This window comes from Streptomyces sp. NPDC052236 (assembly GCF_044548015.1).
Taxonomy (GTDB): domain Bacteria; phylum Actinomycetota; class Actinomycetes; order Streptomycetales; family Streptomycetaceae; genus Streptomyces.
The window spans coordinates 112,513-164,691 of the sequence record NZ_JBIUBL010000014.1 but is presented as its reverse complement, the minus strand read 5'-3'; the positions used below and the strand labels follow the sequence as shown (position 1 = coordinate 164,691).

At 70.7% G+C, this 52,179-nt stretch carries 45 protein-coding genes (1 of these 45 only partly in view); 22 read left to right on the top strand and 23 right to left on the bottom strand.

Going from position 1 to position 52,179, the window contains the following annotated elements:
- The 6 genes from ACIHCQ_RS23630 to eccD form a co-directional block, all read right to left on the bottom strand.
- The coding region (locus ACIHCQ_RS23630) for an AAWKG family protein (protein WP_399665612.1) at window positions 1-1,508 on the bottom strand (1,508 nt) is incomplete at its 3' end.
- A 58-nt stretch (window positions 1,509-1,566) separates the two neighbouring features.
- Window positions 1,567-2,013, bottom strand: a complete 447-nt coding sequence (locus ACIHCQ_RS23625) for a type VII secretion system-associated protein (RefSeq protein WP_399665609.1) — start codon at window positions 2,011-2,013, stop codon at window positions 1,567-1,569.
- A 165-nt stretch (window positions 2,014-2,178) separates the two neighbouring features.
- Window positions 2,179-2,499, bottom strand: coding sequence for a WXG100 family type VII secretion target (locus ACIHCQ_RS23620; RefSeq protein WP_399665606.1), 321 nt, complete (start codon window positions 2,497-2,499; stop codon window positions 2,179-2,181).
- A 73-nt stretch (window positions 2,500-2,572) separates the two neighbouring features.
- Entirely contained in the window at window positions 2,573-2,950 is a 378-nt protein-coding gene (locus ACIHCQ_RS23615; protein ID WP_399665604.1) for a hypothetical protein, read from the bottom strand.
- 382 nt (window positions 2,951-3,332) lie between these two features.
- Window positions 3,333-4,805, bottom strand: coding sequence for a type VII secretion protein EccB (gene eccB, locus ACIHCQ_RS23610; RefSeq protein WP_399665601.1), 1,473 nt, complete (start codon window positions 4,803-4,805; stop codon window positions 3,333-3,335).
- A 26-nt stretch (window positions 4,806-4,831) separates the two neighbouring features.
- Window positions 4,832-6,229 carry a type VII secretion integral membrane protein EccD gene (eccD, locus tag ACIHCQ_RS23605; protein ID WP_399665598.1) on the bottom strand — a complete coding sequence of 466 codons (1,398 nt, stop codon included), beginning with the start codon at window positions 6,227-6,229 and terminating at the stop codon, window positions 4,832-4,834.
- Window positions 6,230-6,527: 298 nt separating this feature from the next.
- Between eccD and eccCa the strand changes: the two genes are divergently transcribed.
- Window positions 6,528-10,520 carry a type VII secretion protein EccCa gene (gene eccCa / locus ACIHCQ_RS23600; RefSeq protein WP_399665595.1) on the top strand — a complete coding sequence of 1,331 codons (3,993 nt, stop codon included), beginning with the start codon at window positions 6,528-6,530 and terminating at the stop codon, window positions 10,518-10,520.
- A gap of 71 nt (window positions 10,521-10,591) precedes the next feature.
- Here the strand turns inward: eccCa and ACIHCQ_RS23595 are convergent, their stop codons facing one another.
- The gene (locus ACIHCQ_RS23595) at window positions 10,592-11,833 is read right to left on the bottom strand and encodes a S8 family serine peptidase (RefSeq protein ID WP_399665592.1); all 1,242 of its coding nucleotides are present in this window, start codon (window positions 11,831-11,833) and stop codon (window positions 10,592-10,594) included.
- An 83-nt stretch (window positions 11,834-11,916) separates the two neighbouring features.
- Here ACIHCQ_RS23595 and ACIHCQ_RS23590 point away from each other — a divergent pair, with 83 nt between their 5' ends.
- On the top strand, window positions 11,917-15,231 hold the full coding sequence (locus ACIHCQ_RS23590) for a right-handed parallel beta-helix repeat-containing protein (RefSeq protein ID WP_399665589.1): 3,315 nt from the start codon (window positions 11,917-11,919) through the stop codon (window positions 15,229-15,231).
- A gap of 136 nt (window positions 15,232-15,367) precedes the next feature.
- On the opposite strand, the gene ACIHCQ_RS23585 is transcribed toward ACIHCQ_RS23590, so the two are convergent.
- The 8 genes from ACIHCQ_RS23585 to ACIHCQ_RS23550 all read right to left on the bottom strand — a co-directional run bounded on the left by ACIHCQ_RS23585 (window position 15,368) and on the right by ACIHCQ_RS23550 (window position 25,078).
- Entirely contained in the window at window positions 15,368-16,579 is a 1,212-nt protein-coding gene (locus ACIHCQ_RS23585) for a hypothetical protein (protein ID WP_399665587.1), read from the bottom strand.
- Between the two features lie 483 nt (window positions 16,580-17,062).
- Window positions 17,063-20,269 carry a hypothetical protein gene (locus ACIHCQ_RS23580; RefSeq protein ID WP_399665584.1) on the bottom strand — a complete coding sequence of 1,069 codons (3,207 nt, stop codon included), beginning with the start codon at window positions 20,267-20,269 and terminating at the stop codon, window positions 17,063-17,065.
- The gene (locus tag ACIHCQ_RS23575) at window positions 20,266-21,081 is read right to left on the bottom strand and encodes a type VII secretion system-associated protein (RefSeq protein ID WP_399665581.1); all 816 of its coding nucleotides are present in this window, start codon (window positions 21,079-21,081) and stop codon (window positions 20,266-20,268) included. Before ACIHCQ_RS23575 ends, ACIHCQ_RS23580 begins: the two co-directional genes overlap by 4 nt.
- A 184-nt stretch (window positions 21,082-21,265) precedes the next feature.
- Window positions 21,266-22,330: a sugar-binding transcriptional regulator gene (locus ACIHCQ_RS23570; protein ID WP_399665578.1), complete on the bottom strand. Its 1,065-nt coding sequence runs from the start codon at window positions 22,328-22,330 to the stop codon at window positions 21,266-21,268.
- A complete protein-coding gene (locus tag ACIHCQ_RS23565; RefSeq protein WP_399665575.1) occupies window positions 22,330-22,881 on the bottom strand; it encodes a YkgJ family cysteine cluster protein in 552 nt (183 codons plus the stop codon). Before ACIHCQ_RS23565 ends, ACIHCQ_RS23570 begins: the two co-directional genes overlap by 1 nt.
- Window positions 22,878-23,489: a hypothetical protein gene (locus ACIHCQ_RS23560; protein ID WP_399665572.1), complete on the bottom strand. Its 612-nt coding sequence runs from the start codon at window positions 23,487-23,489 to the stop codon at window positions 22,878-22,880. The genes ACIHCQ_RS23565 and ACIHCQ_RS23560 overlap by 4 nt, the downstream gene beginning before the upstream one ends.
- 439 nt (window positions 23,490-23,928) lie before the next feature.
- On the bottom strand, window positions 23,929-24,381 hold the full coding sequence (locus tag ACIHCQ_RS23555; protein WP_399665569.1) for a lamin tail domain-containing protein: 453 nt from the start codon (window positions 24,379-24,381) through the stop codon (window positions 23,929-23,931).
- A 268-nt stretch (window positions 24,382-24,649) separates the two neighbouring features.
- On the bottom strand, window positions 24,650-25,078 hold the full coding sequence (locus tag ACIHCQ_RS23550) for a DUF2267 domain-containing protein (RefSeq protein ID WP_399665729.1): 429 nt from the start codon (window positions 25,076-25,078) through the stop codon (window positions 24,650-24,652).
- A gap of 282 nt (window positions 25,079-25,360) precedes the next feature.
- Between ACIHCQ_RS23550 and ACIHCQ_RS23545 the strand changes: the two genes are divergently transcribed.
- Window positions 25,361-25,630, top strand: coding sequence for a type II toxin-antitoxin system Phd/YefM family antitoxin (locus ACIHCQ_RS23545; RefSeq protein ID WP_399665566.1), 270 nt, complete (start codon window positions 25,361-25,363; stop codon window positions 25,628-25,630).
- Window positions 25,620-26,090, top strand: a complete 471-nt coding sequence (locus ACIHCQ_RS23540; RefSeq protein WP_399665563.1) for a type II toxin-antitoxin system VapC family toxin — start codon at window positions 25,620-25,622, stop codon at window positions 26,088-26,090. Before ACIHCQ_RS23545 ends, ACIHCQ_RS23540 begins: the two co-directional genes overlap by 11 nt.
- A 271-nt stretch (window positions 26,091-26,361) precedes the next feature.
- Here the strand turns inward: ACIHCQ_RS23540 and ACIHCQ_RS23535 are convergent, their stop codons facing one another.
- Complete coding sequence (locus ACIHCQ_RS23535; RefSeq protein ID WP_399665726.1) at window positions 26,362-26,727, bottom strand: DUF234 domain-containing protein; 366 nt, start codon at window positions 26,725-26,727, stop codon at window positions 26,362-26,364.
- Window positions 26,728-26,871: 144 nt separating this feature from the next.
- On the opposite strand from ACIHCQ_RS23535, the gene ACIHCQ_RS23530 reads away from it, so the two are divergent.
- Window positions 26,872-27,198 (top strand): carboxylesterase family protein, encoded by a 327-nt coding sequence (locus tag ACIHCQ_RS23530; RefSeq protein ID WP_399665561.1) that lies wholly within the window; start codon window positions 26,872-26,874, stop codon window positions 27,196-27,198.
- A gap of 66 nt (window positions 27,199-27,264) precedes the next feature.
- On the opposite strand, the gene ACIHCQ_RS23525 is transcribed toward ACIHCQ_RS23530, so the two are convergent.
- Both ACIHCQ_RS23525 and ACIHCQ_RS23520 read right to left on the bottom strand, forming a co-directional pair.
- Complete coding sequence (locus ACIHCQ_RS23525) at window positions 27,265-28,743, bottom strand: hypothetical protein (RefSeq protein WP_399665558.1); 1,479 nt, start codon at window positions 28,741-28,743, stop codon at window positions 27,265-27,267.
- A complete protein-coding gene (locus ACIHCQ_RS23520; RefSeq protein WP_399665555.1) occupies window positions 28,650-30,158 on the bottom strand; it encodes a hypothetical protein in 1,509 nt (502 codons plus the stop codon). The genes ACIHCQ_RS23525 and ACIHCQ_RS23520 overlap by 94 nt, the downstream gene beginning before the upstream one ends.
- Before the next feature lie 307 nt (window positions 30,159-30,465).
- Between ACIHCQ_RS23520 and ACIHCQ_RS23515 the strand changes: the two genes are divergently transcribed.
- The 4 genes from ACIHCQ_RS23515 (at window position 30,466) to ACIHCQ_RS23500 (ending at window position 33,814) form a co-directional block, all read left to right on the top strand.
- Window positions 30,466-30,762: a VWA domain-containing protein gene (locus ACIHCQ_RS23515; RefSeq protein ID WP_399665552.1), complete on the top strand. Its 297-nt coding sequence runs from the start codon at window positions 30,466-30,468 to the stop codon at window positions 30,760-30,762.
- A 450-nt stretch (window positions 30,763-31,212) separates the two neighbouring features.
- On the top strand, window positions 31,213-31,911 hold the full coding sequence (locus ACIHCQ_RS23510) for a BTAD domain-containing putative transcriptional regulator (protein ID WP_399665549.1): 699 nt from the start codon (window positions 31,213-31,215) through the stop codon (window positions 31,909-31,911).
- A 262-nt stretch (window positions 31,912-32,173) separates the two neighbouring features.
- On the top strand, window positions 32,174-33,073 hold the full coding sequence (locus ACIHCQ_RS23505) for a pentapeptide repeat-containing protein (RefSeq protein ID WP_399665546.1): 900 nt from the start codon (window positions 32,174-32,176) through the stop codon (window positions 33,071-33,073).
- Between the two features lie 237 nt (window positions 33,074-33,310).
- On the top strand, window positions 33,311-33,814 hold the full coding sequence (locus ACIHCQ_RS23500) for a cold-shock protein (protein WP_399665543.1): 504 nt from the start codon (window positions 33,311-33,313) through the stop codon (window positions 33,812-33,814).
- 49 nt (window positions 33,815-33,863) lie between these two features.
- Here the strand turns inward: ACIHCQ_RS23500 and ACIHCQ_RS23495 are convergent, their stop codons facing one another.
- The 3 genes from ACIHCQ_RS23495 to ACIHCQ_RS23485 form a co-directional block, all read right to left on the bottom strand.
- On the bottom strand, window positions 33,864-34,712 hold the full coding sequence (locus tag ACIHCQ_RS23495; RefSeq protein WP_399665540.1) for a helix-turn-helix transcriptional regulator: 849 nt from the start codon (window positions 34,710-34,712) through the stop codon (window positions 33,864-33,866).
- Window positions 34,713-34,864: 152 nt separating this feature from the next.
- Window positions 34,865-35,098, bottom strand: coding sequence for a DUF6480 family protein (locus ACIHCQ_RS23490; RefSeq protein WP_399665537.1), 234 nt, complete (start codon window positions 35,096-35,098; stop codon window positions 34,865-34,867).
- Window positions 35,099-35,124: 26 nt separating this feature from the next.
- Entirely contained in the window at window positions 35,125-35,679 is a 555-nt protein-coding gene (locus ACIHCQ_RS23485) for a hemerythrin domain-containing protein (protein ID WP_399665534.1), read from the bottom strand.
- A 182-nt stretch (window positions 35,680-35,861) separates the two neighbouring features.
- Between ACIHCQ_RS23485 and ACIHCQ_RS23480 the strand changes: the two genes are divergently transcribed.
- Window positions 35,862-36,395: a hypothetical protein gene (locus tag ACIHCQ_RS23480; RefSeq protein WP_399665531.1), complete on the top strand. Its 534-nt coding sequence runs from the start codon at window positions 35,862-35,864 to the stop codon at window positions 36,393-36,395.
- Window positions 36,396-36,469: 74 nt separating this feature from the next.
- On the opposite strand, the gene ACIHCQ_RS23475 is transcribed toward ACIHCQ_RS23480, so the two are convergent.
- Complete coding sequence (locus tag ACIHCQ_RS23475; protein ID WP_399665528.1) at window positions 36,470-36,661, bottom strand: DUF2795 domain-containing protein; 192 nt, start codon at window positions 36,659-36,661, stop codon at window positions 36,470-36,472.
- Window positions 36,662-36,958: 297 nt separating this feature from the next.
- Between ACIHCQ_RS23475 and ACIHCQ_RS23470 the strand changes: the two genes are divergently transcribed.
- The 11 genes from ACIHCQ_RS23470 to ACIHCQ_RS23420 all read left to right on the top strand — a co-directional run bounded on the left by ACIHCQ_RS23470 (window position 36,959) and on the right by ACIHCQ_RS23420 (window position 49,190).
- Window positions 36,959-37,921 (top strand): NAD-dependent epimerase/dehydratase family protein, encoded by a 963-nt coding sequence (locus ACIHCQ_RS23470; RefSeq protein ID WP_399665525.1) that lies wholly within the window; start codon window positions 36,959-36,961, stop codon window positions 37,919-37,921.
- A gap of 139 nt (window positions 37,922-38,060) precedes the next feature.
- A complete protein-coding gene (locus tag ACIHCQ_RS23465; RefSeq protein ID WP_399665522.1) occupies window positions 38,061-39,779 on the top strand; it encodes a carbamoyltransferase in 1,719 nt (572 codons plus the stop codon).
- Window positions 39,776-40,864 (top strand): glycosyltransferase family 2 protein, encoded by a 1,089-nt coding sequence (locus ACIHCQ_RS23460; RefSeq protein WP_399665519.1) that lies wholly within the window; start codon window positions 39,776-39,778, stop codon window positions 40,862-40,864. Before ACIHCQ_RS23465 ends, ACIHCQ_RS23460 begins: the two co-directional genes overlap by 4 nt.
- Window positions 40,861-41,823, top strand: a complete 963-nt coding sequence (locus ACIHCQ_RS23455) for a D-glycero-alpha-D-manno-heptose-1,7-bisphosphate 7-phosphatase (protein ID WP_399665516.1) — start codon at window positions 40,861-40,863, stop codon at window positions 41,821-41,823. The genes ACIHCQ_RS23460 and ACIHCQ_RS23455 overlap by 4 nt, the downstream gene beginning before the upstream one ends.
- A complete protein-coding gene (locus ACIHCQ_RS23450) occupies window positions 41,823-42,914 on the top strand; it encodes a glycosyltransferase family 9 protein (RefSeq protein WP_399665513.1) in 1,092 nt (363 codons plus the stop codon). Before ACIHCQ_RS23455 ends, ACIHCQ_RS23450 begins: the two co-directional genes overlap by 1 nt.
- Window positions 42,911-43,876, top strand: a complete 966-nt coding sequence (locus tag ACIHCQ_RS23445) for a glycosyltransferase (RefSeq protein WP_399665510.1) — start codon at window positions 42,911-42,913, stop codon at window positions 43,874-43,876. The genes ACIHCQ_RS23450 and ACIHCQ_RS23445 overlap by 4 nt, the downstream gene beginning before the upstream one ends.
- On the top strand, window positions 43,873-45,102 hold the full coding sequence (locus ACIHCQ_RS23440; protein WP_399665507.1) for a glycosyltransferase: 1,230 nt from the start codon (window positions 43,873-43,875) through the stop codon (window positions 45,100-45,102). The genes ACIHCQ_RS23445 and ACIHCQ_RS23440 overlap by 4 nt, the downstream gene beginning before the upstream one ends.
- A gap of 145 nt (window positions 45,103-45,247) precedes the next feature.
- Window positions 45,248-45,886 (top strand): SIS domain-containing protein, encoded by a 639-nt coding sequence (locus ACIHCQ_RS23435; protein WP_399665504.1) that lies wholly within the window; start codon window positions 45,248-45,250, stop codon window positions 45,884-45,886.
- Window positions 45,883-47,280 carry a D-glycero-beta-D-manno-heptose 1-phosphate adenylyltransferase gene (gene rfaE2, locus ACIHCQ_RS23430; RefSeq protein WP_399665501.1) on the top strand — a complete coding sequence of 466 codons (1,398 nt, stop codon included), beginning with the start codon at window positions 45,883-45,885 and terminating at the stop codon, window positions 47,278-47,280. The genes ACIHCQ_RS23435 and rfaE2 overlap by 4 nt, the downstream gene beginning before the upstream one ends.
- Before the next feature lie 12 nt (window positions 47,281-47,292).
- Window positions 47,293-48,306, top strand: a complete 1,014-nt coding sequence (locus ACIHCQ_RS23425) for a glycosyltransferase family 9 protein (RefSeq protein WP_399665498.1) — start codon at window positions 47,293-47,295, stop codon at window positions 48,304-48,306.
- Window positions 48,307-48,344: 38 nt separating this feature from the next.
- The gene (locus ACIHCQ_RS23420; protein WP_399665495.1) at window positions 48,345-49,190 is read left to right on the top strand and encodes a glycosyltransferase family 2 protein; all 846 of its coding nucleotides are present in this window, start codon (window positions 48,345-48,347) and stop codon (window positions 49,188-49,190) included.
- A gap of 762 nt (window positions 49,191-49,952) precedes the next feature.
- On the opposite strand, the gene ACIHCQ_RS23415 is transcribed toward ACIHCQ_RS23420, so the two are convergent.
- Entirely contained in the window at window positions 49,953-51,227 is a 1,275-nt protein-coding gene (locus ACIHCQ_RS23415; protein WP_399665723.1) for an MFS transporter, read from the bottom strand.
- A 348-nt stretch (window positions 51,228-51,575) separates the two neighbouring features.
- On the opposite strand from ACIHCQ_RS23415, the gene ACIHCQ_RS23410 reads away from it, so the two are divergent.
- Window positions 51,576-52,179: the 5' portion of an SDR family oxidoreductase gene (locus ACIHCQ_RS23410; RefSeq protein WP_399665492.1), read on the top strand. 146 nt of this gene lie beyond the right edge of the window; 604 of the gene's 750 nt are visible here — the first part of the coding sequence; its start codon is at window positions 51,576-51,578; its stop codon lies beyond the right edge, outside the window.

Below are 52,179 nucleotides of genomic sequence, written 5' to 3'. Positions count from 1 at the left end.
CTGTCCTTGTCCCGCTCCTTCTTGGCCTCGTCCTTGTCCTTTTCCGCCTCGGCCCTGTCCTTGTCCCGCTCCTTCTTGGCCTCGTCCTTGTCCTTTTCCGCCTCGGCCCTGTCCTTGTCCCGCTCCTTCTTGGCCTCGTCCTTGTCCTTGTCCGCCTCGGCCTTCGCATCCGCGTTCTTTTTATCCAGGTCTTTCTTCTCCTTGTTCGATTCCTCCTTTGCGGAGATATCCGAAAGAGAACGCTTATCCTTGTCAGTTATGGTGGCGTCAAACTCCAGGTGCGCTGCAGCAAAAGCTTTAGAAATGGCGACAATTGCCTCGGCCGCCGCCGGGATGAGGAAGTTCTGCGCAGAGCTGTCCCACCTGCGCACAGCCTCTGCGCCTATCTTCTTCCACGTCTCCATATCGCTGGGCGGTCCGTAGTGCGTGCCCTTGATCACAATGCTGTTCACGAACTCAGCCTTGGCCACGACCGCAGTTCTGTAGTAGTACGGCCCGCCTATCGAAGTGAAGTCAGTATTTTTGTACTGGGTATCGAAGAGTTCCAGGCGGGCATCCTGCAGCATGTCGTACAGCCAGCGCTGCGGGCTGCTCTCGTGCTTCCACGCCTGCCAGGCGTCGTAGAGTTTGCTCGCCTGGTTGTAGAGCACCCACTGAAGGTCGGCCAGGGCGCGAGCAGGCTGGGACGTCACCGCCTCATTGTCAATAGTGATGGCAGTGATGACGGAGGTTTTGTCGCCGTCACCCCTGATCTGGTCGGCGTATCCCTCATAATTTCTCGCCAGCTTATGGATGAGCGCCTTGAAAATAGCCGCCGAGGTACCGTCCCACGACTTACTGCCCTCACCGATGTCCTCGTTGTCCCAGTTGCCAACGGTGGTGGCGCTGTTCTCAAAGAATGTAACGACCCGGTCGAAAGTCTTGGCTGTCTCGGTGAAGGAGGCCAGGTCGACGTAGGCCTCGTCGCCCACCTTGATGTCTCGGTTTTTGAACCCGTGGGTGGAGTAGGGGGGCGTCATCAGTTCCCAGAGGGCGTTCATGGAACCGTGGACGTACTGGGCCAGGGGTTTGGTGTCCCAGTCGAGGGCCTCTCCCTCCTTGTTCCAGCCGCCCTTGTCCTTCAGGACCTTGCTCGTGTACGGGCCGCCCCCGACCACGTCCTGCCCACTCGGCGGCAGGCTCCCGACGGTGCCCAGGATGGTGATGTACGCCCGGTAGCGGTGCAGCTGTGTCCCATCTGACACGCTGTCCGCACTGTGGTGAGCGCCATAGAACGGAATGGTGTAGTCGGTGTTCCTCGTATGCCAGCCGCCCGAGCCCTCGAAGCCGGATGCCCACTCCGGACCGCCCACGTGATCCAGCCGAACGTGCATCAGCGGGATCCCGTCGTTCCCCGTGAGAGTGTTGAACAACAAATGCCGCTCCGGCACCAGGTAGCCGGTGAGCATGGCGACTACCTCTCTCCAGTTGTCAGTGGCATTGCCTGTGGGATTGGCTTCTTCGGCCATCACCGTGCTCCGCGAGGTCGTAGTAGAGGGGGCAACCGGGCGATTGCTTCAGACTGCCCTATTCCTCGTCGTCACCGGTATTGCCGAGGTCACTGTCGACGTCTTCGAAGATGTCCATGAAGTCCTCCGGGACGATGCCTTCCAGGTTTCCCCCCTGGACTTTTTCCAGCTGTTTGACAGTTTCCCGCAGTGCTTCCTCAAAATCCTCGAAGAGCACTGTCTGGTCGGTGATAATGCGAAGAATCTCGGTTGCCTCCTGCTGAATGACCGTGTTCACCTTGCCTCCGCCGGCCGCACTCTTCTCACCCGCCATGCCGCCGATGGTGAGCGGCTTCGTGGTGGAAATCGTAGTCGTCGTTTTCTCAGCATTGGCGATGAACGAGATCGCCCGACCCTCGCTCAGGCTGTCTTTGAGAATCGCTTCGAGGGTCGCTGCGAACGGTTCGATGTGGTTGCTGATGAACTTCGTCAGAAATGCGCTGTCAAGGACCGTGACATTGGCCACGTGGTTCCCCTTCCCTGCGGCGGCGGGGACCGGGGCGGTCCCGCACACCGGGTTTCTCCAGAGATCTGCGGTCAAGCGCCGGGCAGCGTCGGCTCAGCCGTTCCCGCCCGGCTCAACCCGCGCCGCCGGGCGCGGGGAGAGGCGGGAGACGGCCGTCTCGCCCGGTCAGCGACCGCCGATCCTGATGTCCGACCACCTCTGCGAGAGGCTCTGCTCGGTGTGCCGATAGTTGCCGGAGATCTCGGTGAGCAGGGCGGAGTGATTGGCGAGCAGCGTCTTGATGTTCGTGACGGCGCCGTCCCACTTCGCCTGCACCTCGTTGTAGACGTCCTTGTCGTCACCGATCCAGCTGTTCTTGAGCTCCGTCAGCTCCGATTCCAGGTTCTCGACGATGCTCATAATGGACTGCGACTTGGCGATCATGTCGTCCGCCGCGCCCTCGGCCTGGTTGTAGTCGACGTAGATATAACCGTCGGTGAAATCCATCAGAATCCTCAATTCGCCGCATGTACGGTGAGTGTGCGGTTACGGTCCGTGGGCGGGATCGTGCGCCTGCCGGTCAGGCGTTGGGGTTGGTGCCGCCCCCGACCGCGCCCGGGCCGTTGTACCCGTTGAGCTCGTCGAACACGGCCGTGGACCTCGTGTACTCCCCATCGATCGCCTCATTCGAGGAACCCTGCGCCAGACCGTGCTCCGTGAGGGTGGTGTTGAGCTCGTCGACCATCCGGTCCAGATTGATCAGGATGGTGTCGACATGCCCGTCCCACTGCTCAAGCAACCGCTTGAACTTCCCACCGTCCGCACCCTGGTAATGCGTGGCGAGAGTGTCCGCCGTGGACTGGACGTCCTGCTGACACCGCTGGACACCGCTGAACGCCTGCTCCAGCGCCATGATTCCGTTGCGTGTCGCGTGCTCTTCCGACTGCTGCATGGCCATGAGAGAACTTCCTTCCGGCGAAATTCACCGACCTGTGGGCCCATAGCACCCGTGGGCAGTCAAGGTGGCCCTGCGAGCACGCCGACTCGCCGGGACATGGGGTGGCCAGATGCTAAGCAGGCAGCAACTTGTTTGGCAATTGTCCCCCAACCCGCCACAGCAGCCCTGCCCTTGTCCCCGAATGCTCGATTGAGCAGGGGGCCGGAATTCAGACCGCTCACCTGAGCGCTGACGTGTTTTCAGGCGGAGATACCGGGCATTGCCTCCCTTTCCGCATCACGGTCGGATACACGGACTTAACAGGAGGTCACTGCGGAGAACCCAAAAGTTTCCCCACGGGAGGATCCACCGCGGGGCGACTTTTCCCGCATACCCGTTGTTTCTACGGACAGCGCAGCGTCACCCGCGCCTCTCCCGAGGAGGCCGCCTCCGGAGTGAGGTCCGGGCCGCTCGGCAGCATGGCCAGCATCGGCGACGGCATCGTCCGCTCCTCGGCACCCTCGTACCCCAGCGCCTTCACCCCTTCCTGGGACAGCAACCGGTACTTCACGCCCTCGTCCGTCACCAGGTAGGTGGTGTCGCCCAGTGCGCTGCCGCCCGCGCTCAACACCCGCACCAGCGCGCCCTTTCCGGCTCGCACGGCGATGGCGTCGACCTTCAGGCAGGCCGGCACGATCTCAGGGGCCGGTGGCTGCACGACCTGCGGCAGAGCGCTCTCGGGCAGCACGGACGTACCCACCCGTACGCCGCTCTCCGCGGAGTCGACGTCCGCGCACGCGACGGAGCCGACGGCGACCTCGACCGCCTTCGGCGGCTTCTCGGGCAGCTTCGCGGAGCTCGCCGCGGTGTCCTCGGAGCGCGGGGCGAGAGCCCCGGTCAGCGCGTCGGACCCGAGCCTCGCCACGGTCGCGGCGGCCCCCCCGTACGCCTTCGCGCGGGTCTGAGGGTCGCCCAGCAGCAGGGCCGCGCCAGTGGCCGTGAGCGGGACGAGTCCCTCCTGTCGCAGCACGTGGTACTGGGCAGTGGAGCCGGGTACGTCGACGAGGAAGAGCTGTCCGATCTTCGTGCTCCGGCCCGCCAGCGCGGGCCCCTGCGTGCCTCTGCCCGGCACATCGACCGGGGCCAGATCGGGTCCCTGGGGGAAGGCGTCGAGGAACGCCGCCGAAACGGGGCGGGGGGTGACGTTCCCGTACCCCAGCGTCTCAGCCGCGTTCGTCCGCCCGTCCAGGCGCAGCCGGCTGCCCTGCCAGAGCAGATACGTGGTTGAGCCGGGCCCGGCGACCAACAGGCCTTCCCCCTCGCCGAGTCGGCGCCCGCCCGGTACGTCCTTCGGCTCGTCCGTGCCGAGCGCGAGCGTGGTGGTCGCCATGACGACGCCCGTCGTCCTCGGGAGGACGCCGGAACACACCAGCCACGGCTTGCTGTCCAGATCACGGGTGGCCGGCAGCGCCTCGGGGCCGTCCGGGATGCCCAGCGGCGTCCCGTGCGGTGTGCCGGCGAGCGAGCCGGTGCCCACGGTCGTGACGCCGAGGGGTTTGCCGGCGATCAGCTGGGCCGACGCGTAGTTGCGTACGGGGCGCAGCCGACCGTCCAGATAGAGGTAGCGCGCGCCTGTCTGCTTGTCGACGATCAGGTTCTGCGAGGTGCGCCAGGAGTCGTTCCCGCCCGGCTTGATGAGCCCGAAGACAAAGGCCCCTGCGCACACCAGCAGGGCGATGAGCACGCCTATCACGGCACCGCGGTTGGTTCTGCCCAGGGGGCTCTCCGGCTCGTCGGGCTCGGCCCGCAGCATGGCCGAGGCAAGTCTCCCCATGACGAAGAGATGGGCCTGTACTTGGTCCCGTTTGCTGTGCATGGTTGCCCGTTCTTCCGATCAGCCGGTCAGCCGTTGATGCCGCGCAGCATGCCGTACACGCCCATCGACCAGAGCACCAGCGGCAGCATGCTGATGGCGGCGAGTGAGTGCAGCAGCTCGGCCGCGCGTCCCCAGTACGGCAGCAGCCGCCGCCCGGGCACGGTCCATGAGGCGATCGTGATCGTGGCCGCCAGGGCCAGCAGACCGGCCGTCAGGGTCAGCCGGTCCTCCGGGTCGAGGCCGTACGCCGCCACGAACAGCAGCAGGGCCGTGCCCCAGGCTCCGGCGGTGGTCAGCGCGAGCCGCTGCCAGACGTTGCCCAACCCCCTGCTGTGCAGCAGCAACAGCAACGACATGGTGACGACGGTGAGGACTCCCGGCAGGCCCGGCTCGGTCATGAGCACCGCGAGGCACGGCAGGCAGATCAGGCCGATGGCCATGTAGAAGGCGGTCATCCAGCCGTCCGCCAGCGTGGCGCGGGTCTCGACGTCCGAGGCGGGATACGGGTCGATGCCCTGCTGCAATTGCTGGACGTTGGTGGGCAGCGGCGGCATCCGCATGCCGGAGAGTTTGAACGACAGCGAGGGGACGAAGCCGCCGAACAGCACCACCACGACGGCGACCACACTGGCCGCCTGCTCCGGCGAGAGCTCCAGGATGATCAGGACGGCCCCGAGGGCTCCCGCCACGGCGACGGAGGCCGTGCCGAGGAACAGCGCCGGGTACACGCCGACCGCCGCCAGCGCGAGCACCACCGCGCCGCCGCCGGCGGCGGAGGCCGCCAGCAGCCGCGCGCCCAGCACTGCGTCGCCCCCGGCGCCGCCCAGCTCCCCGCCGGGCAGCAGCCAGCCCGCCAGCGCGAAGTAGGGGCCCGCCATGAGGCCGAGCACCGAACCCGCTCCGGCGTCGCCGACGGCACGGGCCGCCGAGCCGGCCCCGGCGAGCAGCAGCAGTCCGGCGGCAGCGGCGGCCAGTGCCCGCAGCCAGCCGGGCGAGCCCGGCAGGGCCAGGAAGACGAGGCCCAGCGTGAGGGTGGCGACGGCCAGACCGCGCAGCAGACGTCTGCCGGCTTCCGGGCTCCAACCGTGCGGCCGTTGCCGCATGGTGGTGTAAATGCCGTCGACCAGGTCGTCGAGGTGGACCTCGGGGAGCGCTTCGGCCCGTGGCCGCAGAGAAAGGGCCTCGCCGTCACGCAGGCCGAGGGAGTCCAAGGTACTCTCGGGGTCGAGCGGTGGGCCGCCGAGACGTTGCAGTACCCAACCGCCGTGCTCCAGGCCGGACTCCTCCAGGTCCTCGCCTCCGTAGCTGACAACTGTGGGCAGCAGGTCGGCGACGGAGACATCGGAGGGCACAGCCAGGTCGATGGTCCTGGACGGAGCACGTACGGTGACGCGGCACAGATTTGCCGTCTTAGTTTCAGTCATGGGCTTCGGGTTCACGCTTTCCGCTGACATGTGACGGGAAGTCGGGCGTGGTACGCGCCGACGCGTTCGGTGATCCGCCGGTCCCTTTCGCAACACCGCTGAAGAACACAGCGTGCCACAGCGCCCATTCGGGAAGATCGGCGGCGGCACGCGAGACTCTACTTCATCCGCAATGCAAGCCATCTCGCTTCCCCGCCGCCGACCGCGAACCCTTACGCGCGACGATTGTGCCGGTAACCACCGGCTCCCTCCGCGTCGTTGTCACGGAATTGTTCGGAATCACCGAGGAGAGCATTCGTTGAGCGTGATCCTGTTCCGCCGGCCGGCCCGCCGCAGAGGCCCGGAATTGCCGTCCGGAGAACTGAGCCTTCAGGAGCCGCCGACACTTCCCGAAGTCGTGCCGGACAGTTCCGCGGTATGGACCTACTTGCCGATGGCCCTGATGTCCATCTCCATGATGCTGATGTTCATGCGGCCCGGTATGGCGAAGTCCAGCGGCGGTTTCATCTATATCGCGCTGGGCGTGATGGTGATCGCCTCCGCGGGCATGATGATCGGTCAGGTGATGAAGCGCAACGCCGAGCGCAAGCAGCGGACGAAGGGCGACCGCCGCGACTACCTGCGCTATCTGCGCCAGACACGGCGCACGGTGCGGGGATCCATCGTCGATCAGCAGCGCGCCCTCTCCTGGCGCCACCCCGAGCCCGACGCGCTGTCGTCCTTCGTGCGCTCCACCCGGCTGTGGGAGCGCCGGACGTCCGACGAGGACTTCGGGGAGGTCCGGATAGCCGTCGGCGACCAGCGCCTGGCGATGAAGCTGACCCCGTTGTCGACCAAGCCCGTCGAGGACCTCGACCCCCTGGCCGCGCACGCGCTGCGCAGCTTCACCCGGGCCTATTCGACCGTACGCGACCAGCCCATCGCGATCTATCTGCGCGCCTGGTCGAAGGTGCTCTTCCGCGGTGACGAGGAGCGGATACGCGGTCTGGTGCGCGGTCTGCTCGGTCAGCTGGCGGTCTTCCACTCCCCCGACGACCTGTGGATCGCGCTGTGCGTGTCGGACGAGCGGCGGTCCGAGTGGGAGTGGGCGAAGTGGCTCCCGCACAGCCTCCACCGGTACGAGGAGGACGGCGCGGGCCCGACTCGTATGATCACCTCCGCCTTCAACGAGCTGGAGAATCTGCTCGGCGCCGAGTTCCAGGAGCGTCCGGGCGCCGACCCCGACGCGGCCCCCGGGCGGGAGGAGCCCTACACGGTCATCGTGATCGACGGCTGCGCCCTGCCCGCGGGCCACCGTTTCGACGGGCCCGGGTTCCGCAACGCGGTCGTACTCGACATCACGGGGTCTCTCGCCTGGAAGCCAGGGCGTACCACCCTGCGTCTGGAGGTGGACGAGGACAGCGTCGCGCTGGTGCGCACCGACCGTGACCGCAAGGAGCAGTCGACGGTGCTCGGCAGGCCTGACAGGTTCGGACCGGTGGGGGCGCTGGCACTCGCCCGGCTGCTCGCGCCCTACCGGATGAGCGTGGGCGGCGGCGACGACTCCAAGCCGTTCTCCAACGACGTCGAGCTGACCGCGCTCTTGAACATTCCCGATCTGCACCTGCACGAGCCGGCCTCGCTCTGGGAGCGGTACACCGGCAGCGCCCGGCTCCGGGTCCCCATCGCGGTCAGCGGCGAGGGGCGGCCCGTGGAGCTGGACATCAAGGAGTCCGCGCAGGGCGGTACGGGACCGCACGGCATGCTCATCGGCGCCACCGGCTCCGGCAAGAGCGAGCTGCTGCGCACGCTCGTCCTGTCCCTCGCCCTCACCAACTCCTCCGAGACGCTGAACTTCATCCTCGTCGACTTCAAGGGCGGCGCCACTTTCCTGGGCCTCGACGAGCTGCCGCACACCTCCGCGGTCATCACCAACCTCGCCGACGAGGTGTCGCTGGTCGCCCGTATGCAGGACGCCCTGCACGGCGAGCTGATTCGCCGTCAGGAACTGTTGCGCGCCGCGGGCAACTACACCTCCGCCCTGGAGTACGAGAAGGCGCGGCAGTCCGGGGTCCCGCTGGCGCCGCTGCCCAGCCTGTTCGTCGTGGTCGACGAGTTCAGCGAACTACTCTCGGCGCACCGCGACTTCATGGAGCTGTTCGTCATGATCGGCCGGCTCGGGCGCTCGCTCGGGGTGCATCTGCTGCTCGCCTCGCAGCGGCTCGACGAGGGCCGTATGCACCAGCTGGAGAGCCATCTGTCGTACCGGATCGGTCTGCGCACCTTCTCCGCGATGGAGAGCCGCGGTGTGCTGGGCGTGCCGGACGCCTATGAACTGCCCGGTCAGCCGGGCGCCGGTTTCCTCAAGAGCGGTGTCGACGCGCTGACGCGGTTCCGTGCCGCGTATGTCTCGGGCCCGTACCAGCGCCGCCGCGCCGTCGTCCAGGCGCAGGTGGCGCGCCAGGTGGTGCCGTGGACGGCGGACTGGGTGGTGCCGCGCGCGCCCGCGGACCCGGACGGCACGGGCGGGGGCGGCGAGGAGGAACCGGAGCCGGAGGGCGCCGACGAGGACACCGGCGAGACCCTGCTGTCGGTGGCGCTGGACCGGCTGCGCGGCTCGGGGCCGCCCGCCCACCAGGTGTGGCTGCCGCCGCTCTCCGACCCGTCCACCCTGGACCAGATCCTGCCTCCGCTGGCACCCGATCGGCGGTACGGCCTGACCACGGCCGACTGGCCGCTGCGGGGCAGGCTCACCGTACCGGTGGGCATTGTGGACCGGCCGTTCGACCAGCTCCGTGATCTGCTGACGGTGGACCTGTCGGCGGCCGGGGGCCATGTGGCCATCGCCGGCGGTCCGCAGAGCGGCAAGAGCACCCTGCTGAGGACGCTCATCACCGCGCTCGCGCTCACCCACACCCCGCGCGAAGTGCAGTTCTACTGCCTGGACTTCGGCGGCGGCACCCTCGCCGCCCTCGCCGAGCTGCCCCATATGAGCGGGGTGGCGGCACGCGTGGACGCCGAGCGGGTGGGCCGTACGATCGCCGAGGTCAGCACGCTGCTCAGCAAGCGGGAGCGGTTCTTCCTCGAAGAGGGCATCGACTCCATGCCCACGTACCGCAGGCGGCGGGCGGCGGGCGAGTTCCCCGACGAGGCGCACGGCGACATCTTCCTGGTGATCGACGGCTGGTCCACGGTGCGCCAGGACTTCGACCGGCATCTTCCCACCTTCAACGCGCTGGCCGCCCGCGGTCTCAACTACGGCGTCCATCTGCTGATCACCACGGCGCGGTGGGTGGAGCTGTCGTCCTCCGTGCGCGACCAGACCGGCACCCGGCTGGAGCTGCGGATGGGTGACCCGATGGACTCCCAGATCGACTCCCGCAAGGCGGCGACGATTCCGCGCAGCCCCGGCCGGGGCCTGACGCCCGAGAAGCTGCACTATCTGGCGGCGCTGCCGCGCGTGGACGGGGTCGAGGACGCCGACGACCTCGCCGACGGCGTCGCCGGTCTTGTCTCCGCGATCAGCGAGAACTGGACGGGCCCGACCGCGCCGCGGGTACGGATGCTGCCGACCAGTCTGCCCCTCGCCGAGCTCCCCGCGCCTGCGGGCGACAACGGCCTGCGGATCGCCATCGGCCTGGACGAGAACGAACTCGCGCCGGTGTGGCACGACTTCTCCGAGAACCCGCACATGATCGTGGTGGGCGACAGCGAGTGCGGCAAGACCAATCTGCTGCGGGTGATCGCCAAGGGCATCACCGAGCGGTACACACCCGCCGAGGCCCGCATCATGACGGTGGACTACCGCCGGGAGCTGGTGGAGGCCGTCCCCGAGGAGTACCGGCTCGGACACGCCGTGTCCATGGACATACTCAAGGACCTCGTGGACGGGGTGGCCAGGGCGGTCAGGCAGCGGGTCCCGGGGGAGGACATCGCCCCGTCGCGGATGAGGCTGGGCGACTGGTGGTCGGGGCCGAGGCTGTTCATCCTGGTCGACGACTACGACATGATCGGCAGCGGTCCCATGGCGCAGCCGTTCGCCCCCCTGCTCGACCATCTCGCGCTGGGCCACGAGGTCGGCCTGCACATGATCGTGGCACGTTCCTCCGCGGGCGCGGGGCGTGGTCTCAACGAGGCGCTGCTGCGCAGGCTCCTGGAGGTCAACACGCCGGGCCTGCTGATGTCCTGCCCGCCGAGTGAGGGGTATCTCTTCGGCAGTGTGAAGGGTCGCGAGCTGATCCCGGGACGGGCCGTGCGCATCGCACGGCGCAAGTCACTTCAGATACAAACCCCGCTGGGGGACGAGCGCTGATGTCCCCCACGTGGTACGCGGTACGGTCCGCCCCGGCCCGGACCCCGGCAGGCACCCGGCTCCCGGTGGCCCTACTGCCCGGCGGAAGCATCCTCCGGCCTGCGGCCGGGCGGCATCCAGCCCCTGGCCCGGCCGCGCGGAAGCACCACGGCCAGGGCCCCCACCAGCAGGACGACCATCAGTCCCCCGCCGGCGATTGCCAGGCCCCGGTTCAGGGGGCCGGGGTCGGCGGGCTCGGGCAGATGCGCGGGGACGGCCTCCGCGTACTGCGGCTTGTTCTGCTCCGGAACGAGGGACAGCGCGGCATAGGGGTCGAGCCTTGGGGTGTCCGCCGGATAGGCGGTCGCGAGCAGCTTCCGGGTGACCTCCGCCGCGGTCAGTTCGGGCTGGTACGCCCGTACGAGTGCGGCGGCCCCCGCCGTACCGGCCGCGGCCAGCGACGCGCCGGAGCCGATGTAGTGACCGGAGCCGCCCGGCCCGGCGCTGACCATGGAGCTGCCGGGCGCCGACAGATCCGGCTCGTGGGCGGGCGGAGCGCTCGCCTGCCGTACGCCGTTGGGGCCGAAGTCCACGACGGCCAGCACGCCCGGCACGGCCGCCGGCCAGTACGGGCCCTTCGGCATCACGTTGTTGGGCCCGAGTTCCTCCTTGGGCACGGCGTCCGGGGCGGCGGGGGCGACCACGAGCGCGTCGCGCTCCGTGGCGTGGGCGACGGCGGCGGTGAGCTCCGCCATTCCCGTACGCAGGGTGTGGCCGACGTAGATGACCTGCGCGCCCCGGTCCGCCGCCGTACGAATGCCGAGGGCGACGAGCGCCGGGGACGGCACACCGCGGTCGTCGGTCCCCCGCAGGGCGACGATCGCGGCCTTGGGGGCGATCCCGGTGATTCCGCTGCCCTTCTCCGGGGCGGCGGCGATGAGACCCGCGGCGAAGGTGCCGTGGCCCACGCAGTCCTCGCCCGCCCCGCCGACGGCCGTCACCCGGCCGGCCAGGCTCGGCACACCGGCGGCGACACCGGTGTCGACCACCGCGACGGTCACGCCGGCTCCCTGGGAGATCCGCTGGGCCCGCGCAAGACCGAGAGCTGTCTGCGACCACGCCGCTCCGGTGGCCGTCTCCTGGGAGGGCTCGGTGCACGGGTTGTCCTTGCCGAGGCGCAGCGGCAGCGGCGGCAGCAGCGTGGCTCCCGGGTCGCCGGTCGGAGCCGCCGACGGCCCGTCCTGCGCGGCGAAGGCGGGCGCGCAGGCGACTGGCAGGATGACCGTGAAAGCCAGCACGAGGCCCGCATACCTGTATTTCATGGTGCTTCGCATTATCACATGATATGTGGATGCCATACTCAGGTGCACGCACTGGGCAGGCCAAAGACCCAGAAATACCAGGAGGTTTGAGGCGCGTGGCACGGCAAATACTCACGGTCTGCCCGGAACGGACGGACAGTTTTCCGACGATCGGTGAGGCACTGGCCCAGGCGCGCACCGGCGCGGTGATCCGGGTGCGCCCCGGGCGCTACGCCGAGAATCTCGTCATCAGGAACCGGGTGACGATCGTCGCCGAGGGCGAGCCCGGCGCTGTCGAGATCTGCCCGCGCGCCGGCACCGCCGTCAGCCTCATGGCCGACGCGGTCATGCTCAGCGGTCTGACCCTGCGCGGACGCGACAAGGAGCTGGCGGTCGTGGACATACCGGCCGGCCAGGCCGCCCTCGACGGATGCTCCGTGACGGGTTCAGGGTGGACAGCCCTGCTGGTCCGCGGCAAGGGCTCGCTGGCCGCCCGCGGCTGCCGGATCAGCAATCCCGGCGGTGCCGGGATCGTCGACTCCTCGGAGACCGAAAGCATCATCGAGGACTGCGTCTTCGAGAACTTCGGCACCTCCGCGGTGGTGATCGGCGAGAGCGCCCGGCCCCTCATCCGCGACTGCAAGATACGTGGCGCGCGGGCCAACGGCGTCCTCGCCAGCGGTGAGTCCGGGGGCACCATCGACAGCTGCGACATCTCCGGCACCGACAAGCCCGCCATCGCCCTGGAGGGCCACAGCTCGACCCGGGTCCTGCGCTCCACCGTCCACCACACCTCGGTGGGCCTGCTCGTGACCAGCCTGTCGCGCCCCGAGATCGAGGAGACCTCGTTCGAGTCCATGGCCCAGAGCGCCATCGTCATCTCGGGCGGGGCCGACCCGCTGCTGCGCCGCTGTGTCACCCGGCGCACCAAGCACAGCGGACTGCTCGTCCTCGACCGCTCGCGCGGAAACCTGGAGGGGTGCGAGTTCCACACCTCGGCGCAGCCCGCCATCCGGGTCGTCGAGGGCAGCTCTCCCCTGCTGAGGGACACGGTGGTGAGCGACTGCGCCGACACCACCGGGGCGGTGCTGCTGGCCGACAACTCCACGGCCGAGTTCGAGCGCCTGGACGTACTGGACGCGGCCGGGGTCGGCATCTCCATACGCTCCTCCGCCAACCCCCTGCTGCGCCACACCAGGGTCATCGGGGCGGGCGGCCACGGCATCGAGATCACCGACGACGGCCGCGGCCGTCTTGAGCACTGCGAGATCGAGTCCGCGGGCGGCTGCGCGCTGAGCGTCGACGACGACGCGGACCCCGAGATCAGCGACACCGTGCTGCGCTCCGCCGCCCGTTCGGGCGTCATCATCGGCGAGCGCGGACGGGGAACCCTGCGGGACTGCGAGATCAGCGACAGCGCCGACTCGGGTGTCAATATCCGCGACGGCGGCGAAGTCGCGCTGGACCGGGTCCGGGTGAGCGGATCGAAGGCCCACGGCATCCAGGTGGCGCACGGCGGCCGGGCCTCGCTCACCGCCTGCGAGATCACCGGGAGCACGGGCGACGGCGTACGGGTCGACAGCGCCGAGCCGGTCCACCTCAACCGCTGCGTGGTGCGCGACAACCGCGGTTCGGGGCTGCGGCAGAGCCGCGGCGGCGACCGGCTCTCGGTCGAGTTCCTGACCAGCGCCGACAACGGCGCGGCGGACAGCTGGGGCGAGAATGCCGAGCTGACGGGCGAGAGCGGGGCCCCGGGCGGCCGGTCCGAGAAGGGCTCCGCGCCACAGACCCCGCTGGACGATCTGGAAGCGCTCATCGGCCTGCAGAACGTCAAGCACCAGGTGAACACGCTGGTCAACCTCAACCAGCTCGCGGAACGCCGCCGCCGGCTCGGCATGCCGGTCCCTTCGATGAGCCGCCATCTGATCTTCTCCGGGCCGCCCGGCACCGGAAAGACCACCGTCGCCCGGCTGTACGGGAGCATCCTCGCGGACCTGGGCGTTCTGCGGAGCGGGCATCTGGTCGAGGTCGCCCGCGCCGATCTGGTGGCCCAGATCATCGGCGGTACGGCCATCAAGACCACCGAGGCCTTCAACAGCGCGCTGGGAGGCGTGCTGTTCATCGACGAGGCCTACACCCTCACCCCCGAGGGATCGTCCAACGACTTCGGCCGCGAGGCCGTCGACACCATCCTGAAACTCATGGAAGACCACCGCGACGACGTGGTCGTGGTGGCGGCCGGATACTCCGAGCAGATGGAGTCGTTCCTGTCCGCCAACCCGGGGCTGGCCTCCCGTTTCACCCGCACCATCGAGTTCGGCAACTACGCGGTGGACGAGCTGGTGACCATCACCGAGAGCATGTGCGGCCGGCACCAGTTCGAACTTGGGCCGCTGACCCGGGAGGCGCTGACCGTACGCTTCGAGGGGATGACGCGCGACGCCTCCTTCGGCAACGGCCGGGCGGCCCGCGGGGTCTTCGAGGACATGGTGGACCGGCAGTCGTTCCGGCTCGCGTCCATGGCGGACCCTGACGAGAACGACCTGACGCTGCTGCTGCCGCAGGACGTCGGGGACGCGGAGGCGGCAGCCGTCGACGGAACACCGCAGAGTGCGGACGACTCGGCCGACCCGATGGCCGAGCTGACGGCCATGGTGGGTCTCGGGGCGGTGAAGCGGGAGGTGACCGATCTGGTCAGTCTGCTGTCCAACGCCCGGCAGCGGGTCGCGGCGGGGCTGCCCAGCCCCAGGATCAGCAACCATCTGGTCTTCACCGGGCCTCCCGGCACCGGAAAGACCACCGTCGCCCGGCTGTACGCCAAGCTCCTGCACTCGCTGGGGGTGCTGCCCCGCGCCGGCCTGGTGGAAGTGGCCCGCGCCGACCTGGTGGGCCAGTACATCGGGCACACCGCTCAGCGCACCAAGGAGGTCTTCAACAGCGCGCTGGGAGGCGTGCTGTTCATCGACGAGGCCTACACCCTCACCCCCGAGGGATCGTCCAACGACTTCGGCCGCGAGGCCGTCGACACCATCCTGAAACTCATGGAGGACCACCGCGACGAGGTCGTGGTCATCGTCGCCGGATACACCGAGGAGATGGAGCGCTTCCTCGCGTCCAACCCCGGGCTGGCCTCCCGGTTCTCCAAGTATGTGCAGTTCGAGGACTACAGCACGGAGGAACTGGTCACCATCGTCTCCCGGCACGCCACCGCGTCCGGTTACGAGTGCGGCGCCGATACTCTCGCGACGCTGCGCGCCCATGTGGACGCGATCCCCCGGGACCGCTCCTTCGGCAACGCCCGGCTCGCCCGCCAGCTGCTGGAGACCATGATGACCAGCCAGGCCCGTCGGCTCGGCGGGCTTCAGTCGCCCCGCCTCGCCGACCTCACCACGCTGCTTCCCGAAGATCTGCCGTACGGGGACCGCCCCTAACAGCGCCGACAAGCCGCCCTGTAAAGCCTGTAAAGCCTGTAAAGAAAGACGCCCGCCGGGAAGGCCGATCCGGCGGGCGTTTTCGTCGCTGGTCATGTACGCGGCGTTCCGTCACGCGTCGACCGGGCGAACGGCATCACACGGTGAACCTGACGGCTTCGAGCCAGTACGCGTTCTCCAGGCTCCCGCCGAAAATGAAATTCTCACCGCCGGGGTTGTCACATTTCAGGCCCCCCCATCCCCTGATGTTCAGGTGCGCGTTCTGGCAGATAACCTTCGAACCGACATTGATCGCGAAGCCCCCCAGGTTCGGGGCCCCTTTCGTGGCGTTTCCGAGGTAGAGGTCGCCGCCGTCGCGCGCGGACGTCCAGTCCTTTTTATATCCCTGTGCCTGGGTCCATGCGGTGGCCGCCGTACCGTTGGTTCCGGACACGGCGATGTTGAGGGCCTGGATGGGGCGATTCTGTCCCGTCGTGCCCGCTGTGCCGCCATCGCATACCGCGCGCTGCCAGCCGATGTCCTTGACATAGGCCCGGTAGCAGATGTGCCGGCCCGGGTTCTGCGTGGCCAGCTGCATGACAGCGAGCGACGCGGTGTTCGGCGGGGGCTTGTACGTCTCCTCCTTCGCAGGCGTCGATTTGACCACCGGCGCTTCGGCCTTGTTCTGCGCCGGGGGCGCCGGGGGCGGCGGGGGAACGACAGTCGGAGCCGAACTCGCCGGCGCGGCCTTGGCCTTGGCCTTCGCCTCGGCGGAGGGCTTCGCGGTCGTCGGCTGCGCTGTGGGTTTCGCCGGGGCGTAGTCGCCCGGCGGCGCGTTCAGAGGTTCATCGTTGAGCATGGTGTCGGAATTGGCGGCCGCCGACACGGTGTCTTTCTTCTTCTCGGAGTCGTCCGTGGCCCAGATCAGCAGCGGCACGGCCAGAAGGACCACGCCCGCGATGCCCGCGGCCGCGAGCAGCGGCTTCTTCGGGTTCCCGGAGGGCGGTTCGCCCTCCCCCCGCGCGGCTCCGTCACCGGAGGCCTCGCCCGCTGAGGCCGCGGCTGCGGCTGCGGCCCGGGCGTCCGGGGCAGCCGCGCCCGCGGCCGACGCCTGCGCCCGGCTGCTCGCGCCCGCGCCCGCTGCCGCCGCGGGCTGCTGCTGCCGCGAGGCCGCCGCGCCGGTAGCCGCGCCTGCCTCCGCTTCGCCCTCTGTCGTACCGCTCGTGGCGGCGGGCTGCGCGGGCACGGTCGCCGTCCCACCCGACGAGACGTCCGGTCGCGGCCGTACCGGCTCCTCGCCCGCACTCCGCGCCGCGTTGGCGGACGGCGGCGTGGCAGGTGCAAGGAGCCCGCCCGGGTCCGCTCCCACGGACCCCAGCGCGACCGACCTGCGGACCGACGGCCCGCCCGTGGCGACCGACGGATCCCCGCTCCCTGGAGCCGAGGAACCCGGCGACGATCCATCGGGGGAGGATCGGTTCTGGCGACTTGTCATCATTCTCCTTTGCCTTGTACGTGTAAGTGGTGCGGTCCCGGGCTGCCCGGGGTGTTCTCTGAACGCACGCCGGGCCGGGGCGTGTTGTGGAAGTCCCTCCCCTTGGGCTGCGTCCGGTGGGGGTCCCTGGGGCTAGCTCCCGTGCGCGGCTACGGGGGAGAAGCCAGCGGGACCCCCTGGCTTCGCCACGCCTGACGCGCACTCGCCCAGCACCGCTGGGTGGAGGTCCGGCGAAGCCAGGGTGAGGCCCCCACCGCCTTGCGATGGCACGCACCGGACGCCGCAGGGTCCGCCCTGCGGGCGGACTGGGGGTCCCCCCCGGACGAAGTCCAGGGGGAGCTCCTTCCACCACACGCCCTACCCGCCATGGCCCACCGCCCCGGCGCAGCGCTCCGGCCAGCTCCGGCCCTCCCCGGCAGGGAGGTCCTTGGCGAGCGCTTCTTCGAGGTGCGCGAGCGCCTTCAAGTCCAGCGGGCTCAGTTCCTCCGCGCCGTCCATATAGGCGGTCGCGTTTCCGGGGAGCTCGCGCAGCAGCACCACGGAGGAACCGGCGGACACGGTCCGTACTCCCAGTACCCGGAAGCCGGTCCCGGGCACGAAGACGATCTCGTCGTACGCGTCCGGGGATCCGGCCGGCGCATCGAGCAGCTGACGCACCTTGCGCCCGGTGACGGACCAGATCGCATAGCGCACGAAGGCCCCGGCAGGAGGAGCCGATGGCCGGGCCAGCGCGCTGACCGGCCCCGGCTCCTGCAGCAGGGAGCCGACCTCGAGCGCGGGCCCGGCCGCGTCCCCGCAGCGCAGCGCCACACCCCGGTAGGAGGGCAGCCGCCGCAGGGCGGACGCCAGACACCCGGCGTAGGGCAGCAGGCGCCCCTCACCGGTGCGCAGGTCCCGGACCAGCTCGCGATGGTGCAACGGCCCTTCCTCGGTGGTGAGATAGGCGTGCGCGGCGATGAGGTCGATCCTCGCCGCCTCCAGCTCGTGGCCGCGCAGGGCGGGCATCCGCGTGAGCACTCGGGAGACGGCGGCGGCATGCCGTTCCCAGACGGCCGCGGCGAAGTCGCGGAACTCCGCTCGTTCGGCGACACCGCTGACGTGGCCGGGAACGAACGGAAGGGGTGCGGTCCGCACCGCGGGGGCCGGTGCTACCGGTGCGGGTGCGATGGGTGCGGGTGCCACCGGGGCCTGTGCGGTCGGTCGCCTCGGTGCCCGTGCCGACCTCACCGGGGCCGGGCGCGCCGGGGCGGGTGCCCGACGGCCGGGCTTCTCCGGTTCGCCGCCTTCGACGCGGTCGGGCTGCTCATCGGCCGCATCCGCCGTATCGGTGTCTGAACCACCGGGCGGGCGCCCCAGCACGGTGGCAACCGCCCCGGCGCCGCTGTCGGGCCCGCCCTCCGGTGCCACGCTCGCCACAACAGCTGTCGCCGCCGGGGCACGCCCTCCGCCACCGGGACTCTCCGATGCACCACCACCGGCAGTGTCGGCCCCCTCATCGGCACCTGAACCACCGGTTGGGTGCCCCAACACACCGGCAACCGCCCCGCCCTCGCCGTCCGGCCCACCCTCCGGCTCCACGCTCGCGACAGGACCTGGTGCCGGGTCACGTTCTTCCCGACCGGGGCTCTCCGCTGCGCCGCCACCGCCGCGCTCGGGCGGCGTATGACCGGACACGGGCGCCATCGCGCCGACGACCGTACCGGCTGCCGACGCACGGTCAGGCTCCTCGCCGGCCTCCGCACTGAGCGCCGAGGGGTCGGCGAGCGATGTATCACCGGACCCGCCCTCCGGCGGCGCAGGCTCCGCCGCGGCAGTACGGGGTCTCAGCGGCGTACGTACGCCGGAGTCCGCACGGGGCCCCGAACCTGGCACCCGGACCGTACGGCCGGTCGTCCCGTCACCGGATTCCCCGGCGGAGGCAGCGGCCTGGACCGTCGTTCCGGCAGGCTCCGCGGGCCCGTGTCCCGTGGGCCCGGACGAGGAGGAAAGCTGCACAGTAGGTATCGCCGATGCCGGTGCCAACGCCGGTGACAGTGGCGCGGCAAGGGCCGGCGCCCTTCCCGCCGGTGCGGCGCCCGCGGCCGGGCGCTGCGCCGTACCGGGCCGGCGTGGAGCAGGCCCGGGGAGTCCGGCGGGCCGGGCGGTGACGTAGCGAATGCCCGGTACGCCGTGTTCGGCCGCCAGTCGGCGCAGTTCACCCTCCCCAGTCATGAGCCTGCCGCGCACCAGCAGCGTGGCCTTCGCCCGGGCCTCGGCCCCGAGGCCGACCAGGAGCCGGGACAGCGCGGGCAACAGCGAGTCGTCCAGCGGCTGTCCCGGTGCGCCCAGTTCGATGGCGCAGGTATCCGGGTCCACGGACAGCCCCGCCAGCGGAGGGCGGGGGCCGTCCCGTTCCCACAGGGCGAGTCCGGCCCGGGTCATCGTGGCCTGCCAGCGGTTCGTCAGCAGTACGGTGCCCGGTTCCGTGCCACCGGGTATCCAGGCGGGCGGATGGCTTCCCACCAGCCGGGGGGCCGGAATCCTGCCCTCCGCGTCGGCGGGCCTACAGGCCACGGACGATACGAACGGCTGCCAGCTCGGTTTCCCGTCGGCTCCCACCAGGGTCGGCCTGGGGGCCGTTCCGGGCGGTGCGTGGTCGGCGAGCAACGGCAGGCCCGTGAGTACTTCCACCTCGCTGCCCAGCATGTCGGCGACCGAGTGGCCGAGCCGCAGCAGATCACGGCGGCCCCCCGGGGCGAGACGGACGCGGGACCGCTGCGCCACCGGCAACGCCGCGAGCACGGCGGCCACTTCGTCGGCCGCGACGTCCTCCGCCTGCGGGGCGCCGACCAGGACGGTGGGGCGCTCGAAGTCGGCGGGCACCGCGAAGCACAGGTCGTCGAGGTCCGGCGCGGGGGCGTCGGCCGGACGCATCAGCACGCCCGCCGGTATCTGCTCCACCACACAGCCGCCCGTCGTGCGCGAGGGCACCCGGCCCAGTGCCTCCTGCCAGGCGGGTGCCGGGGCGCGCGGGCCCAGCTTCCGGGGTGCCGCGCCGGGCGCGAAGCGCCACCATCCGCTTCCGGGCCGGGAGTTTCCGTGGACGAACAGCGCGCCCCCGGGTGTGATCAGGACGGCACCGTCGGGTGCCATCACTTCCAGCTCCCAGGCGTCGGCGATCCTACGGGCCACACAGGGCCGGTCCGGCTGGTCGTCACCGGCACCGGACATGACGAGCCGGACCCGACGGGTGCCCTTCGCGCGGAGCGAGTCGAGGAGAGCACCCAGACGGGACCAGAGGTCGGCTTCGGGAGGCCCGTCCCCGGCGGCGGAGCCGACCATCACCGTGACGACGTCCTTGTCCACGCTGACGGCATGGGCCACTTCGGCCAGGGTGGCCAGCGGGAAGGAGTCGTCCTCGACCGAACGCACCAGCAGAAGGCCGTCGATGTCCTCGACAGGAGGGGTGCCCGCTGCCCCCGGGCGTCCGGCGACGCCGCTCGGGGCCGCGACCGGATTCCGGGTGCCACGCGCCGTACCGGACGTGGCTCGCCGGCGCTGGATGGCGTCTGACCAACGGCTCACGCGTCCGCCCCCCGTGGCTGGGGGCCGCCCTCCGTGGTCGCCGGTGCGGCGTCGGCCCGCTCGTTGCCGAGCGCGGGCGAGACGGCCTGGACTGCTGAGGCGGTCGTTGCGGTCGTTGCGGTCGGTGCGGTCGGTGCGATCGGTGCGATCGGTGCGATCGGTGCGATCGGTGCGGCTGCCCCGGCGTCACCGCTGACGGTGGGCACGGGACGCCCCCGTACACCACCGTCCCGTACGCCGTCCCGGACCGCGTCGCGCACGGCGTCCGGTTCCAGAGTCATGCTGACGGGGCCGGAGGGGTTCAGATAGAGCGCGTGCCCCTCGGGAAGCTGCCCCACGAGGTCGTTGACGTTGACCATCTCGAAGGCGAAACGGCCGGCGGTGTGCAGAAACACCGGCGAGGTGAACAGCGGGACGACCGGGGTTCCTTCCGGGGTCACGGCGCTCAGCGGGCCGCCGGCCGGGCCGGTCAGTACAGCCACCTCACGGCCGAGAAGCGCCTGAGTCACCGCCTCGCCGGGCCCGTAGCCGGTCGCGGCGAGCTGGATGGCCCGGTCCACCTCATCCTCCGGCTCGGGCCAGCCGAGCGCGCTGGGGGACGGCCGGTACTCCGGGTTGTCCTCCCACTCCTCGATCTCGCCGTCCAGCCCCGAACGCCACCGGCCGACCGACGCCCACTCGGGGGGCTTCCCTTCCCCGGACCACATCGGATCGACCACCCCGAACCAGTGGTCGGGCGCGAGCCTGCCCGCCTCGCGGATCTCGTCCGGAACGGACGGAAGCCCTTCGTCCGCGCCGTCGCTCTGGGCCATTGCTGTCCTCACTCGTTGGATCGGTAGCTGGTCGGTCACGCGAAACCCGCTGCCTGTGCGGCGACCGGAATACGGCGGGACGAGCAAGAGGAAGTGGAAGGGGAAGGGTCGACTCGGCGCGGTCGCATGAGGGGCAACTCGGGAACAGCCGGGAAGAAGAACCGGGGTGTGCCGCACGACGGTCTCACGTGGCCGATTCCACCATGTTCGCGTCTTTCGCCCGCGGCGTGTTGTCCGGGCCGTCGTACCACAGGAGGCGACGTGCGGTCGTCGCGTCCGTGACAACACCGGTGAGCAGCCCGGATTTCAGAACGGCGCGGACCGCCTCGGCGCTCCGCGCACCGCCCGAGACACCGATCAGCTCCGGAACGCCGCGGAGTTGGGCGGCGCTCATGGAGATCATGCGGGCGTTCAGCTCCGCGGGAATCACCTGGCCGTCCTCATCGAAGACGTGGCCGGCCACGTCGGCGCACGCTCCGAACACCCGGTACGTCTCGCGCTCCTGTTCCGTCAGGGCGTCGTACACCGTCGAGAGCGAGGCATCCCACGCGCCGATACCGACGACGGCCTTGGTGACCCGGCCGAACTGGGCCAGCGTCTCCGCAATGGCCGGCTGGCTTCTGAGGATGGAGGCCGTCGGCGCGTTCGGCAGGATGAACGGGGCGTAGAGGGGAAAAGCCCGGCCACGACCGGCCGCGGCGGTACGGCGGACCGCGGCGACCGCGGCGTCATTGGCCAAGTCCTGCCCGTGCACTCCGGTCAACTGGACCACCTCGCAGGAACGCAGCCGGGTGACCGCCTCGCTGAGTGCTTCCACCGCACAGCTTGCGTCAAGACCGAGGACGTCGCCCTCCTCGGCGATCTCCGAGATCAGCCGCGCCGCCGCTGTGCCGAGCCAGCGGCTGACCTGGCCCGTGTCCGCCGGAGCCACCCCGCCGCCCTGGCTCCGGGCCAGATTGACAACGATGCCATGGCGCAGTCCGAAGCGCTCGGTCAGAGCCTGCGAGAGCGGGGCGTCGATCTCGACCGGGACGGTGATGTCGATCCGCACGATGTCGTGGGCCACAGCGACATCGAGCAGGCGGGCCACTTTGAAGCGGCTGATGTTGAATTCCTTGGCGATATCCACCTTCGACTGGTTTTCGAGGTAGAAGCGTCTGGCGACGGAAGCGGCAAGAAGCTTGTCGATCATCGCGAAGGGAGCCTCCGCCTCGCGGTGTTCGCCCATGTCGTCCCTCTGCGGTCTCATCAGCCGATCCGGGTCGGACCGAGCAGGTAGTCGTAGAGTTCGCGGGGGGTTCTCTCCCGTGTGCCGGCATCGACGCCCTTGTTCCATGTCCGCGCGAAGCGCCGGTGTTCGGCCCATGCCTCGCGGTTACGCTCCAGATCACGCCGGTAGGTGGCGAGTTCCATCGCGGCGAGGTTCCACGAGTCCGGTCCGCAGACGGTGTCCTGACGGATTCCCACCGCGCCCCGTTGAAGGGTCGTCGGGAAGTTGCTGCACACCAGCGGGCGATGGGCGTACACACCGCAGCGGGCCTTTCCGGGGGCGATCTCCATCAGGAACACACAGCCGCCGCCTTTCGGCCTGCGGACAAGGTACGGGTTGAGGGTCGGCCCATCGGCCTTCAGACGAAAGCCGTCGTCGTCCTCCAGCAGGGTGATGAACTCCTCGGGGTGCTGCGCGATCCCGGCCGCGAGCCTGCGGATGTCCGCGCCGGTCACTCCGACCTTGTATCTCCGGCAGCAGTCACCCGTGCAGCCCGCACAGCCGGCGACATTGACTCCGCTTCCGTTCACGACGCCGCCTCCCCCGACTTTGCCGTCTCCGCCTCACGGGCGGTGTACGTCTCCAGGAGGTAGCGCTGGAAAACGCGGATATCGGGCTCGTCGTCGGACCCGGACTCGTCGGGCAGCGCGTTCCACCGTTTGACGACGTCGAACCAGTCGTCGCGGTCCGCGGCCCATCCGCGCTTCGCCTCCGCCAGTGTCTCCTGGTCGAGGTCCCGCTCGGACAACCGCGGTGCCCCGTCCGCCGGATTCCTCGGGGCCGGGGAGGCGCCCTCTCCCAGCTGCGCGGGGAATGCCCGGCAGGAGACCGGCGCGAGTTCTCCGATCCCGCAGTGGCCGAGTCCGCCGGAAGTGCGCAGGAGGAAGAGACAGCCTTGCGGGCCGTTCGCCAGCCTCAGGTTCACCCTCCGCCGGCCGCCGTCCGTGAGGATCCCTGTCGGATCGTCGGCGGCGGCGGGCGCGGTCTGCGTCACATGCCACGGCTCAAGAGCGAGAGCGCGTGAGACGCGGACGATGTCCGAGCCGGTGACGTAACGGGCCCCGCGGGTACAGAGGTTCTCTGCCCGGGAAGCGTGCCATTCGGCGCGCGCACCCGGCGTACTGCCCGCTGTCAACACATCGCTCCTTTGGGTCACAGTCGCACCTCACCGTGGAGTGCCAAGGCCGTCGAGGGCCACCGGCGCACCACGGGCGCCGATAACTCGGCCCTGCGAACCGCCTCTGCCGCGCTCCCAGGAGCCAGATCGGTCTTCAACCCTTTGCACCCCACAGACAACTCCCACCCCATGGCCATCAGTTCGATGTTACGCGCCTGTTGTTACATCGGGAGGGCAGAGGGGGGTGCCCCCGTAAGGGCAGTAATTCTCGCCCGCGGCGGCGTCTTCGGTGCGATGCGCGAGTCGCGTGTCCGTTCCTGGTTTCCGAGTCAAGGCGGCCAACGGAGTCACGGTGCCAGCCGGAAGCATCATCAGGGCCAACTGCGGGCCAACTCAGCACCACGCCGGCCGCCCCGCACCTGGTTCTCGATGCGGGGCGGCCGGAGCTGGTTTCAGCCGTTCAGCACATCTTGTAGTCGACGCGAGTCGAGTTGTAGGAGCACGTATCGGCCTTGGTCCCGCTCGCCCTCTTCAGGGTGGCGGTGTCCTTGTCGTTGTTCCACACATACCAGGCGCGCCCCTGGTAGCGGTTGGCCGTCGTGTTGGTCCCCTTGCCGGTGCGCACAGTGACCGTCTTGCCCTTGGCCAGGGTGTAGGCACCGAAGGTGTACTTGTGGTTCGCCACATCCACCAGCACCCAGCCCTTGAGGCTGACGGCGGCACCGGTGGTGTTGCGTATCTGTACGTACTCTGCGTTGAGGCTCGAATTGGCGCCCCGGTCCGAACCGGGGCTGTCGTAGTAGATCTTGTAGAGGTGGACGGATCCGGCGGCCTGCGCCGGAGTGGGCAGAGCGATCAGTCCGGCGAAAGCCGCCACCGTAGCGGCAGCGGCCATCGTGCGAGTACGGAGCATGAGCATCCCTCGGGGTCAGGCCGGGCACCCCCCAAAGTCGGGCCCGGCAAGACGCCAAGAATAGGTACCAACCCGGTCTGGTGTGGCAGGAGTTGAAAAACCGGGATACATACCGGCGAAACCCGTTTCCCCGTGTCTCCGTGCTGGCAGTGGCCCGCTGTTGTGCGACGGCTTGCCCGTCGACCTCCTCAAGGGCCTCGGGTAGGACCAGCCAACGTCGTCGATACGCCGGCCGTCGCCCGCGAACGTCCGGAACTGCCCAGGGACGCTACGTACCCGAATCGTCCGCTCGGCTGCTCGGGAGCAGCTCGCGAATGTCCGCAGGGAGCGCTGTCGCGACCTTCTCCATCACCTCGGGGGTGACGGCCGCGTCGAGGACCTCCAGGACCGAGGTGGACTGCTGCACTGCGGCTTCCTCAGTGGTGCCGACGCGGGCAGCGACGCGGCCGGCGAATACGGTCAGGTCGAAGCGTTCGGCATGGCCGGGGTCCGCGCCGGTGCTCTCGGGTTCGGGGACTGTCGCCGTGATGGCGTCGGCGAGCCCAGGTGACAGCTGCGCGGCCAGGTGGTGGGCGAGCCCGGGCGGGATCCGCTCGGCGAGCGTGGCGAGCACAGCCCGGGTCGTACGCTCGGCGGAGCCACGGTCCGGGAGCTGGGCGAGCGCCTGTACCTTCCCGATCAGTTCGTCGTGCTGCACGGTATTCACGTCCTCTCCGGTGCGGGGGTGGGCGGGCCTGCGTCCGCGACTGCTGCGCGGCAGACGCCCGCGAGTCCCGAGTACCCGGTGGGCGGTGAAGTCTCACCGGCGCACGCGAGGGCCGCGCCAGGGCGAACGGGAGGTTCGGTGTCGCGCAGCAGCCGCGTCAGCGCATCCCGAAGGCGTCGGCAATGTCATCGGCAGGCTGTCGAAGGCATCGTCATCGACAGGGGGCGTGCTACGCGGTAGCACACTGCGCCACAATCGGCGTAGCGTAGACGCATGACCGCACAACCTGAGATCACTCAGCGCGACCTCCGCAACAAGTCCAAAGAGATCATGGATGCCGTCCAGGACGGGCAGTCGTTCACCGTCACCCGTGACGGGCACCGGATCGGTGAGCTCATCCCGCTGCGGCGGCGCAGGCGCTTCGTACCCCGAGGGGAGTTCGCAGCGATGTCGCGTAGCGCTCCCGACCTCTCCCTGGACGCCTTCCGCGCGGACCAGGACCGCATGGCCGAGCAGGAGATGGACGACCCGTATGCCCGTTGAGAAGCCGGTCGAACACCCTCAGGGGCTGCTCGACACCAACATCATGATCCTTCGCAAGTGGGTGGATCACGAACAGCTGCCCGCCGAGATGGCGATCAGCGCCATCACCCTGGCAGAGCTGTCCGCCGGACCCCACGGTGTCCTCAGGAACGAGGAGCAGGACGACTACGACGAGCACGCCGAGCGGGCCCGCAGGCTCGATGTGCTCCAGCGGGCGGAGAGCGAGTTCGACCCGATCCCCTTCGGGGTGGAGGCCGCCCGGATCTACGGGCGGGTCTGCGCCGGAGTGATCGGCGTCGGGCGCAAGCCCCGCCGCCGGGCTGCGGACCTGATGATCGCGGCCATCGCGGTCGCCGAAGGACTCCCGCTGTTCACTACCAACCCGGATGGCTTCAAGGGACTGGACGACCTCCTCACCTTGGTTCCGGTGACGCGCCCGAAGGTGCTTCACGACCGGTGACCCGGGCGGCTCGCCCGCACCCTGCTCCAGGCACTCGTACCCTCGTACGATCTCGTACGACAAAGACGAAGACCGCACCTCTGCTCCACGCCCGGCGAGTGGCGAGCCTTCAAGTTCGGCACGACCGCGCCGCCAGGAGGGCCACCATGGCGACCACGCGGCCTCCCTTCTCACTGGCATCGACCGCGAGAAGATCGACAGTCTCGGCGGTATTCCCGAGCACGAGTGATCTTGCGGTCAGCCGCCAGGCCGCCAGGACTCGATCAGCTGATCAGGCCCCGTAGGCCGCCGCCAGCCCCTCCACGGCAAACCCGGAACGGGACACCGCGACGAGCGGCGTACCCGCGTCCGCCCCAGGAACCACCTGCGCGTCACGAGCCAGCACCGCCAGGTCCCGCGCTCCGAAGGCCCCGCGTTCCAGCCACTTGATCGATCCCGCGAAGGACAACTTCCGGGCAGGTGACCGGTCCGCCGCGACCAGGTCGGCTTCCGGATTGTTGGTACGTGGCCACCAGCCGCCGATCTCCCGGGCATCGGGCCACCGCTCGTCAGGAAGCAGCCGCCGCAGCGCTTCCCGTACGACGGGTTCCACCGCGCGGCCCCGCCAGGAGGTCCATCCCCGGTCGACCGTCTCCAGAAGCCGGTCGCTACGGCCGCTCTACACCTCCGGGATCCGCAGGCCCAGAGTCCGCGCCCGGCCCCCGCTCCAGCGGGCAAGGACTCGCTACGCTCGGTGGTCGCACCGGTACTCACCGGGCGTCTTCGGACCACTGAGGGAGACATGCACGTCCCTGCCCCGATGTATCTCCCGCTGCCCGGCCGCTTCGACTTCGGGGCGTACCACGCCGGTGACACCCCTTATCTGTTCGAAGACGCCGAGGCGCAGCCCCATTTCACTCCGGCTCAGCTACGGCTGTCGGACACCATGACGGACTACTGGGCCGCCTTCGCCCGCACCGGAAGCCCCAACTCCACCGGTCTGCCCGCATGGCGGCCGTACCGGCCCGACTCCACCCCGCCACACACCCAGTCGCTGGCCCCGGACCGGATCATCGCCGTCGACTACGCACACGAGCACCGCCTCGACTTCTGGAGCCGGTTGCCGTGACCCACAATGGCCGGGGCCGTCACACCAGGTAATCGCGTGCGGTCACACGGCACGCAATTACCTGCATCACAGAGCTTGCCGGTCGGTGGTGAGGTTGCCTTCCTTGTCTGCCCAGGTGTCGTGCCAGTTGTGGCCGTGTTCCGGTCCGTGTTGCCAGGTGTGTGTGACGTGGCCGTTGGGGTCTCGGGCGAAGACGGAGAGCGAACCGTTGGGGTTGAGGACGACTGCGGGGTCGTTGGAGAGCTGACCGTGCAGGGGTGTCCAGGGGGACCAAGGTCCGCCGGTTCCGGTCTGCCAGCGATGATGCAGAGCATTGTCGGCGCCGCGTGCGAAGAGCACCATGCCCCCATCACGGCCGACCAGCACAGACGGGCGACCTTGCGTCGCACCCTCCATATCGGCCCAGGTGTCATGCCACGCGTGACCGTGCTGCGGTCCCAACTGCCACGTGTGCGTCACCCGGCCTTCCGGATCCCGGGCGAAGACGGACAGTGAACCGTTCGGACCGAGTACCACCGAGGGGTCGCTCGCCAGACGGCCGTGGAGGGGTGTCCAGGGGGACCAAGGTCCGCCCGTTCCGGTCTGCCAGCGATGATGCAGGGCATTGTCGGCGCCGCGTGCGAAGAGCACCATGCCGCCGTCGCGGCCGACCAGCACAGTCGGGCGGCCTTGCGTCGCGCCCTCCATGTCGGCCCAGGTGTCATGCCACGCGTGACCCTGCTCGGGACCCAGTTGCCAGGTGTGGGTGACCCGGCCTTCCGGATCCCGGGCGAAGACGGACAGTGAACCGTTCGGACCGAGCACCACTGACGCGTCGCTCGCCAGACGTCCGCCCAAACCAACCCAGTCGGGCGCCCACGCGCCGGTCTCGGACTGCCACGTGTGCCACAACTGGCCGTCGTCGCCCCGGACGAAGACAACGAGTTTGCCGTACCGGCCCACCAACGCCCAAGGGCGCCCCACCGCACGGCCCGTGGGCCGACCCAGCGGAGTCCATGCCGACCATGAGCCACCTGGCGCGTTCTGCCAGCGGTGCACAACCTCGCCCGATACGTCGATGCCGAAGACGACCATCCCCGAACCGGTGTCCACCACCGAAGGCACCCCCACACTCACCCGCGCAACCGACTGCGGGTGTCCGGGGCCGACCGCTCGCGCGGCTTCTTCCAGCAGCGCTCGCGCCTTTGCCTCGGCCTGGTCGTAACGGTCGGGGAACGCGGAGCGCTGGACTCGTTGTGCTGTCTGGCCGGGCGTGAGGTCCGGAAACTGCTGCTCGACGCGTACGGCTCGCGTCAAGAATTGCTCGGCCGCGTAGGGTACGTGCCTGATCTGCTCCGGTGTTCCCCAGCCTTGACTGGGACGCTGCTGGAAGACTCCGAGGGAGTCCCGGTCGCCGCAGTCGAGGTTGTTCATGTGTGACTCGACCCATCCGGCTTCAAAGCCGGCGAGCATCACCTTGGCCGATACGCCGAGGTCGCGGCCGACGAGGTAGACGGCCTTGGTGACTTCCAAATCGTGGTCCGGTGGGACACGGCAGGGTGCCATGGTGTGTTCCTGTCTGTGCGATGTGGGGCGTGAGTTGACGTTGTGGGGGCTTGCCGTCTCTTCTGGCGGCCGGGCAAGCCCCCGCGCGGGGTGGCCGCCTCCCGTTCAGTGGTGAACGCGCTTGCTTGGTCCTCCTTCGTTGTTGTCGCGTGCGGAAGGCGGACGGTGGTGTCTACCGGGTCGGTGGTGAGGTTGCCTTCCATGCCTGCCCAGGTGTCGTGCCAGTTGTGGCCGTGTTCCGGTCCGTGTTGCCAGGTGTGTGTGACGTGGCCGTTGGGGTCTCGGGCGAAGACCGAGAGCGAACCGTTGGGGTTGAGGACGACTGCGGGGTCGTTGGAGAGCTGACCGTGCAGGGGTGTCCAGGCAGACCAGGGCCCGCCGGTTCCGGTCTGCCAGCGGTGGTGCAGAGCATTGTCGGTGCCGCGTGCGAAGAGCACCATGCCCCCATCACGGCCGACCAGCACAGACGGGCGACCTTGCGTCGCACCCTCCATATCGGCCCAGGTGTCATGCCACGCGTGACCCTGCTCGGGACCCAGTTGCCAGGTGTGGGTGACCCGGCCTTCCGGATCCCGGGCGAAGACGGACAGTGAACCGTTCGGACCGAGCACCACTGACGCGTCGCTCGCCAGACGGCCGCCCAAACCAACCCAGTCGGGCGCCCACGCGCCGATCTCGGACTGCCACGTGTGCCACAACTGGCCGTCGTCACCCCTGACGAAGACAACGAGTTTGCCGTACCGGCCCACCAACGCCCAAGGGCGCCCCACCGCACGGCCCGTGGGCCGACCCAGTGGAGTCCATGCCGACCATGAGCCACCTGGCGCGTTCTGCCAGCGGTGCACAACCTCGCCCGAGACATCGACCCCGAAGACCACCATCCCCGAACCGGTGTCCACCACCGAAGGCACCCCCACACTCACCCGCGCAACCGACTGCGGCGGATTCGTCCACCACGAGGTCTCCTTGCGGGCGCCGGCCCAGGAGAAACTGAAGTGGATGTGGTCGGTGTGCGGGTTGCTGCCCCGGTACGGCTGCCAGCCGGCATCCGCCCGGTTCGCCATCCAGATCCGACGGTTCCAGATCATGTACATGATTCCGAAGCGCCGGGCCAGGGCGTGCGGGTTACCGTGCCGGTCTGTGGCGTGCAGCCAGTTGATCAGGTCATTCGCCATGGGTTCCTGGCCGTTGACGTTGACGCCCCAGTCCCAGGCCCGGCCCTCCTTGTGCTCGCTCTGTCCCCCGCTGCCGCAAGCCCGGCCGATCCCCAGGTTCTGGGTGCCGGGGTAGGCGGCCAGGACCAGATCACGGAAGTCCACGAGACCGGGCTTGGCGGTGGGGTCGCAATCGCGTTGCGGCTCATACGGGGCGTACGGGTCGATTCCCGGACCGAAGTCCGGCGCGGTGGGTGCCATTCGAAGCTCCTCGAGAGTTTGGCTCACCTTGTGCGAGGTGGCTCTACTCACGAGGCGTCAGATCACAACCGCGATATGCCAGATCCAATCACGCAGCCCGTATGACTGATACGAAGCGGGACATGTCGGAGCCGATCAGAGGCAGCCCACTGGGGGCAGCCACGCGCTTCCGCCCGCGGTGAGACCGGGGTGACGCACCGGTGACGAGCCCCGCGTGACAGTCTCCGCATGCCCAACGACAGCACCTCCCCGATCGGCCCCGCCCGGTGAGCGCCGTCGTCGTCGAGCCTATGGATTCCGCCCCGCAGTGGGCGGCGCTGCGCGCCGACGGGAGCGGCCCACTGTCGCGATCAGTGCCCTGCCCAGCGTCTGCGGGCCGCGCTCCGGCAGCATGGACAGCGACACCCCGAACCGCTGGAGCCGGGCCGAGGCCGCCGCCCGGGCGTTCACCCATCTGTTCGTCGGCTGCCGCCTGGGCGTGCACGACCAGGACCGCATCGGCATCGTGACTTTCACCGACCCGGGCCTGCGGCACGGCGGCGACGCCCACCCCCAGGTCAAGGCCATACTCCCGATGCTGCCTCTGCTCACCGCCAAGGATTGAGATCAAGAAGCTGGACCGTCAAGCCGTTCAACGAACTGTTGTCCACCGTGGCGCACCCACAGCGCACGGAGGTGTCCTCACGTTCAGCCAGGACGCGAACCGGCTGATTACGAGCGCGGACGCCGACCGCCTGGTCTTCGTGGCGATGCCGACGAACCTCATCGCGCTTCCACCATCCAGCTGGACCGGCAGGACCCGACCGTACGCCGCAGGATTCGCATCCAGTGATGCCACCGGGCGCTCCGGTGCCATCCATCCCCGTCGGCCCGGAGCGCCCGGTTTTCCCTGGTCATTAATTACGGCCTTCGACGAAACAGCATGCCCTAAAAAATCCCTTTCGGGCGATATGAAGAATGACCCGCCGACGGCACACCTCGCGGGGTTGAACACACTCTGGGCGGAATATCGCGTTCCGATTCTTCAGAGCGCCAAGATCAGGGCGCACAGCAATTGTCAGCCCGAGATATCTGCCCCTGGAGTGGCTTCCGGCTGGAGTACGAGGGTGTCCACATCGCCGTCGCGGCACACGGGCAGAGACTCCTGGCGTTCCTGGGAATACGCGGCCGGACCAACCGCCACCTGATCGCCGGGACGCTGTGGGCCGATGCCACGGAGGACCGGGCCAAGGACAGCCTCCGCTCGACGTTCTGGCGGCTGCGCCGCACCCAACTGCCGCTGGTGGTCAGCCACGGAGACACACTCGCGCTCGCCCCGGAAGTACGCGACGACGACTGGGCGCTGTTCGACCGGAAACGGCTGCGGCAGAGCCACCCGCACGCGCTGGAGGCGGCGCTCCAGGCCGTGCGGATCGAGCCGCTGCGCGAGAGCGCGCACCGCGCCGTCGTCGCCGTACACCTCGCGGAGAACAACGTCGTGAAGGCGGTGCGGCACTTCCAGGAATTCCGCGCCCTGCTGTCCCGGGAGCTCGGCATCGAGCCGTCGCCGGAGTTCACCGCGATGCTCACCGGCTGCTCCGCGGCCAACCCGCGGAGCAGCCCCGTACAACGGCGCGCCGCCGTCCCCATCGGCGGCATATTGGCCTCAGTCAGCGGCCGCGGTTCACTCCGCGCCGCCGCTGTGTGGGCAGGGGCAGCACGGGCGGCAGCATGTCGTCCTCCTCGTCCTCCAGGGGCGGCAGCTCGACGGTGAAGTGCGGCTGGAGAAAAAGACCGTGGTGCTGCGGCGCGGCCGGCGCGTCTGCCGCGTCCTGGACAGGACGCGCGGGATCGCTGTGGGAAGAGGCAGCAGGCATGGATAACCATCCGGTAGTTGAGGGGCCGCGGGTTCCGAAGCGGAGCTGGTCAACCGCCGATGATCGGTATCTGTTCCCCCGCGCGCTACTACCTATTACACCCTATGGCTGCGGCAGGACATACTATGAAGGCCCCCTTGGAGCAGGAGATCACGCGCGTTGCCCCCGAAACACGAGGCTTCTTCCCGTCCCCCGGAGGCTCGGGACCATGACCTCCACGAGCTGCGGGCCGACTGTGCGAACTGTTTCGCGCTGTGCTGCGTGGCGCTGCCCTTCGCCCGCTCGGCCGACTTCGCGGTCGACAAGGACGCCGGGAAGCCGTGCGGGAACCTGCGTACGGACTTCCGCTGTGGCATTCACACACAGCTGCGGGACAAGGGCTTCTCGGGCTGCACCGTCTACGACTGCTTCGGCGCGGGCCAGAAGGTCTCCCAGATCACCTTCGGCGGGGTCGACTGGCGGAAGGCGCCGGGGAGCGCACGCCAGATGTTCGAGGTCTTTCCCGTGATGCGGCAGCTGCACGAGCTGCTCCGGTACGTCACCGAGGCCCTCGGCCTGGCTCCCGCCCGCCCCGTACACGCCGAGCTCCGCGGCGAACTGGCCCGCATCGACGGCCTCACCCGGGGCAGCGCCGATGCGGTCATGGAGCTCGATGTGGCGGCGCTGCGCGACGATGTCAACGCTCTGCTGCTGCGGGCCAGTGAACTGGCGCGCGCCACGGTTCCCGGGCGCAGGAAGAACCACCGCGGCGCCGATCTCGTCGGGGCCCGGCTGCGCGACGCGGACCTGCGGGGAGCCAGTCTCCGCGGCGCCTGCCTCATCGCGGCCGACCTCACGCGGGCCGACCTGCGCACGGCCGATCTGATCGGCGCGGACCTGCGCGACGCCGAGCTGAGCGGGGCCGACCTCACCGGAGCCATTTTCCTCACCCAGACCCAGCTCAACGCGGCGAAGGGCGACGCGGCCACCAGGCTGCCTCCTGCCCTCAGCCGCCCGGAGCACTGGTCCGGCACAGCTCGGCCACCGGGAAAGCCAGGCCGAGCGCGCCGGAGTGGTTGAGGAAGGGTGTCGCGGACCGTGCCGGTCATTTGCACCCGCCGGCTATTGCTGAATGGTTCCGTACCGCGGGTCACGATAAGAACTGCGGGAAAGCGCGGCTATACCGGGGTGTTCTCCGCGTGTTCCCCTGGTTGTCGCGTGACGTAAGGGTGGATAAGCTCGGTTACGCACTGTTGACACGACGATGCGGTCTTCATGAACGCGGTTGGTTTTTGGGTCGGTTGAGGGGGACATGAAATGGCACAGGGAATTGTGGTCCGGTTCGACGAGGCCAAGGGGTACGGCTTCATCGCCCCGGACGACGGCGGGGACGATGTTTTCGTCCACGCCAACGAGTTGAGCGATCGCGGGGCGTCCATCGCCTGCGGCGCCCGGGTCGAGTTCGGCGTACTCGACGGTGGTCGCGGCCTGAAGGCGTACGACGTCCATGTGGTCAGCGGGACAGGCGCGCAGTCGGCCGCCGTCAAGGAGCCCGCGGTGGGCGGAGGCACCGGCGGCCCGCTGCCGAGCGGGGCGCTGGACACGACGCGCACGGCGACCGCCGCGGTCATCCCGCTGTCGGCGAGCGGTAGGAGCGAAGGGCTCGCGGACGGGACCTGCGAGGTCTTCACACAGGGCGAGTTCACGCGGCTCGCGACGGAGATCCTGCTGGCGAGTGGCCCGGACCTGACGGCGCGGCAGATCCTCGATATCCGTGAGGCGTTCGTGGGCTTCGCTGCCGAGCACGGCTGGGTCGAGTAACGCCGCGATGCGGGGGCCTGCGACGCGCTCGCAGGCCCCCGGTCGGTGATCAGGGCGACCGGTCAGCATGATCTCCGCGGATGTAGTCGGGGAGCACCTTGGGCGGCCAGCAGCCGATGGAGAACATGCCTACCGAGTACGCCTTCGCGGCGAGGGCGGTTCGGTTGGGCACCTTGAACTGGCGCAGCAGTATGGACACGTGGTACTCGATGCCCTGACGGCTCAGGAACAGTTTGGCCGCCAGCCGTACGGTCGGGTCCCCCGCCGCCACGCCTTCGAGGACCTTCGCCGTGAGGGTCGTCAGCTTCCGCTGCGAGCCGACGAGCGGCTGCCGATCGCCTGACTCCTCCGGCATGAACTGCACCAGAATCATCTTGCCCTTGCCGCCGTCGTCATCGAGCGGGAAGGCGCTCAACTTGCCCGCGATCGCGGTGTCGTTGAACCACATCCAGATGGACTGCCCGACCAGGCGGGCGTGCCGGCCCTGCGCGAGCCGGCCGAACTGGTGCACCAGGTACTGCCGCACGCTCGGGTGCAGGAACTCCGCGAAGTTGCGCTCGCTGATGTCGTCGTGGTGTCTGCCGCACTGAGCTCCGAACGCCCCGTTGACGGCCCGGACGCGCAGCGCCGGATCGAGGATCGCCAGGCCGATTCCGGACAGTTCGAACGACGAAAGCACCACATCGCCGTATTCGTCACTGCGAATCTCCGTGCCGAATAGCGTCGAATCGGCAACGCCACTTGGCTGGTTGCTGGACATCGCCGGCTGCCGAGGAATCAGTGAAACATCGGGCGACAGCGGAAAATGGGTGACAATATTCGCGCCCGGAGGAGCCGGCGACTTTAAATCCGTCGCGTACCGAATGTCGCTTTCGGTGCCATTCTTTGTGAAGATCATCTATGCCGCACCTTCCCCGTTGTGATTATCGGCGGGCGTCGGGGAGCCTAATAAGGCAGCAGCCGGGGGGTCAATGCGTTCCTGTGCCGAAAGCCAACACGGACGAAGAACCTCCGCCGGAGCGACCGGCGGAGGTCCTGGGCGCACGCCCCTCACAGGTCCAGCAGCACCGCGAAGATGAGGAAGAAGGCCGCGCACAACACCACGACCACACCGATGATGATCAGAGGGCCCTTGGCCCAGCCGCGCGGCAGGGCATGCCGGGGCCCGGTGCCGGACCCGGCGCTCCCCTCCCCGGGCGGCGTCTCCCCGGGCGGTACCGAGCCGCCCGGTTCGAGTCCGGGGACCCTGTCCGGATCGGGATCTGGGCTGTGTGGAGAGGTCATGGCGTACACGGTCCTACGTGTCTGTCCTAGCCCCGGCCGGTCAGCGCGTCGCGCACCCGGTCGACGAGCCCGATTCCGGGGTCAAGGATCTTGTTGGCGGGCGGCTTGTCGGGGGTGGCCGGGTGCGGGCGGGTCGGTGCCGTCTTCTTGGCCTGCCTGACCTTGTCACCCAGATCGGTCAGCATCTCGGGCGGGCAGCTTTCGCGCAGCAGACGGAAGAGATTCCTCTCCTCGTCCATGACGTGCGCCCTGATCTCCGACATCAGCTTGAGCATCAGCATGTCGAAGTCGGGGTCGTCCGCCTCGCAGCTCTCCAGATCCTTCATAGTGCGTTCAGCCGTGGCGTGGTCCTCCAGCTCACGGTCGGCGAGCTCCGCGCCGCGCGGAACGTGCTCGCGTACCGCGGGGTAGAGGTAGGCCTCCTCGGCCACCGAGTGCCGGACCAATTCCATGGTGACCTGGTCCGCCAATTCCTTACGCCTGCTGTCACCGGACGGCAGCGCCTCGATCTGGGTGAAGATCTGCTCGACTTCCCCGTGGTCGCTGCTCAATTCAGCTATGACGTCTCCGCTGGGATCCATCACGTTTCCCTTCCTCCGCCTGTTCCGTCTATTGCGACGCATTACGGAAGCGAGCGCATATTACGCGTGCAGCCCGCTTGTGGCCGAGGCCACTGCCTCACCGTGACCGGCACCACTCCCGCAGGGAGAGCCAGGAGGTAGCGTTCCAAGGCCTTCTTCCCATGGATTCGGATGGATCGGCCGTGCCCGCAGATCTCACACCGCTGATTGCGGCGACCGCTCAGTGGCTGACGCGTGCCTATCCTTCGGACGGCGGCGCGCTGGCCTCCGCCCTCTCCGAGGCTCAGGCCCGCCAAGCCGTCACAGTCGCCGCCTGGCTCCGTTATCCGACGGAGATGGATGCCGCTCTCGTCGCGGTGGCGGGGCCGGGAGGCTCCACCAGACTCGACGGGATCACGGGCAGGGAACCAACCGAGACCGAGACCGACATTGCCGGGCACGCGTGGCGTACGTGGGTGGACGAAGTCGTGGCGAGCTGGGCTGCTTGCCTGCTCTCCGCCCCGCTACTGGCCCGGGCCGCAGTGAACGCCCTGGCCGGAGGCAGCCACACGGTCGGTTCGCCGGTCGAGTTCCGGCGCCTGCTCACCCCCGATGAGGGGGACCAGCGGGCGGCCGTGCTGCTGCGCCACCCGGACCTCACCGCGCCCATAGCCGAACTCCACCACGCCCAGCTCCTGGCCCTTCTGACGCCAGGAACGCGGAGTGTCCCGGACTGACCCGCGCTGACCGGTCCAAATGAACCCATCAGCTCCTGGTGAGGCGGCCGGGCCGCACTGTTTACAAAATCTTGTTACAAAATCTTGCCGATTTCCTTACTGATGGCTGCGGGTGTGTCGTATTCCTTGTCCGGCAGCTTCTTCAGCGCTTCCTTGATCTCCTTGCTCGCGCCGTGGCTCTCTGCCTGCTTGACGATTTTCTCCTTACCGGCGGGGAATTCCATGCCGGAAAGGGACTTCTGCATTTCAATCGGGTTCACAGTCATGGCCCACGGGTACCCCGGCCTGCCAGGCGGAAACACACCCTCCCGCGGGGCAATTCGCAGGGATGGTGGCAAAGAAGCTGGGAACCCCGACTCCCATGTCCAGCAACCAGCAACCAGCGGTACGCGGCTCGCCGCACGGCCGAAGGCCTCGCCTCGGTCCCGGCGCCCCGGCACTTTCGCCATCACTCGAATGCCGTAAGCCGCCGCGCGTCCGGCGCCGCCCGGGCGGACTCTGATCCCAGGTCTTCCGAGGCCGCCAGGCCCACCACCTCCCGCCGCCGACGTCAGGAGATCGAAATGAGCACCGCCTTCCCGCGCAGCTGGGAACACGCCGTCGTCACCGGCGGCGCGGGCTTCGTCGGCTCGCATCTGTGTGCCGCGCTGCTGGACTCCGGCTCCGGAGTAACCTGCGTCGACGACTTCTCGACGGGGCGGCCCGAGAACATATCCACGCTGCTCGACCGGCCCGGCTTCGCCCTGGTGCCCGCCAACGTCTCCGAGCCGTTCACCGTCGACCGGCCGCCCGACCTCGTACTGCACTTCGCGTCCCCGGCGTCTCCCGCCGACTATCTGCGGCTGCCGCTGCACACCATGGAGGCCGGCAGTCTCGGCACGCGCAACGCCCTGGCTCTCGCCCGGTCCGCTGGCGCCCGCTTTCTGCTCGCCTCCACCTCCGAGGTCTACGGCGACCCGCAGCAGCATCCGCAGAGCGAGCGGTACTGGGGCAATGTGAACCCGGTCGGGCCGCGCAGCGTGTACGACGAGGCCAAGCGCTTCAGCGAGGCGCTGACCACGGCCGAAGCCGACACCCACGGCGCGGACACCGCCATCGTGCGGCTGTTCAACACCTACGGCCCGCGGATGCGCGGCCACGACGGCCGCGCCGTTCCCACCTTCGTACGCCAGGCCCTGGCGGGAGAGCCGCTCACCGTCACCGGTGACGGACAGCAGACCCGGTCGCTGTGCTACGTCGACGACACCGTGCGGGGCATTCTCGCGACGGCCGCCCATGGGATGCGCGGCCCGGTCAACATCGGCAACCCGACCGAGATCACCATGCTCGAACTGGCACGGCTCGTCGTCGAGCTCACCGGTTCCGCCTCCGAGGTGCGCTTCATCGAACGGCCTACGGACGACCCCGCCGTGCGCTGCCCCGACATCACACTGGCCCGCGACAAGCTCGAATGGGAGCCGCGCGTGAGCGCCGAAGAGGGCCTGGGGCGCACCATCGCCTGGTTCCGCGCCCATCTGGGCAGTTGATCCTGCCGAGCCCGAGCCCCGAGACCGACACGGAAACCGAGCCCGAGCCGAGCCCGAGCCGAGCCCGAGAGCTCGCCCGCCGCTGCGCCCTCGGCACAGCGCGGCTTCGCCCCCATTCGCCGAAGGCCAGGACGACACCATGCGCATCCTCGGAATCAACGCTCTCTTCCACGACCCCGCCGCCGCCCTGGTCATCGACGGCCGGACCGTCGCCGCCGCGGAGGAGGAGCGGTTCTCCCGGCGCAAGCACGGCAAGCGGCCGGTGCCGTTCGCCGCCTGGGAACTGCCCGGCAAGGCAGCGGCCTGGTGCCTCAAGCGCGCGGGGCTGCGCCCCCAGGATCTGGACGCCGTGGCGTACTCCTTCGATCCGTCGCTCGCCCGGCCCGCCGACTCCATGGGCCTGGACGACCCCTGGGACCACCTGCGGCTCGCGTACGCACGGGAGGCGCCCGGCTTCCTCAAGGCCGCGCTGCCGGGGCTGGATCCGGACCTCGTACGGTTCGTACCGCATCACATGGCACATGCCGCGTCGAGCGCCTTCGCCGCGCCCGGCGGACCCGATGGTGAGACATCGTCAGTTCTGGTTCTCGACGGGCGCGGGGAACGGGCCTCGCACCTCGCCGCTCGCCGGGTCCGAGACCGTCTTGAGCCGCTCCGCACGCAGGAGTTGCCGCACTCGCTGGGGCTGTTCTACGAGGAACTCACCGCGCATCTCGGGTTCCTGCGCTCCAGCGACGAGTTCAAGGTGATGGCTCTCGCCGCCCACGGCACGCCGCGCATGCTGCACGAGCTGCGCCGCTATGTGCATTCCACGGGCGACGGCGGATTCTGCGCCACCGGAGTGGACTGGCACGAGTTCTGCGCCCCGCGCGGCCCGGACGAGCCCTGGACGCAGGACCACGCGGACGCGGCGGCCAGTGCCCAGGCCGTACTGGAGGAAGTCCTGCTCGACCTCGTGCGCTGGCTGCACGGCAGGACGCACGACAGCGTGCTCACCCTCGCCGGCGGGGTCGCGCTCAACTGTGTCGCCAACTCCCGCATCGCCCGGGACGGCCCCTTCTCCCGGGTGTGGGTGCAGCCCGCCGCCGGCGACGCCGGTACGGCCCTGGGCAGTGCCCTGCTGCTCGCCGCCGACGGCGGCGACCGGCCGCTCCCCATGCCCGGCGCGGACCTGGGCCGGGACTGGTCCGACGCGGAACTGGGCGCCTGGCTCAAGACGGCGGCGGTGCCGTTCGACCGGCCGGCGGACATCGCGGCGACCGTCGCCCGCGCGCTGGCCGACAACGCGATCGTGGCCTGGTTCCAGGGCCGCTCGGAGTACGGGCCCCGGGCGCTCGGTCACCGCTCGCTGCTGGCCCATCCCGGGCACGCGGGCAATCTGGAGCGGCTCAACGACGTCAAGGGCCGCGAACAGTTCCGGCCGGTCGCGCCCATGGTGGCGGCCGACCGTGCCGCCGAGATCTTCCAAGGGCCGCTGCCGAGCCCGTACATGCTCTTCGTCCATGAGGTGAGGGCGGCGTGGCGGGACCGGATTCCGGCGGTCGTGCATGTCGACGGGACCGCTCGCATCCAGACCGTGGACCCGGAGCGGGAGCCGCTGGTCGCGCGGATGCTCGGTGAGTTCGAGCGGCTCACCGGACTGCCCGTCGTCGTCAACACCAGCCTGAACACGGCGGGCAGGCCCATGGTGGACGACCCGCGGGACGCGCTGGAGTGCTTCGGTTCGTCGCCCGTCGACCTGCTGGCGATAGGCCCGTACGCGGTCCGGCGCGGAGCTTTCTTCCGCTCCTCAAGCTCCGGTTCCGGTTCCGGTTCCGGTTCCGGTTCCGGTTCCGCCGACGACGGGACCCTGCGATGACGGCGTACGAGCAGGAGGTGGCCGACCCCGAGTACGCCGTGGTGATACCGACGCTCGGACGCCCGAGTCTGAGCGTGTGTCTACGCGCGCTGGCCGACGCCAGGGGCCCGAAGCCGGTACGGGTGGTCCTCGTGGACGACCGCCCGCGAGCCGGGGGCACTCCCCCGGTCCCCCCGGACGAGATCCCGGCGGCTCTGCGGCCCGTCACCACCGTCGTCCCCGGCCGCGCCCGGGGACCGGCCGCCGCGCGCAACGCGGGCCTGCGGGCGGCCGGTCCCGTGACCTGGATCGTCTTCCTCGACGACGATGTGGTGCCGGGCCCCGACTGGGGCGAGGAGCTGGCCCGGGACCTGGTGGGGGCGTCGTATCTGACCGCCGGTGTCACCGCCCGGATCGAGGTACCGCTGCCGTCGGACCGCAGGCCCACCGACTGGGAGCGCAACACCGCCGGGCTGGCCACCGCCCAGTGGATCACCGCCGACATGGCCTACCGCCAGGAGGCTCTGGAGGCCGTCGGCGGCTTCGACGAAAGGTTCCGGCGCGCTTTCAGGGAGGACGCGGATCTCGCCCTGCGGGTGCTGGCCGCGGGCTGGGGGCTGACGGCCGGAACCCGCACCACCACGCACCCCGTCCGCCCGGCCGGCCGCTGGATCTCCGTACGGCAGCAGGCGGGTAACGCCGACGATGTGCTGATGAACCGGCTGCACGGCCGGGACTGGTGGAGCCGGGCGGGCGCGCCGCGCGGGCGGCTGCCCCGTCACCTCGCGGTGACCGCGGCGGCGGTCGCGGGCGTGTCCTGTGCCTCCCTCGGCAGGCCGGGGACGGCCGCGGTGTGCGCGGCCGGGTGGCTGGCCGGTACGGCGGAGTTCGCCGGGGCGCGGATCGCGCCGGGCCCGCGGACCCGGGAGGAGGTCGTCTCCATGGCGCTGACCAGCGTGCTGATTCCGCCCGCCGCCACCTGGCACTGGCTGCTGGGCCACCTCAGGCATCGCCGTGCGCAGCCGTCGGACCAGCTCGGGGTGTCCGGGGCCGCCGCGCCGCCGCGCGCACCGCGCGAGCCGGTCCAGGAGCGGGTGCGGCGATGACCCACCGACTCGCACTCCGGTCCATGGCGGAACCGGCGAGGTCTCCGAACCGGCGGCGGCTGCCGGAGCTGTCCGGCGGGTCGGCGGACCTGCCGCCGACCGGGCGACGACCGGCCCGGCGACCCGGCGTGCCCGGCGCGGTCCCGCTGTCCGGACGGCCTCAGCTGCCCCGGCTGTTCGACGGGCCGTCCGACGCCCGCCGGAACGCGCAGCCGTCGCGGTTCGACGCGCGTACAGGATTCGACACGCCGACCCCGTTTGACACCGGACCCCGATCCGTGGCGGAACCGCCGAGATCTCCGAGCCGGCGGCGGCTCCCAGGGCTGCCGTGGCTGTTCGACAGGCCGCCCGACGCCCGCTGGGCGGGCGCAGGGTTCGACACGGCGGCCCGGTCCGAGGCGGCGGCCCTGTTCGACGCGGACGGCCCGCTCCCCGCGGCGGTCCTCTTCGACCGCGACGGCACGCTCGTGGCCGACGTCCCCTACAACGGCGATCCGGCGCGGGTCGCGCTCATGCCCTCGGCGCGGGCCGCCGTCGATACGGTGCGGGCCCTGGGGATCCCGGTGGGGGTGGTCAGCAACCAGTCGGGCGTGGCCCGCGGCGTGCTGACCCGTCGTCAGGTCGAGGCCGTACGGCACCGGGTGGAAGAGCTCCTCGGGCCGTTCGCGGTATGGGCTGTCTGCCCGCACGGGCCGGACGACGGCTGTGGCTGCCGCAAGCCCGCGCCGGGTCTGGTGCTGGCCGCCTGCGAACGGCTCGGGGTGGACCCCGCCCGTACCGTCGTCATCGGCGACATCGGCTCCGATGTCCTCGCCGCCCGCGCCGCGGGGGCACGCGGTGTGCTGGTACCGACCTCGGCGACCCGGCCCGAGGAGATCGCGGCGGCCGACGAAACGGCCCCCGGCCTGATCGAGGCCGTACGCCTGGCGCTGGCGAACCGTACGCCGGGGGGTGTGTGATGGGCCGGCAAACGACCGCTCCCCGGACGCTCGTCGTCCGGCTGGACAGCGCCGGTGACGTGCTGCTGGCCGGACCGGCCGTACGGGCAGTGGCGGCCGGTTCCTCGCACACCGCGCTGCTCTGCGGCCCACTGGGGGTCCAGGCGGCGCGGCTGCTGCCCGGCGTCGACGAGGTGCTGGTCTACGACGCCCCGTGGGTGGGCCTGGACCCGGCGCCGGTGTCGCCCGAGGAGACCCGCGAGCTGATCGACGCGGTGTCGGGCGGCCACTTCGACCGTGCGCTGGTGCTCGTCTCGTACCACCAGAGTCCGCTCCCCGTCGCGCTGCTGCTGAAGCTCGCCGGGGTCGGGTGGACGGCGGCCGACAGCGAGGACTACCCGGGCGCCCTGCTCGATCTGCGCCACCACCGGCTGCCCCGCCGTCATGAGGCCCGCGCGGCACTTGATCTGGCGCGGGACGCCGGTTTCGCACTGCCGCCCGGCGACGACGGGCGGCTGCGCGTCTGTGCCCCGCCCGACACCGCGCACCTGACCGGACCCGGGCCGTATGTGGTGCTCCATCCCGGCGCGGCGGTGTCCGCCCGGTCGTGGAGCGCGGCGCGGGCGGCCCGGGCGGCGGCAGCGCTCACCGCCGAGGGGTACCGGGTCGTGGTCACCGGCGGCCGGGCGGACAAGGACCTGACCGCGGAAGTAGCCGCCAGGGCCGGAAAGTACGCGCTCGACCTCGGCGGGGCGACCGATCTGCGTGAGCTGGCCGGGGTGCTGGCAGGAGCGCGGGTCGTGGTGGCCGGCAACACCGGGCCCGCGCATCTCGCCGCCGCGGTGGGGACGCCGGTCGCCTGCCTGTTCGCGCCGGTGGTGCCGGCCGAGCGCTGGGGCCCGTACGGCGTGCCGCATGTGCTGCTGGGCGATCAGGACGCGCCGTGCGCGGGGAGCAGAGCCCGCCGCTGCCCGGTGCCGGGGCATCCCTGCCTCGACGGGGTGGGCGACGCGGAAGTGCTGGCCGCGGTGGCGGCGCTCGGCGAGTGGACGGCGCCCGGCGCCCAACTGGCCACAAGCGCAGCCGAAACAGAGCGAGGAGCGACCGTATGAACATCCTGTTGTGGCATGTGCACGGCTCCTGGACGACGGCGTTCGTCCAGGGTCCCCACACCTACCTCGTTCCTGTCACTCCGGGCCGCGACCCGGACGGTCTCGGCCGTGCCCGTACGTTCCCCTGGCCCGAGTCGGTCCGGGAGACGACGCCCGAGCAGCTGCGCGAGGCGCCGGTGGACCTCGTCGTACTCCAGCGGCCGCACGAGCTCGCGCTCGCCGAACGCTGGCTGGGCGGACGCCGCCCCGGCCGGGACGTGCCCGCCGTATATCTGGAGCACAACGCGCCGGACGGCGACGTTCCGGGCACCCGCCACCCCTTCGCGGACCGCGCCGATCTGACGCTTGTTCACGTCACACACTTCAACCGGCTGTTCTGGGACAGCGGCAGCATGCGCGCCGAGGTGATCGAGCACGGCATCGTCGACCCCGGGCACCAGTACACCGGACGGCTCCCGCGCGCGGCCGTCGTCGTCAACGAACCTGTCCGGCGCGGCCGTTACACCGGTACGGATCTGCTGCCCGCGCTGTCCGAGGCGGCGCCGCTCGATGTCTTCGGGATGCGCACCGAGGGCCTGGCCGAACACCTGGGCATACGCCCTGACCGGTGCCGTACCGCCGAGCTGCCGCAGCGTGAGCTGCACGCCGCCCTGGCGGAGCGCCGGCTGTATCTGCATCCGGTGCGCTGGACCTCGCTGGGGCTGTCCCTGCTGGAGGCCATGCACCTGGGTCTGCCCGTCGTCGCGCTCGCCACCACGGAGGCGGTCGAGGCGGTCCCGCCCGGCGCGGGCACGCTGTCCACCCGGCCCGAGGTGCTGGCGCGGGCCGCCCGGCGTTATCTGGAGGAACCGGAGGCCGCGGCGGAGGACGGGGCGCGTGGGCGGCAGGCGGCCCTCGAACGGTACGGGCTCAAACGCTTCCTGACCGACTGGGAGCGCGTGCTGACGGAGGTGCGCTCATGACGGCGACCGGCAGTTTGACGATCGCGCTCGTCTCGGAGCACGCGAGCCCCCTCGCCGTCCTGGGCGGGGTCGACGCGGGCGGACAGAACGTCCATGTCGCGCGCCTTGCGGGCGCGCTCGCCGACCGCGGCCATCACGTCACCGTCTACACACGGCGGGACTCGCCGGACCTCCCCGACCAGGTGCGGCTGCGACCGGGCGTCGAGGTGCACCATGTGCCCGCGGGCCCGCCGGAGCAGATACCCAAGGACGAACTCCTGCCGCATATGCCCGCTTTCGGTAGCTACCTGGCCCGCAGGTGGCAGGCACGCCCGCCCGAGCTGGTGCACTCGCACTTCTGGATGTCGGGGCTCGCCTCCCTGCGGGCGGCGCGCGAACTGCGGCTGCCGCTCCTGCACACGTACCACGCGCTCGGCACGGTCAAGCGACGCCATCAGAAGTACGCGGACACCAGCCCGTCGGCGCGGATCGTCTACGAGACGGACGTGGGTCTGGGCTGTGACCGGCTGATCGCCACCTGCCGCGACGAGGTGGTGGAACTCGGCAGGATGGGCATCCCCGCGCACAAGGTCAGCGTCGTGCCGTGCGGTGTCGACACCGACCAGTTCACCCTGCACGGTCCGGTCGCCGAACGCGGTCCGTATCCGTACCGGCTGCTGCAACTGGGCCGCCTGGTTCCGCGTAAGGGCACCGCCGTCTCCATCGCCGCGCTGGCCCGGCTGCCGGACACGGAACTCGTCGTGGTCGGCGGACCTGCGGCGGACCTGCTCGACGCCGACCCCGAGGTGCGGCGGCTGCGCGACATCGCCCGGTCCGCCGGGGTCGCCGACCGGGTCCGTTTCACGGGCGGGGTGCCCAGCGAGGAGGTACCGCCGCTGATGCGGAGCGCCGATGTGGTGCTGTGCCCGGCGGATTACGAGCCGTTCGGCATCGTGCCGCTGGAGGCGATGGCCTGCGGCAAGCCGGTCGTCGCCAGCGCGGTGGGCGGGCAGCTGGACACCGTCGCCGATCCGGGCACGGGGCGGCTGGTGCCGCCAGGATCGCCCGAAGCCCTTGCCGACGCCGTGGGCGGGCTGCTCGCCGATCCCGCCCTGCGGGAGACGTGTGGGGCGGCGGGCCGCCGCCGGGTGCTGAGCCGGTACGGCTGGGCACGGGTCGCGGCGGCGACGGAGACGGTGTACGGCGCGGTGCTCACCGCCCGGTACGCGGTGACAGGAGTGACGTAACCCGGAACAGACGTAACCCGACTGACCGATGACCGACTGACCGCGCAGCACCGACTGACCGCGCAGCATCGACGTCCGAAGGAGGTGAGGGTCCGGCCGCAGTCCCCCTCCGGGGTCCGGACGTGGACGCGGCAGACCGACCACCATGAGCGAATTCCTTGCACCCGAGGCGCTTGAGGGCGCGCATCAGCACTGCCAGTCGCTGCAGGACGCGCTCGACCGGTTCCGGCTGCACGGCATCGGCCGGATCACGGACTGGGCCGGTCAGCTCGCCGCCGTCCTGCCCGTCGGCGGCCGGCTGCTGGCCGCGGGCAACGGCGGCAGCGCGGCCCAGGCCCAGCATCTGACGGCCGAACTGGTGGGCCGGTACCAGCAGGACCGTCCCGCCTACGCGGCCATCGCCCTGCACGCGGAGACGTCCAGCGTGACCGCCATCGGCAACGACTACGGGTTCGAGCAGGTCTTCGCCCGGCAGGTGTCCGCGCACGGCCGTCCCGGGGATGTGCTCGTACTGCTGTCCACGTCCGGCCGCAGCGCCAACCTGATCGCGGCGGCCGAGACCGGGGGCGCGGCGGGGCTGCGGATCTGGGCGATGACCGGCCCTGCGCCGAACCCGCTGGCCGAGGCCGCCGACGAGGCGCTGTGCATCGACGCGGACTCGGCGGCGACCGTGCAGGAGGCCCATCTCGTCGCCGTACATCTGCTCTGCGAGTGCTTCGACGCGGCGGTGGGCCCAGCCCCTGTCGCGACGGCGGTCATCGGTTCGCACCGGAGGCTGCCGTGATCGGGCCGAAGCCGCTCGCGGTCGTCGGGGATGTCCTGCTGGACGAGGACATCGAAGGCGTCTCCACCCGGCTCTCGCCGGACGCGCCCGCGCCCGTCGTCGACGTCACCGGCGACCGGATCCGCCCGGGCGGCGCGGGACTGGCCGCCGCGCTGGCCGCCCGCGGCGACCGCGAAGTGGTGCTGGTCACCGCGCTCGGCGACGACGGGGCCAGCGAAGCCGTACGCCGTGCGCTGCGCGGCCGGGTCCGGCTGGTGGAAATACCGCTGGTGGGCACCCTGCCGGTGAAGACCCGGGTGCTGGCGGGCGGCCGTCCTCTCGTGCGGATCGACCGCGGCGGCGGGACTCCCGGCGAGGCGGACGGCGAACCGGACTGCGCGGTACGGGAGGCCCTGGCGCAGTCCCATGCCGTCCTGGTCGCCGACTACGGCCGCCATACGGCGCGCGCGGTACGGGCGCACCTGGCGGCCGTGGCCGGCCGGATGCCGCTGGTGTGGGACCCCCACCCCAGGGGCGAGGCGCCGGTTCCGGGCGCGCGGATCGTCACCCCGAACGCGGCGGAGGCCTGCGCCCTGACCCCCGGCGACGGCCAGTCCCTGCGGGCGTACGCCGAGCGGGGGGCGGAACTGGCGGAGCGCTGGCGGGCGGCGGCGGTCGCCGTGACCCTCGGCGAGCGTGGGGTGCTGCTGACCCGGGCGGGCGCCGAGACGCCGATGCTCGTCCCGCCGCCGTACCGGGCGGAGGGCGACCCGTGCGGCGCGGGCGACTGCTTCGCCGCCGCCACGGCCGCCGCGCTGGCGGACGGCGCTCTGCCGGAGGAGGCCGTGCAGCGGGCGGTCGCCGAAGCCGCCGCGTTCGTGGCTGCGGGCGGCGCCGCGAATCCGGCGCTGTGGGAGACCGCGCCTTCCGCTCTGCCGGGCGGGGCCCGCGAGACGGACCCGTTCGCGCTGGCCCGGCGGGTGCGGGAGCGCGGCGGCACGGTGGTGGCCACCGGCGGCTGCTTCGACCTGCTGCACGCCGGTCATGTCGGCCTGCTGGAGAGCGCCCGGCGCATCGGCGACTGCCTGATCGTGTGCGTCAACTCCGATGAGTCGCTCGCGCGCCGCAAGGGACCGGGCCGCCCGCTCAATCCGCTGGCGGACCGTATTCGCGTACTCGCGGCCCTCGGCAGTGTCGACGCGGTCGCGGTCTTCGAGGAGGACACACCGGCGGCGCTGCTGAGCACCTTGCGGCCGGATGTGTGGGTGAAGGGCGGGGACTATGCCGCCGAGGACCTTCCGGAGGCGGAGGTGCTGCGCGAGTGGGGCGGCCAGGCGGTGGTGCTGCCGTACCTCGACGGCCGTTCGACCACTCTGCTGGCGCGCCGGGCGGCGCAGGCGGCGGTACATGGCTGAAGGAATGAAGGGATGAGGGTGAGCGCCGAGATGAGGTCGGAGAGGCCCCGTGCGCTGGTGCTGCGCGCGCTCGGGCTGGGCGATCTGCTGACGGCGGTGCCCGCTCTGCGGGCGCTGCGCAGGAGCCTTCCGGGGTACGAAGTCGTGCTGGCCGCGCCCGAACGGCTGGCCGCGGCGACCGCGGCGACCGGTCTGGTGGACCGGCTGCTGCCCGCCCACGCCGCCGGCCGGTCGGTGCCCGCCGAGCTCGCCTGGACAGGGCCCCCGCCCGATCTCGCCGTGGACCTGCATGGCAACGGACCACCGAGCCATCTGCTGCTCCAGCGGCTGCGGCCCCGGCGCCTCCTCGCGTACGCGCACCCGGAACTGCCGGGGATCCCGGGCCCCGCGTGGCGTGCGGACGAGCACGAACGGGACCGCTGGTGCCGGTTGCTGCGCTGGTACGGCATCCCCGCGGACCCCGACGACCTGCGGATTCCACGGCCCGTGGCGCCCTCCCCGGCGCCCGGCGCGGTCGTCGTGCACCCCGGCGCGGACGCGGCGGCCCGCCGCTGGCCGAAGGAGCGGTTCGCGGCCGTGGCGGGCGCGCTGCGCCGGTCGGGCCACGAGGTCGTGGTCACGGCGGGCGCGGGCGAAGAGGCGCTGGCCCGTTATGTGGCGGCGGAGGCGGGGCTGGGGCCGAGCGGGGTGCTGGGCGGCCCGGCCGATGTGCCGTTCGACCGGCTCGCGGCGCTGGTCGCGTGGGCCCGCTGCGTGGTGGTGGGCGACACCGGTCTCGCCCATCTCGCGACGGCGCTCCGCACACCGTCCGTGGTCCTGTTCGGTCCGGTCGCACCCCGGCTGTGGGGTCCGCCCGCACGCCCGTGGCACCGGGTGCTGTGGCATCCCGACGGGAACGATGCGGCGCGCCCCGGGGACGCGCACGGCCGGGTGGAGGACGAACGGCTGCTGCGGATCACGGTCGGCGAGGTGGTGGACGCGGTACGGGACCTGCCGGTCCCGCGGATCCTTGAGGGCGCGCGGTGAACGCGCCCCCGTCATCCCGCCCTCGTACGGGCATCGTGGTGATCACCCGGAACCGGTGTACGAGCCTGCTGCGCACCCTGGACCGGCTGGCCCGGCTCCCGGAGCGGCCACCGGTCGTGGTGGTCGACAACGGCTCCACGGACGGAACGGCGGAGGCGGTACGCACCGGACACCCCGGCGTGCGGCTGCTCACGCCCGGCCGCAATCTCGCCGCCGCCGGGCGTACGTATGGGGCCGCGGTGCTGCGTACGCCGTACATCGCGTTCAGCGACGACGACTCGTGGTGGGAGCCGGGCGCGCTCGACCGGGCGGCTGACCTGCTGGACGCGCATCCGCGGCTGGGGCTGCTGTCCGCCGCGACGCTCGTGGGCGCGGGAGCCGGCGGGGCCCGCCCCGACCCGCTGAACGAGGCGCTGCGCAACTCCCCGCTGGGCCAGGAACCGGATCTGCCGGGCCATTCCGTGCTCGGGTTCCTCGCGTGCGCGGCGGTGGTGCGGCGGGCGGCGTTCCTGGAGGTGGGCGGTTTCCACCCGCTGCTGCAGATCGGCGGTGAGGAGCATCTGCTCGCCATCGACCTCGCGGCGCGGGGCTGGGGCGTGGCGCACTGTCCGGCCGTTGTCGCCCGGCACGACCCGGACAAGGGCCCCCGGCCGGGCCGGGTGGTGATGATGCGCCGCAACAAGCTGCTCACGGCGTGGCTGCGGAGGCCACTGCGGCAGGCGCTGGTCCAGTCGGCGAAGCTGGCGCTGGAGGGCCGCCACGACCCACAGGCCCGCCTGGCCCTGGCGGACACGGCCCGCCGACTCCCGGCGGCACTGGCCCGCCGCGACCGGATCCCGGCCCGGGTGGAACGCCGCATCCGGCTGCTGGAGGCGTCGCCATGACCGGCCGTGACTGGCCGCGGTTCGCTACCGCGGGGCGTGTACGGCGGCTGCTCCGCCCGGCCCCGGCGCGGCTCACCTCGACCGACACCGCCCGAACGTACTGCGCGCGGCGGTCCTGCCGGCGGTGTCCGCGCCGCTGGGGTGGGTGGTGGGGGCGTTGGCGGCGCTGCCCTTGTCGGGGTGAGGCTGCCGTCCCTTGTCGGGGGCGCTGCCCCCGAACCCTCCCCCTACGCCCTGCGGGCGTGGGGGGACCTCCAGCGACTCAATCGCCGGCGGGGCTCTTGCCCGCGACATCGACCCGCCGCAACCGGGCCCCGGCCCCTGGACGGAGCACCACAACCAGCCCCCGAAGGCGCCGCCATGACCGGCCGTGACTCGCCGCAGCCCGCCGCCCCGGGGCGTATTTGGGCGGGCCATTCCCCAGGACTTCGTCCGGGGCTCCCGGCCTCGCGACGCCTGGCCCGCACAGCTACCGCTGGGCGGGGATCCCCTGGGCGTATCCCTGGCTTCGCCGGGGGGAGTACCCCCATCCGTGCGCGGCTACGGGGGAGAAGCCCGGGGGCGTGCCCCCACCCGCACGAGTGCGAGCTCCCCCGAGACCCCGTCCAGGTGGAGGTTCCTCTGTCGAAGCCGGGGGGAGCACCCCCGCCGCCTTCCTCCCGGAAGCGGGCCACTGTGAGGACCAGGTCGTCAGCGCCGACCGGGCCAACGAGCCGCTGCCCCGCTGGGAGCCCCGAGCGGGGCAGCCCGACCGGCGAGGACTCAGGCCGCGGTGCTCAGGCCCGGCCGTACCGTCGCCGCCGTCGCCGCGAGCGCGGCGTCGTCCTGCGTCCGCAGGACCACCGTCTTCACGGCGCGGCGGTCACGCAGCACGAACCCCGCTCCGATCGCTCCGGCGATGATCAGCCCACCGCTCACGAGAGCACCCCGCGCCCCGGCCACCTCCATGAGCAGGCCGAGCGCCGGCGGCCCCGCGAGGCCCCACAGTGTGCGGATGCTGCCCCAGACGCCGAGGACGCGACCCCGCATATGGGCGGGCGGGTCGGTCTGGAGGACCGTCGTCCCCGCGGTGTCGGAAACCGACTCGACCAGGGCCATCGGCAGGACCAGTATGAGCAGCACGGCGAGCGACGGCGAGAGTGCCGCCGTCACCTGGAGGAGGGCGCCGACGGCCGCCAGTGTGCCCACCAGTCGTACGGACGGCTTACGCAGGCGGGCGCCGACGATCGCCCCGAGGATGCCTCCGACGGCGAGCACCGTGGAGACCGTGCCGAACGCCTCCGCTCCGCCGGCGAGCGGCCCGGTGACGAGCACGGCCAGGGTGAGTCCGTAGTTCCGGCCGAAGACGGCCGAGATGCCGGTGATACCCGCGAGCGCGACCAGACGGGGGCGCCGCATGAAGTAGGCCACGCCCTGCCGCACGGTCATGTCGTCGTCGCGCCGCGCCTTGTCGTCCCGCCGCCTGACGTGCTTGGCGCGCCGTACCGCCTGGTGCACCGGACGCAGGAAGGGGATGACCGCGGCGACGAAGAGGAAGGACAGACCGTTGGCGGCGTACGCGGCGGCCGTGCCGAGGAACCCCACCGTCGCACCGGCCAGAGCCGCGCCGACGAGTCTGCCCCCGTTGGACACCAGCGAGCCCACGCCGATGGCGGAGGGAACGTCCTCCGTACGGACGAGATCGTTGCCCAGCAGGGCACAGGCGGGCGCGTCGACGGTGGCGATGAGGCCGGTGACGGCGGCCAGCGCCATCAGGACGCCGAGGTTGAGCTGATCGACGGCCACCAGGAAGGCCGTAACGAACGCGACAGCGCCGAGGAGTCCCTGACTGACGGCAGCGGTCACTTTCCGGGGCCACCGGTCGACGGCGGCGCCGCCCGCGAGGCTCATCAGGAGCCCGGGCGCCGCCTGGACGGACAGGGACAGGCCGGTCACGGCGGCGGATCCGGTGATCTGGAGCACCAGCAGGTTCTGCACCGTGAGCTGCATCCAGGTACCCGCGTTGGAGACCAGGTTCGCTACCGACCACCAGCGCATGCTGCGGTACTTCAGGCAACGCCATGGGGCGCGGTCGGCTGGGTCGGAGGCAGGGGCGGGCGCCGGGTCGGCAGGCAAGGAAGACACACTCACGTACTCAGAGACGAGCCCAGAGGCTCGGATTGCGGAACGGCGGGAACTCGAAACACCCGCTGCTCTGCGCGGTCTCTCCACCGGATGAGGGCTGGACCATCGTGGCAGACCGGGACAGCCGATGAGCCCCGGAGCACTGCGCGCCCGCGGCCCAAAGGCGCACATCCCTTGTGCCATCAGGGATCGCGTACTGCTGGTGTGCTTGCTCACAGTGACGACAGAAGACAGAAGGAAGCCGACGGAAGGCAGGAAGCAATGGGCAGCGGAGTGCGAATCGACCTGCGCGGCAAGCAGGCACTGGTGACCGGCGGAGCCCGAGGCCTGGGCGCCTCGATCTCCCGCAGGCTCGCCGGAGCCGGTGCGTCCGTACTGGTGGCGGACGTACGCAAGGACCTGGCGCGGGAGCTCTGCGAGGAACTGGCGCAGGCGGGCGGCGGCGAGGCCCGCTTCGTGGAGCTGGACGTCCGCGACGCCGAGGCGGTCGCGGACGTCTTCCGGGAGCTGGAGGAGGACGGGCAGGCGGTGGACATCCTGGTCAACAACGCCGCCGTCGACGTCTCCAAGCCGATCGAGCATCTGACCGCCGAGGAGGTGACGCGGGTCGTCACGACGAATCTGCTGGGGCCGATGTATCTGTGCCTGGAGACCTACCGCCGGATGGTCTCCCGCGGCGGCGGCCACATCGTCAACATCCTCTCCACGGCGGCGAACCGCACCTGGACCGAGGCCGGGCCGTACTCGGCGGGCAAGTCGGGCCTGCGCGCGTTCACGCACACCCTGTTCAAGGAGGCGCAGCGGGACTGCACGGGGATCGGCATCACCGGGATCATCGCCGGCGGCATGGAGACGCCGTTCATTC

Bases quoted from the DNA above. Each gene is read 5' to 3' on its own strand.
- ACIHCQ_RS23440 (WP_399665507.1), top strand. From the start codon at position 43,873: ATGACGGCGACCGGCAGTTTGACGATCGCGCTCGTCTCGGAGCACGCG.
- ACIHCQ_RS23525 (WP_399665558.1), bottom strand. From the start codon at position 28,743: ATGGCACCCTGCCGTGTCCCACCGGACCACGATTTGGAAGTCACCAAG.
- ACIHCQ_RS23500 (WP_399665543.1), top strand. From the start codon at position 33,311: ATGGCACAGGGAATTGTGGTCCGGTTCGACGAGGCCAAGGGGTACGGC.
- ACIHCQ_RS23475 (WP_399665528.1), bottom strand. From the start codon at position 36,661: ATGACTGTGAACCCGATTGAAATGCAGAAGTCCCTTTCCGGCATGGAA.
- eccB (WP_399665601.1), bottom strand. From the start codon at position 4,805: ATGCACAGCAAACGGGACCAAGTACAGGCCCATCTCTTCGTCATGGGG.
- ACIHCQ_RS23620 (WP_399665606.1), bottom strand. From the start codon at position 2,499: ATGGATTTCACCGACGGTTATATCTACGTCGACTACAACCAGGCCGAG.
- ACIHCQ_RS23490 (WP_399665537.1), bottom strand. From the start codon at position 35,098: ATGACCTCTCCACACAGCCCAGATCCCGATCCGGACAGGGTCCCCGGA.
- ACIHCQ_RS23415 (WP_399665723.1), bottom strand. From the start codon at position 51,227: ATGCGCTGGTGGTCGGTAGCGAACCTGGTCTCCAACGCGGGTACCTGG.
- ACIHCQ_RS23530 (WP_399665561.1), top strand. From the start codon at position 26,872: ATGCACGTCCCTGCCCCGATGTATCTCCCGCTGCCCGGCCGCTTCGAC.
- ACIHCQ_RS23435 (WP_399665504.1), top strand. From the start codon at position 45,248: ATGAGCGAATTCCTTGCACCCGAGGCGCTTGAGGGCGCGCATCAGCAC.
- ACIHCQ_RS23495 (WP_399665540.1), bottom strand. From the start codon at position 34,712: ATGATCTTCACAAAGAATGGCACCGAAAGCGACATTCGGTACGCGACG.
- ACIHCQ_RS23555 (WP_399665569.1), bottom strand. From the start codon at position 24,381: ATGCTCCGTACTCGCACGATGGCCGCTGCCGCTACGGTGGCGGCTTTC.
- ACIHCQ_RS23545 (WP_399665566.1), top strand. From the start codon at position 25,361: ATGACCGCACAACCTGAGATCACTCAGCGCGACCTCCGCAACAAGTCC.
- ACIHCQ_RS23595 (WP_399665592.1), bottom strand. From the start codon at position 11,833: ATGCGAAGCACCATGAAATACAGGTATGCGGGCCTCGTGCTGGCTTTC.
- ACIHCQ_RS23615 (WP_399665604.1), bottom strand. From the start codon at position 2,950: ATGGCCATGCAGCAGTCGGAAGAGCACGCGACACGCAACGGAATCATG.
- ACIHCQ_RS23425 (WP_399665498.1), top strand. From the start codon at position 47,293: ATGAGGGTGAGCGCCGAGATGAGGTCGGAGAGGCCCCGTGCGCTGGTG.
- ACIHCQ_RS23445 (WP_399665510.1), top strand. From the start codon at position 42,911: ATGAACATCCTGTTGTGGCATGTGCACGGCTCCTGGACGACGGCGTTC.
- ACIHCQ_RS23465 (WP_399665522.1), top strand. From the start codon at position 38,061: ATGCGCATCCTCGGAATCAACGCTCTCTTCCACGACCCCGCCGCCGCC.
- ACIHCQ_RS23455 (WP_399665516.1), top strand. From the start codon at position 40,861: ATGACCCACCGACTCGCACTCCGGTCCATGGCGGAACCGGCGAGGTCT.
- ACIHCQ_RS23575 (WP_399665581.1), bottom strand. From the start codon at position 21,081: ATGGCCCAGAGCGACGGCGCGGACGAAGGGCTTCCGTCCGTTCCGGAC.
- ACIHCQ_RS23485 (WP_399665534.1), bottom strand. From the start codon at position 35,679: ATGGATCCCAGCGGAGACGTCATAGCTGAATTGAGCAGCGACCACGGG.
- ACIHCQ_RS23570 (WP_399665578.1), bottom strand. From the start codon at position 22,330: ATGAGACCGCAGAGGGACGACATGGGCGAACACCGCGAGGCGGAGGCT.
- ACIHCQ_RS23450 (WP_399665513.1), top strand. From the start codon at position 41,823: ATGGGCCGGCAAACGACCGCTCCCCGGACGCTCGTCGTCCGGCTGGAC.
- eccD (WP_399665598.1), bottom strand. From the start codon at position 6,229: ATGACTGAAACTAAGACGGCAAATCTGTGCCGCGTCACCGTACGTGCT.
- ACIHCQ_RS23460 (WP_399665519.1), top strand. From the start codon at position 39,776: ATGACGGCGTACGAGCAGGAGGTGGCCGACCCCGAGTACGCCGTGGTG.
- ACIHCQ_RS23470 (WP_399665525.1), top strand. From the start codon at position 36,959: ATGAGCACCGCCTTCCCGCGCAGCTGGGAACACGCCGTCGTCACCGGC.
- ACIHCQ_RS23520 (WP_399665555.1), bottom strand. From the start codon at position 30,158: ATGGCACCCACCGCGCCGGACTTCGGTCCGGGAATCGACCCGTACGCC.
- ACIHCQ_RS23540 (WP_399665563.1), top strand. From the start codon at position 25,620: ATGCCCGTTGAGAAGCCGGTCGAACACCCTCAGGGGCTGCTCGACACC.